Raw genomic sequence first — 57671 nt, forward strand, 5'->3', positions numbered from 1 at the left:
CGAGACCGGCGAGTACCTGCGCCAGGGCCTGCTGGCCATCCAGCGGCGCCATCCCCGGGTGATCCGGGAGGTGCGGGGGCGGGGGTTCATGCTGGGCATCCAGTTCGGGGTCGACCGGGAGACCTTCCCCGGCAACCTGCTGGGAGTGATGGGCGAGCAGGAGCTGCTCACCCCGGTCATCGCCTCGTACCTGCTCAACGTGGAGGGGTTGCGGGTCGCCCCGACCCTGAACGGTGCCGACGTGATCCGCATCGAGCCGCCCCTCATCGCCACCCGGGCGGAGTGCGACTACGCCCTGGCCGCCATCGAGCGGGTGGTCGAACTCATCGACCGGGATGACACCGCCGCCCTGCTCCGGCACCTGGTCAGCCCACAGGCGGCGACCGTGCAGTCCGTGGCCCGGCCCGCCGGCCACCAGCCTGCCCTCCTGGCGGTTCGCTCCCGCGAATCGGGCGAGGCGGTGGCCCCCAGCGGTGACCCCCGGGAAGGGCGCTTTGCCTTCCTGGTTCATCCCGTGGATCTGGAGAACTACCCGGAGTTTGACCCGAGCCTGGCCGCCTTCAGCCGCGCCGAGCTGGAAGAGCTGGCCGGTCGCTGGAACCACCTTCTCAAGCCCTTCCGCATCGGCCGGACCCGGGTGGTCTCGGCGACCGGGGCCACCGCCTACGGCGAGTTCTACGCCGTCCCCCGCACCGCCGACGAGTTCCTCGCCATGCCCCAGGCGGAGGCGGTGGCGGAGATCGAGGAAGCCATCGAGCTGGCCCGCGAGAACGGCGCCCGGATCGTCGGCCTGGGCGCCTACACCTCGGTGGTCACCCGGGGCGGGCTGCACCTGCGGGACGCCGGCGTCGCCCTGACCACCGGCAACAGCTTCACCGTGGTGGCGGCCGTGGAAGCCATTGCCGAAGCCAGCCGCCGGCTGGGCTTCCCCCTTGGCCAGGGAACCGTGGCCGTGGTGGGTGCCACGGGCGCCATCGGGCGGGCGACGGCCCTACTGCTGGCCGGTAAGGTGCGCCGGCTGCTGCTGATCGGCAACCCGGCCCGGCCCGAGCAGAGCCGGCGGCGGCTGCTGCGGGTGGCGGCCGACCTGGCCCGCCACGTGCTGAGCCTGGCGGCCTCAGGCCGGCCCCTGGGCCCGCTGGCGCAGGTCCTGGTGGAATTTGGCGGCTGGCCTGATGCCGCAGAACCCGCCGAGGCCTTCCTCCCCCGGCTGGAAGCCTGGATGGCGAGTGGACGGTGCCCCCTGGTCATCACCACGGACCTGGACGCCATGCTTCCCCAGGCCGACGTGGTGGTGACCGCCACCAGCAGCACCGCCCACCTGGTCACGCCGGGCAACGTGAAGTTCGGGGCGGTGGTATGCGACCTGAGCCGCCCGCCCAACGTCAGCCGGGAGGTGGGCGATGCCCGGCCCGACGTCCTGGTGATCGACGGCGGGGTCATCGAGGTGCCCGGCCGGCCGTCCATGGGGTGGAACTTCGGCTTCGAGCGGGGCCTGGTCTACGCCTGCATGGCGGAGACCATGATGCTGGCCCTGGAGCACCACTACCAGCACACCAGCCTGGGAGCCGACCTCAACCTGGAGACCATCCTCTGGCTGAAGGACCTGGCCCGCAAGCACGGGTTCCGGCTGGCCGAGCTGCGCAGCTTCGACCGCCCCCTGCAGGCCGAAGCCTGGGAGCGGGTGCTGGCCGCCCGCTCCGCCCTGGGCACGGCGGCGCGGTTGAACCCGGCCCCGGCCGCAGGGCCGGCCGCACGGTGAACCCGTCGCGGCCGGCTCTTCTCGCTCTTTCATCGCCGCTTCTCGTACATCAGGCGGGGCACGGAAGCCCGGCTCCCCTCCCGGGGGCCGGGCTCCGCGTCTTCTTTCCCACCGGGTCCCGCGGCTTCGTCCCCGGCCTCCACCACCGCGAGCCGGCCCTGTTCCACCAGGTAGTCCAGGTGCGCCACCGTCTCCCCCAGGGCGAACTCCACGTTGGCCAGGGTATCCATGACCCGCCCGAACAACTGCCCGGCCACCTGCCAGGCCGTCACGCGCCCGCCCGCGGCGACGATGGCTTCGACCTCCTCCAGCCGGCGCCGGTGGTGTTCGGCCAGTTCGCGGCACCGTCCGGCCAGGTCGTCGAAGGGAGCCCGGTGCCCCGGCAGAACCCGCCGCGCCGGGAGCCGCCCCACCTGCTGGAGCGAGTCCAGATACCGGCCCAGGGGATTGGGGGCCGCCTGGGGGCCGGCGGAGATGTTGGGGGAGATGCCGGGAAGGACCATGTCGTCGGCCAGCAACAGGCCCTCGCCCGGCTGCCAGAGGACCACCAGGCCGTCGGTGTGGCCCGGCGTCCAGAGGACCTGCCACCGCCGCCCGCCCAGGCGCAGCTCCTCCCCTTCCCGCACCGGCGTCACCTGAGGTTGGGGATCCACCCAGGAGACGATCCGGGCCCGGCGCTGGGCCAGAGGGGCGGCCAGCTGGTCCGGCACGCCGTGCCGGGCCGCAAAGGCGCTAAAAGCCTCGGCGGCGGCCGGTCTCCAGATGCGCCGGGCCAGTTCCACTTCCCGCTGGTGCATCAGGACGGGCGCCCCCGTGCACTTCTGCAGCCAACCCGCTGCGCCGAAATGATCGGGATGGAAATGGGTGACGAAGACGGCCTCGACATCACCGGCGCCGATGCCCAGCCGGTGGAAGGCCTGATTCCAGCGGGCTTCGGCCTCCGGGGTGTGGAACCCGGTATCCACCAGGGTCCATCCGTGGGGGCCGCGGAGGGCATAGGCATTGACCTCGCGCAGGGGAGCCGGAATGGGGATGGGAACGCGGTACACGCCGGGCCAGACCTCCTGAAGGGACAGCCTCCCGGCACGCTCCCGCCCGTCCCCATGGGCGTCCTGGGCGTCCGCTACCGCTACCATGGTGCCAGCTCCTCTCCCGTGGGCCCCGGATCCGCCCTTGTTCGCAGGGACCGGCCTGGTGCCACCCCAGCCGGCTGTCCGGGTTCCGGGGCTACCTGATGACCGCCGGTGGCTGGCCGGGCCCCGATCGACCGGGTGCGCGCTGGCCGGCCCCCGATGGGCCGGCTTTGGACCGGCCGGCCGCCTCACCGGCCGGCGGGTTCGCCCAGCACCAGGACGGCCGCACCGCGGACCCGGCTCTCCTTGACGGCCGCCAGAGCCTGGTTGGCCTGCTCAAAGGGGTAGCGCTGGACGGCCACCTGGAGGGGCACCGAAGCCGCCACCGCCATGAACTCCTCGGCGTCCCGGCGGGTCACGTGGGCCACGGTCCGCAGCGCCCGCTCCCCGTGCAAGAGCCGGTAGGGGAACGAAGGAATGTCCGTCATGTGGACCGCGTTGATCACCACGGTGCCCCCGGGCCGCACCGCCCGCAACGCCAGGGGCACCAGCTCGCCTGCCGGGGCGAAGAGTATGGCCCGGTCACAGGCAGGAGGAACCGGCCCTGCCGGCTCTTCCTGCGCCAGGACCTCGGCACCCCCCGCCCACACGGCGCCCAGTTGCCGGGCCAGTTCCCGGTGGGCCGGGCTGCGGGTGAAGACCACCACCTGGCAGCCCTGGTGGCGCGCCACCTGCAGCACCAGGTGGGCCGATGCGCCAAAGCCGAACAGGGCCAGCCGCTCCCCCGGCTGAAGGCCGCTGAGCCGCAAGGCCCGGTACCCGATGACACCCGCGCAGAGCAGCGGCGCCGCCGTGGCGTCGTCGTACCCCGGCGGGATCGGGACGGTGTAGGCCGCCGGAACCGCCATGGCCTGGGCGAAGCCGCCCGGCGCATGCAGGCCGGTGAACCGGGCGTGGGGGCAGAGGTTCTCGTCGCCGCGGCGGCACGCCTCGCAATGCCCGCACGCCCGGTGCAGCCAGTAGGCCCCCCGCCGCTCCCCGGGGCGAATGCCTTCCACGCCGGGGCCCACGGCCTCGACGATCCCCACCACCTGGTGGCCGGGGGTCACGGGGTAGGCGGGCGCCACCAGGTCACCCTCGGCCACGTGCACGTCCGTAAGACACACGCCGCAGGCCCGCACCCGCAGGCGGATCTCCCCCGGTCCCGGCTCGGGTTCGGGTACCTCCGCCAGGCGCAGGGGGGCCGCAAGGGCATCGGCGGGCCGCAGCAGCTGCCAGGCCTTCATTGTCATGCCGCCCCACCCCTCCTCGTCCCTTGCCGGTGTCTGTTTTCCCCTCGCGCTGGGCAGCCCCTGCCAGAGTAACCCCGTCCCCGACGTCCACCCCAGCGAGCCCACCGGGCCCCAGCACCGGGACCCGTCGGTGGCCACCGGGGCCAGCGGGCCTCGAGGCCGGGCGGGTGCCCCTCGCCGGCCCCCAAGGCGGATTGGCCCGGGTCGCCAGCGTTGCCCCCTGCCCGCAGCCGTGGCATACTGGCGTCGCATCACGTCGCACGGCGAGGTTGCGGGGGTACGGGGGGATTCGGCCATGGAGCCAGGTCCCGTCGAATACCAGCAATTTGAGGGTCTCCCCGACGGCAAAGTCCTGGCCGATCTTTTGCGGCTGCACGAGCTCGTCTTCGGCGATGGCCAAGCGGATCGCCTGCTCCGCGAAGCGCGTAACAGGCACCGCCTTCTGACGCTGGTGGCGCTGGCGGGACAACAGGTGGTGGGCTACAAGATTGGCTACGAGCGGAAACCCGGCCACTTCTACAGTTGGATGGGGGCGGTGGCGCCCGGCTTTCGCCGGCGGGGAATCGCCAGCGAGCTGATGCGCCGCCAGCACGCCTGGTGTCGTGAACAGGGCTACGGTACCATCCGCACCGCCACGAAGAACAAGTGGCGCGACATGCTGATCCTCAACCTGCGCCACGGATTTGACGTCATCGGAGTCTACGTGGACGAGCGGGGCGAACCAAAGCTGATCTTGGAAAAGCGGCTGCGTCCTTAGCCGAAGCATTGTCCTGTCCTGCGGGTAGCCCGCCCCCCGGATCGGTGGTTCCTGTCTCACTCACCCGGCAGCAGGCTCATTCGAACAGGTATTGCAGAAAACATGACTCGCATCCGGCCAAAAGAAGAGGGGCAGGCTCATCGCCTACCCCTCGCCGTCTCGTAAACGGGCTTACCGGCACCGGCTCGTGACTGCCTGACATCGCGGATCACAGCCGCCGCCTTACTCCAGGTAGTCCTTCAGCTTCTTGCTGCGGGACGGATGCCGCAGCTTCCGCAGCGCCTTGGCCTCGATCTGGCGGATCCGCTCCCGGGTGACGCCGAAGATCTGGCCCACTTCCTCCAGCGTCCGCTGGCGCCCGTCGTCCAGGCCGAAACGCAGCCGCAGGACCTTCTGCTCGCGGTCCGTCAGGGTGTGAAGCACATCCTCCAGCTGCTCCCGCAGCAAAAGCTGGGACGCCGCCTCGGCGGGCGCCAGGGCATCCTCGTCCTCGATGAAGTCACCCAGGTGGCTGTCCTCTTCCTCGCCGATGGGCGTTTCGAGGGACACGGGCTCCTGGGCGATCTTCATGATCTCCCGGACCTTCTCGGGCTCGATGCCCATCTCCTTGGCGATCTCCTCCGGCGTGGGCTCCCGCCCGAGCTCCTGGACCAGCTGGCGCTGGACGCGGATGAGCTTGTTGATGGTCTCCACCATGTGCACGGGGATGCGGATCGTCCTGGCCTGATCGGCGATGGCCCGGGTGATGGCCTGGCGGATCCACCAGGTGGCATAAGTGCTGAACTTGAAGCCCTTCCGATAATCAAACTTCTCCGCCGCCTTGATCAGGCCCAGGTTGCCCTCCTGAATCAGGTCCAGGAACAGCATGCCGCGCCCCACGTAGCGCTTGGCGATGCTGACCACCAGCCGCAGGTTGGCCTGGATCAGCTTACGCTTGGCCTCTTCGTCGCCCTGCTCGATCCGCTTGGCCAGCTCGATCTCCTGTTCCGGCGTCAAGAGGGGGATACGCCCGATCTCCTTGAGATACATGCGCACCGGGTCGTCGAGGGCGACGCCGTCCGGCATGGACAAATCGTCCTCGTCATCGACGGGCTCGCCCAGCTGGTCGACGCCGGTCCCTTCGGCGGCCGCGTCCTGGTCACCCTCGTCTCCGGCCTCGCCACCGCCGGCCGTGTCTGCGTCCAGGTCTTCAGGTCGATCCAGCCCCGAGACCCCGTCTAGGGCAGCTTCATCCATCATGCCGTCCAGGCCGGCACCGCCGGAGCGGGTACGGTGACCGCGCGCCGCCCGCCCGTTGCGGGCGCCGTTCCGCGACCGGCGGGGACCCGTCTCCACCTCGATGCCCAGGTCCTCTAGGAGCTGGTAGACCTCGTCCACCTGATCCGCATCCAGGTCGACAGCCTGCAAGGCGTCGGTGACCTCATCCTCCGTCAGCACGCCACCCCGCTGGCGTCCCCGGTCGACCAGGCGCTTGACTTCATCGATCTCCAGCAACGGGCTCTTGACCTCGCTCACGTCCATCGGACTCCCCCCTTTCCGCCGCGGCCCCGGTCCCCCGCAGCGTGGCCCGAGGCCACCTTCCCTGCCGGGGATCCGGACCCGTGATCATTGTCAGAAAAGCATTCGCCGGTCCCCGTCCCTTCCGGTACTGGACCGGCGAGGGCAGCCGCAGCGGGATCATCTTCCCACCCGGCCTTTCAGCTGCGCCGACAGCAGCTGAAACCTGGTCACCAGGTCGACAGGTACATCCTGGCCGCTTGCCTCCAGCTGGGCAATCCGGCGCTGGATTTTCCATAGGCTATGTCGCTTCAGGGTTTTGATATAATCATCTAAAATCCTTTCCATCTCGCCGGGCTCGTCCGGCCCGGGCTCCGGCGCCTGCACCAGGGCCGCCAGGACCGATACCGCCTCCTGGTACACGGCAGCCCCCGCAACGGCCGGCGAGGAAGAACCGGCCGCCCCAGCGGGCAGCCGCTCTTCCACCCCGTCGTGAACCCCGTTCTGGGGCTGATCGGCATCCCGATCTCTTTCATTTTCGGCAGAACCGGCCATGTTTCCTTCCTGCCGGCCCGTTTCCGATCGCCCGATGTCCCCACCCCCGGCGGCCAGGCTGTGAAGCCGCGAAAGCACACGGCCGGTGTCCACCCCGCCGCCCGTCGTCTGCGCCTCGCGGCAGGCCAGTTCGAACAGCAGGCGGTGGGCCGGTGTCACCCAGTCACCAGGCTCCAGCCGGCTGGCAATGAGGGCCTGCCACTGGGGGTGAAACAGGCTGGCGGCCACCAGACCTCGTTCCGCCCGGACCACACCAGCAGGAACTTCCTCCACCGGAACCCGACGGTTAGTATGCCGGACGGCCTGGACGTTATTCCCACCCGCATCCGGAACGGCCGTCCCACCGGCTCCACCGGCCCTGCCGCCACGCTCCGCACGGACGCCTCCGGTCCCGTCAATGCTTCCCCGCAGGGTTCCCCGGGCGGGGCGCCCCGTGGCCGGCGCCCTGCTGCGCAGGGCTCGGGCGGCTCGCCGCACCTCCTGCCAGAGGATCCCTTCCTCGACGCCCAGGGCCACGGCGTACCGCCGCACATACTCCCCGCGCTCCACGGGACTTGACACCCGCGCCAGCCAGGGCGCCAGGGCTTCCACCGCCTCCGCCCGCCCCCGGGGCGTCGCCGTGTCGACCTGGCCCATGACCTGCCGGAAGCGGTACTCCACCACGGGCACCGCCGCCTCGAGGATGCGCCGCAGGGCGTCGGGCCCTTCCCGCCGCACCACGTCGTCGGGATCGCGGCCCGGCGGCAACTGGGCCACCCTCACCTCCACCCCGGCGTCGGCGAACATCGCCAGGCCGCGCATGGTCGCCCGCTGGCCCGCCGCGTCGGCATCGTAGGCGATGATCACCCGCTGCACGTAGCGGGCCAGGAGTTCCACCTGCTCCTCGCTCAGGGAGGTCCCCAGGGAGGCCACCGCCGCGTAGCCCACGCCGGCGCGGTCGACGGCGATGGCGTCCATGTACCCTTCCACCACCACCGCCGTGCCCGTTTCCCGCAGGCGCGGGCGGCTCCAGTCGAGCCCGTACCAGAGGCGCCGCTTGTTGAAGAGCACCGTCTCCGGGGAGTTCAGGTACTTGGGCTCCTGGCCGTCCAGGGAGCGGCCGCCGAACCCCACCACCCGGCCCCGGGGGTCGGTGATGGGGAACATCACCCGGTGGCGGAACCGGTCGTAGTAGCCGCCGCCCGGGCGCGGCTGCGCCAGCCCCGCCTCGGCCAGCAGGGCGGGCGCGACCCCCCGCCGCTCCAGCGCCCCGACCAGCCCGTCCCACCCGGGCGGAGCGTACCCCAGGCCGTACCGGTCCCAGAGCGCGGAGGGCAGGCCGCGTTCTTCCAGATAGGCGCGCGCGGCTTCCCCCGCCGGGGAGCGCAGGGCCTGCCGGAAGAACGCCGCCGCCATCTCCAGCACCCGGGCCAGCTGCTCCTGCCGGTCCCGCACCCGCCGCTGGCCGGGCGACAGGGGCCGCTCGCGCAGGGCCACCCCCGCCCGCCGGGCCAGATGGGCCACCGCTTCGGGGAAGGTCCAGCCCTCCTTTTTCATGACAAAGGTGAAGACGTCGCCACCCACCTGACAACCGAAGCAGTAAAACATCTGCTTGGCGGGCGAGACGGTGAAGGAGGGGGTGCGCTCGTCGTGGAACGGGCACAGGGCCACGTACTCGCGGCCCGCCCGGCGCAGGGGCACGTAGTCGCCGATCACCTCGACGATGTCGAGGCGCTGGCGGATCTCGTCGACCACGTGCTCGTCCAGGCGGTACAACGCTCGACCCTCCCCGACCCCGTGGGGATTGAGTTCGCGCCGCACCACCCACGTCCTGCTGGTAGTCTATTGTAGTCTATTTTAGTAATAACTCTTAATAGGCGGGCGGTGGGAACCGCCGACCGCCGCTGGAATACCCGTGGCCGCCCATGCCGGATGACGGGTGAAGCTCGACCGGGACACCGCTGCCGCCTTAGAGCACCGCCCGCCACCCGCCGGCGCGCCGCCGCCTAGGCCACGGCCTCGACCAGCGCCGCGATCCCCTGGCCGACCCCGACGCACATGGTGGCCAGCCCCCGCCGCGCCCCGCGCCGCCGCATCTCGTGGACCAGGGTGGTCAAGATCCGGGCGCCGCTGCAGCCCAGGGGGTGGCCGATGGCGATGGCCCCGCCGTTGACGTTGACCCGGTCTTCCGGCAGCCCGAGCTCCCGAATGCAGGCCAGGGACTGAGCGGCGAACGCTTCGTTCAGCTCGATCAGGTCCAGGTCCTCCACCTGCCACCCCGCCCGGGCCAGCACCTTGCGGGTGGCGGGGACGGGCCCGATCCCCATATACCGCGGATCGACCCCGGCCACGGCGCCCGCCACCACCCGCGCCAGGGGCCGGAGCCCCAGCGACCGCGCCCGGTGATCGGCCATGATGACCAGGGCCGCCGCGCCGTCGTTGATCCCCGACGAGTTGCCGGCGGTGACGGTTCCTCCGGGACGAAAGGCCGGCGGCAGGCTGGCCAGCTTCTCCAGGGTGGTGTCGGGGCGCGGGTGCTCGTCCACCTCCACCACGGCCCGGCGGCCGCGGGGTCCCGTCACCTCCACGGGGACGATCTCGTCCCGCCACTTCCCCGCCTCCTGGGCCGCCGCCCACTTGCGCTGGCTGGCCAGGGCAAACCGGTCCTGGTCCTCCCGGCTGATGCCGTACCGCTCGGCCACGTTTTCCGCCGTCTCGCCCATGGACTCGGGCGGGAACATGGCGGCCAGCCGCGGGTTGACGAACCGCCAGCCCAGTGTGGTGTCGAACACCTGGACGTTGCCGCGGGGGTAACCCTGCTCGGGTTTGGGCATCACCCAGGGCGCCCGGCTCATGCTCTCCACCCCGCCGGCCACGAAGACCTCGCCCTCGCCGGCGCGGATGGCCCGGGCGGCCTGCAGCACCGCTTCCAGCCCGGAGCCGCAGAGCCGGTTGACCGTCACCCCGGCCACGTGCTCGGGCAGGCCGGCCAGCAGGGCGGCCATGCGGGCCACGTTGCGGTTGTCTTCCCCTGCCTGGTTGGCACAGCCCAGGATGACGTCTTCCACCTCGGCAGGATCCACGCCCGCCCGCTCCACGGCGGCGTGGATCGCCACCGCCGCCAGGTCGTCCGGACGAACCGGCGCCAGGGCACCGCCATGGCGGCCGATGGGCGTGCGCACCGCCGCCACGATGACGGGTTCTGCCACCGCACACCCTCCTCTCCCGTGCCTGCGGGCGTCACCAGGGGCCGCCCGTCCCCCTGTGGACCTCTCCGAGTCTGCGCCCGACACGATGACGACCGGCCCCCGGGCTGGTGCCTCCCGGCGCCCGGCTCGCCCTGCCTCCGGGCCGCTTGGACTCGCGCAGCGCCCGGCGGCGCAAGGCGGGCAGGGGGCGGTAGCGCTCCTCCCGGTAGTGGCGCCACAGGCCCTCCACCAGCGCCAGCACCCGCCGCCAGCCCCACAGGGCCCCCCATTCCAGGAGCCCGCGGGGATAGCCGGTGCCCAGGCGCATGGCCCGGTCGATGGCCTCCCCCTCGGCAATCCCGTCGGCCTCGGCGGCCGCCGCTTCCTGGATGAGCATGGCCACCATCCGGGCTGCCACGCCGCCCGGCCCATCGGCCACGGGGTGGGCGGCCAGGCCCGCCCGTTCGAACCAGGACCGGGCACGGGCCAGGGCCGCGGGACTGGTCGTGGGGCCTGCTGCCAGCTCCACCGCCTGGCCCAGGGGCGGTGCGGCTGCCCAGCCCACCACCCGCTGGGGGTGCACAAGGACCCAGGCCTGCTCCGCCACGGGCCCGGGCAGCAGGCTGACCAGCAGCAGCACCCCGGGCGGCAGCCCCGCCTCCAGCCGGGCCAGGTCCTCCAGCGCTTGGGACCAGAAGCCGGGTGCCAGGGGATCGAGGTCCTCCCAGGTGATGACCACGGCGGCGGGAAGGGGGCCGCCCGCCGAGGCCGGCGCGGGTGGGGGCACCGGGGTGGCCGGGGTGGCTGAAGTCTCCGAAGTCTCCGGGGCCGCCGAGGTCTCCGGAGTCCCGGGGGCCGCCGGGGTCTCCGCCGTGGCGGCTGCGGTGGACGCTGCCGTCACGGCCGGGCCTGCCGGGTTGGCTTGCGCGGCTCCGGGAGCGGGAGCCGCCGCTGCGCCCGGGATCCCCGCGGTCTTTGGACCGGTCACCCCGGCCGGGCGCTGGAGGGCTTCCCGAAGCTCCCGGATCCGCTCCACCTCCACGCCCGCCTCGGCCCACCGCTCGCCAAGGGCTTGGGCCAGGGGCCCGTCGCCCACCACCCAGAGGCGGCCGGGCAGCCCTTCCTGCCCCCCGATGGCCTCCGCACCGGTCGCCTGGCCGCCGGCGGCGGCCGGCCCGGTTTCCGGAGAGTTGCCTGCGAGCCCGCTCCCCGCCGCCACCTGCCGCCAGCCCCGCCAGGCCACCCCCACGGGCTCCCCCGCTTCGCCGTAGCGGTAGAAGCCGCGACCCGCCTTGCGCCCCAGCCAGCCCGCGGCCATCAGCTGCTGCTGGATGGGGTGGGGCCGGTAGCGGGCTTCGCCGCCATACCCCTCGAACACCGAACGGGTCACCGCCAGGTTCACGTCGACGCCGATGAGGTCCATCAGCTGGAACGGCCCCATGGGGAAGCCGGCGGCTCGCACCAGGGCGTCGATGGTCTCGACCCCCGCCGCCCCCTCGCCCAGCAGCCGGAGGGCCTCGCCGTAGAAAGGCCGGGCCACCCGGTTGACCACGAAGCCCGGGGTGTCGGCGCACACCACGGGCTCCTTGCCCAGCCGGCGGGCCAGGTCGACCCCGCGGGCCACGGCCTCGGGCGCGCTGAGGGCGCCGGCGACCACTTCCACCAGCCGCATGGCCGGCACCGGGTTGAAAAAGTGCAGGCCGATGACCCGCTCCGGCCCGGGGACCACCCGGGCCAGGGCCGTGATGGACAGGGACGAGGTGTTGCTGGCGATCAGGGCCTCGGGGCGGACCCGCCGGCCCACGCTCGCCAGCAGGTCCTGCTTGAGCCCCAGATCTTCGGGCGCCGCCTCGATCACCACGGCCGCCGGGGCCACGGCGCCCAGGTCCGTAGTGGTCTGCAGCCGCCCGAGCCGTTCCGCCGCCGTGCCCGGAGGAACGCGGCCCTCCTGCTCGTGGCGCCGCCAGGCCTCCTCAAGCCGCCGGCGGGCCCGTTCCAGGGCGGCGGTGGCCACATCGTAGAGGACCACGGCAAACCCCGCCTCCACGGCCACCCGGGCGATGCCGCCGCCCATGGTGCCGGCGCCCAGCACCGCCACCACGGCCCCGGGGTCCACCAGGGACCCACCCGCCGGCCCCAAGGGGGCCGGACCGGCGGCGGCCCCACCGGGTCCCGCGGAGGCGGCTCGGGCCTGCTCGCCGGGGGACGGTTCGCCCGCAACCGTTGACCTGTTCACCGGGGCGGCCTCCCGTCAGCGACCCTGGAAGCGGGGCTCGCGCTTCTCCAGGAACGCCTGCACTCCTTCGGCGTGGTCGGCGGTGTGGCCGGCGATCTCCTGCAGGTACGCCTCGTATTCCAGCACCTCCGCCAGGCGGGCTCCCGCGGCAAAGTTGAAGGCCCGCTTAGCCAGGCCGATGGCCCGGGTGGCGCCGGCGGCCAGCCGCTGGGCCCACTGGCGCGTGGCCTCGGCCAGTTCCTCATGGGGCACCACGCGGTTGACCAGCCCCATCCGCAACGCCTCCTCGGCAGGGACCAGGTCGCCGAAGAAGGCCATTTCCGCCGCCCGGGCCGGCCCCACCAGCTGCAGGAGGAACAGGCTGGTGCCCGAATCGGGCGCCAGGCCCACCTTGACGAACACCTGCCCGAAACGGGCCTGCTCCGAGGCGAGGCGCAGGTCGCACGCCAGGGCCAGCCCCAGGCCGGCCCCCGCCGCCACGCCGTTGACGGCCGCCAGGACGGGCTTCTCCATGGTCCGGATCTTCCAAATCAGGGGGTTGTACCGCTCGCGCAGGGAGGCGATGAAGGACTTCTCGCCGCCCTCCTGCCGGCTCTTGAGGTCTTCCCCGGCGGAAAAGGCGCGCCCTGCGCCGGTGATTACCACGCAGCGTACCTCGGGGTCCCGCTCCGCCCGGCGCAAGGCGTCCAGCAGCTCGGAGGTCATGGTCCGGTTGAAGGCGTTTAGCACCTCGGGCCGGTTGAGGGTAAGGGTAAGGACGCCGCCCTCCCGCTCGGCCAGGATGGTGGTGTAGCGGCCGTCGCCTTCGGCCATGAACGTCATCCCCTCCCGCAGGATCTGGCCCGGCCTGGGCCTGTTACGCCAATTGGCGGGAGGCGGGTGGATTTCCTTGCGGCTTCCTTGCCGGGGGGTGAGGGGGCTCAGATCAAAGGGCCTTCATCTGCTCGAAGGGGTTGCGGCAATCCAGGCAATACCACAGGCTGCGACACGGGGTCGGCCCGAAGGCGTTCTCCCGGCGGGTACGGCGGGACCCGCAGAAGGGGCAGGTGGCGGCGTAGGCAGCAAGGGTATCCAGACGCCGCAATGCCCCGCAGCCGGCAGGTCCCGGAAGCACCCGGGTGCCACCCTCTGCGAGGTCCGGTGCTCCGGCACCCGGCACCCCGGCACCGGCACCCTCGGCGTCTCCTCCCCGAAACTGTCCCGGCCCATGCGGCTCCGGCGCAGGTCGCTCGGTGGAGGGCCGCCCCGCTCCCGCGGGCGGAGGGGGTGCAATGCCAAAGGAGGCCAGCTTCCGCCGCCCCTCGGGCGTGATCCGATCGGTGGACCAGGGCGGGCTGTAGGCGACCCGCACCTCCACCTGCCGCACGCCCGGGACCGCCTGCAACCGCCCGGCGACCGCCTGGCGGATCAGCCCCAAGGCCGGGCAGCCCACGAAGGTGGGCAGCAGCGTGACCTGTACGCTGCCGGCGCGGGCATCAGCTTCCACGCCCTCCACCATCCCCAGGTCGACGACGCTGACCACGGGGATCTCCGGATCGGATACCTCCGCCAGGGCCTGCCACAGAGCGTCCCGCAGCGCCCGGTTCTCCTGCTGCGCAGCGTCCGGACGCCGGCCGGCGGCGGGCCCGCTTCCGGCCTGGGCTCCGGTCTCGCCCGGCCGGCGGGACCCCCCGGCCCCGCCGTTCCCACGGGAGCGGTGATTCCCCTGGCACGGGGCCTGCCCGGGGGCGCTGCCGTCCCCGGGCGAACCGGCCGGCACGGATCCCGATGTCTGCGGCAACGGTCCCGTAGAACCCACGGGCTCTCCCCCCCATGGCCCGGCGCCGTAGCCGGACCCGGCCTCATGGCCATGCGTCCGCCGGCCCCCTTACCACTCCGCCGCCGGGTCCGAGCGGTAGACCGACGTCATCTCCGCCAGCAAGGCCGTCAGGGCGGGCGAGTGGTGTCCTCGCCGGCCTCCCAGGCCTCGCTCGATCCCGGGGGCCGCCGGGCCCCCCTCGGTCCCGGGATCCGCCGGTTCCACGCCAGCCGGTTCTCCCGGTCCCGCCTGCCCCAGCACCGGTTCGGCCAGGCCGGCCTCTGCCAGCACCTGGCCAACGGCCGCCCACCACAGCCGGCGGAGCTCCTCCAGGCCGGTCCCCCGCCAGCGGGCAGCCTGCTCCTCCCCGTCTACCGGTTCGAAGAACCCGGCCGCCAGGGGCAGGGCCCGGGCGAGGGCCGACGCCAGCCGCTCCCGTGCCTCGCCGCCGGCGCGGCTGAGTTCGACCACCCACTGGCGGAAGTGGGCCTGGTGGTAAGCCTCCTCCCGGGCAATGCGGGCCGCCGCCGCGGCCAGCGGCTCGTAGGGCGATCGGGCCAGCGCCGGCCACAGCACGGCCTCGTACTCGCTGTAGAGGAAGTGGCGGGCGATCTCCGCGGCCCAATCGCCGTTGGGCTGTTCCAGCAGGACGGCGTTGCGAAAGTCCTGAGGATCCCGGCCGAAGGCCAGGGCATCGGGATCCCCGCCTCCCTGGCCGAGATCGGCGAGCAGCTGATAGAGCAGGGCGCTGTGCCCCACCTCGTCCTGGGCGATGGAGGAGAAGGCCACGTCTTCTTCCAGGTAGGGAGCCACGCCCGTCCACTCCGACGCCCGGTGGCCGGCGATCAGCTCGTCGTCGGCCAGGGCGAAGAGCAGGGCCACCAGGCCCCGGTCAGCGCCCGAGGTAGCCGCGACCGCCGGGTGGGAGGGGAGGGGTTCCATGGCGTGGGCCCGGTTCGACCTGTTCACCGGTCCTCACCCCCTTGCCCGGTGCGGGCCCCAGTGCCCGTCCCGGCGGCGGACCCGTTGCCCATCCCCAGTCCGGGACCGGCGCCCTTCCCCGCGTCGCGGCCGGCAACCGCATCGGTCCCTGAACCGGCGATCCCGGTACCAGGCCTGGCCCCACCGCCCTCGTCACCGGGCGCGGCGCCCTCGGGATCTCGCCGCCCTTCCCGGTCCTGGCGCCGGGGCCCCCGGCGGACCCGCACGTGACCGCTGCGGTTGAGCACGGCACCGGGTACCACATCATCGGGTGCGCCCGGCTCGCCAGCCCGGTGGGCCGGGGCACCGGCTTCCGGCCCATCCTGCCCCGGGGAGGGACCGTGGGCTCTGACCGTGCCGCCGCCACCGACACCACCGCCGCCGCCACCGGTGCCACCGCCCGGCCCCCGGCCGAAGCGCTGCCAGAGGATCCGGGTCCGGGCAAAGCCTTCCCCCAGGCGGTACGTCTTGTCCGTGGCCGGCTGCCACCAGTCGGCGTCACCCTCGCCCACGGCTTCGATGCACGAGCGCGGCACGATCCACAGGCTGACGTACTCCTGCCGCCGGCAGTAGAGCTGCTGGGCCAGCAGCCGGGCGTTGCGCCGGTCCCCCGCCAGCAGGCTGCCGCAGTGGATGTACGGCTCACCCCGCCGCGGCTGGCCGAAGACCTCGTAGACCTCCATGGTGACGCCCATGGCCGGTTCGTCCCCTTCCTGGGCCGGGGTGATGACCCGTCAGGCGGCCGCGGCGCCGCGGGCCAGGGCTTCCCGTACCCAGCGGCTCTCCTCGTGGGAGAGGCGCCGGATGGCCAGCCGCGCCTCCGTCCTGGGTCCCTGCCCCTTGACCACGCGCCAGAATTCGTCCCAGTCGGGATCGCCGTAGACCCAGCGGCCCTGCGCTTCGTCATAGTGCAGCTCGGGGTCGGGGATCTGGAGCCCCAGGGCGCGGATCTGGGGCACGTACTTGCTCAGGAACTCCTGCCGCAGTTCCTCGTTGGTGCGGACCTTGATCCGCCACTTCATGGCCTGCTCCAGGTTGGGCGACATCTCGTCGGGCGGTCCGAAGAAGTGCAGCAGCGGCCGCCACCACCGGTTCAGCGCGTCCTGGACCATCTGCTGCTGGGCGCGGGTGCCGCTCATCAGGGTGAGGATGATGTCCTCGCCGTGCTTGAGGTGGATCGCCTCTTCGGCGCAGATCCGCCGCAGGATGCGGGCGTAGGGGGCGTAGCTGGTCTGCAGCAGCGCCGCCTGGGTCGCCAGGGCGGCCCCGTCGACCAGCCAGGCGATGATGCCCGCGTCGGCCCACGTGGGCGCGGGATAGCTGAAGACGTTGTGGAACTTGGCCTTGCCCGCCACCAGGGCGTCCATCATGTCCTCGCGGGTGATCCCGAGGGGTGCGGCCAGGTCTTCCGCCACGCGGTAGATCAGCTGGGCATGGCCGACTTCATCCTGGACCTTGGCCATGAGGGCCAGCTTGCGGCGCAGGGTGGGCGCCCGCGGGATCCACTCCCGCTCGGGCAGGGCCCCCATGATCTCGCTGTTGGCGTGGGTCTGGATCAGGCGGAGGCACTGGCGGCGGTACTCGCTGGGCATCCAGTCGCCCGCCTCCACCTTCTCGCCCCGCTCCAGGCGGGCGGTGAACTCGGCGATGCGCTCCTCCTCCCGCCAGTCGCGGGGGCCGGCCGGCCCGGCCGGAGGCAACCCTGCCCGCTGGCCGGCTGCAACAGCGGCCTGGTCCTGCATTCCCTGGTCTGCCATGGTTTCCCCTCCCGCGGCGGCCCCGGCCGGGGCATCCGGCCCCGGGCTGCCCTTTGGGCCCGCCCAGGGCACGGGGCCACCCGGCTGCCGGTTCGGCCGGCGGCTGCCGGTTCGACCGACGGGCCGGGCACCCCAGGACCCCGGCCGGGGACCGCTCCGTGTTTCCCCCAGGGTGACGCGTCCCCAAGACTCCCAAACAAGACCCAAGACTCCAAACCAGGACTCGCAAAACAAGCGTCTTGCGATGCCTTGAGACTTGTGGTGACTTGCAAGGCGGCCCTGAGACTTGCGATGACTTGCAAGGCACCGATGGCAACCCGCCTGGCCCAAGCCCGCTTCCAGCGCCGGGACGATCCCACCTTCCGGCACGGCTTCGTTGCGGCCATAACGCCGGCCGCCCGACCGGCACCGCCCTCAGGACGAGCCGGCCTCCAGGCCCTTGAGGATCAGCTCCGCAAAGGTGGCCGCCACATCGTCCGGTGCCAAGGGCCCGTCCGGCGAATACCACTGGTAGGCCCAGTTGACCGCCGACAACGCCAGCAGGGCCGCGAACCGCGGGTCGACCGCGCGGAACTCACCCCGGGCGACACCGTCGGCGATGAGCTCCCGCCAGCGGGCTTCATACCGGTCCCGCTTGGCCTGGATGCGGGACCGCAGGTCAGCACGCAAGAAGCGCCACTCGTGGAAGAACACGCTGGCCGTGTCGCGGTGCTCGGCGATCACCGCCATGTGGGCGGCCAGGGCCCGCCGCAAGCGGTCCCGGGCCGCGGCCCCCTCCCTCCAGGCCTGCTCGATGCCGTCCAGGAACCGGTCGGCCGCCCGGTCCACGATCTCGAACAGCAGCTCTTCCTTGCTCTCGATGTGGGCGTAAAGGCTGCCCCGCTGCAGCTGCAGCCGCTCGGCGATGTCCTGCATGGAGGTGGCGTGATAGCCCTTCTGGCGAAAGAGCTCGCCGGCCACGGTGAGGATCTCTTCCCGGCGGGCGGTGGAACGGCCCATGGCTCCTCCCGGTTAACCTAACAAAGGTAAACCAACAAACGGTCGTTTGGTAACCAGCATAGCAGCGGCCGAACCCCGGCGTCAACCGTTGCCATCCAGCCCGAGCAGCCGGCGGCGCCCGTGCCGTCGCGGGCCGTAACGGTGCATTGGGCTCACTCCCCGGACTCCCCCGTCCCTTCTCCATGACGCCGCCTGTCAAGGCGAATCCCGGATAATACGGCCAAAGCCAGGGCGGGGAGGGGCCGGAGTCCGCCGGGCCCAATCGGGCGGCAGCTGGCGCATAGCCTGCAGCTAACGCAAAGGGGAACCGGTCGCCAGGGGGCGGCAGCTTGCGGAAACGGGCGCCGAGCGCACGGGCACGGGGCCCCACGGGCCAGTCCCAAAGCTTCACCAGGCGCCGCCGTCCCCAGCCCGGTGCCCGGCAGGACGGGCCCGACCGGCCGCAGCGGGAGGGGATGGGGCGATGATGGCGGAACCAATGCAGCGCCTGACCGGGCTGCAGATGGCCTTAGGCATCGTCAACGAAGGCATGTTGTGGCTGATTTGCCAGCGGCTTGACCTCCAGCCCCGGTGCGGGCGCAAGCGGGGTCAACTGGCGAACTGGCTGTTCCGCGAAGCCTGCCGCCACCCGCAGCTGGCCCAGCGACTGGCCGCTGAACTGACCCCGTGCCTTCTGCCGGGCTACCGCCCGGGCAGCCCGCCGGAACCCCAGCAGGTGGTCAGCCTGCTCAAGCGGAGCCGCCGGAAAGGGCTGGCCCTCGGGCTGCTGTGGGCCATGGGTGATACCCTGGACGACCCGGCCTGGGCTGCCGCCTGGAACCGCTGGCTCAAGGACTCGGCCGACTGGCGCCGCCGCTTGGAGCAATACATGGCCCTGCTGAACGACCAGGAGACCGTGCAGGTTGCCCAGTCCATCGTCACCGAGGCCGAGGCCCGGCGCGACCGGATGCGGCAAGCCCTGGTCAGGATGGCCAGGTCCTACCGCGAGGAGATGAAGCGGCTGAAGGAGACCATTGCAACCCTGGAAGAGGTCAACCGCCAGCTGGCGGCCCTGCGCCCCTTGCAGAACACCCGCATCCTGGTCGTGGGCGACCCCAACCACGCCGGCGGTTACCGGCAGGTGGTGAACCGCTACGGCGGCGACATGGTCTTCGCCGACGGCACCAGCCGCCAGTGGGTGCGCAAGGCCCTGGACGGGCGCTACGACGCCATCGTGGTGGTCACCGCCTACGGCTACCACACCACCCAGATGATGATTCAGAAACACGCTCCGGAGGTGCCTCTCTTCAACGCCCGGCGGGGCGGCCTGGGCGAAATGGAACGGGTCCTGGTCACCCAGGTGATCCCCGCCCTCTTTAAAAGGCTGAGGTCCCTGGACGAACCGGCCTCGGCGTAGGTCTCCGCGTAGGCGCCGCCGCCGGCGGGGCAGCCGTATGCAGTCCTGTGCCTGGGGGGAAGGGGCCTGTACGGCCACCCTGTCCCTGGATCCAGTTCCGTAGATGGGTCCGCTGGCGCCAGCTTCGCCACCGGGCGGGACGCAGCCCCTTCGGGGGGCACGGCAAGGACAATGAACATGCCGGAGAGCGCCATTGTGGAGCCCAGGCGCTCGTAGATCAGCATGGGGAGGAGAAGGGTGTAGAAGGCATCGCCCGCTCGGGAGATCAGAGCGCCCCCAAAAAGGGCCAGGAAGGAACGGTTTGTCAGCACAGCGAGGTTGAGAACCGGGGCGATTCTCACAGGAGGAGCCCCTCCCCACTGGTGTTGGTGCTAGTCGGCCTAACGTCCTCGGAGTTCTACCAGACGCAAATCGCCTGTCGACCGCCAGCCCTGAGAAGTGGTCGCAGGTCCTTGCCACCGGCTGGCGCCCGGGGCTGGCAGAGCCGTCACGGCTCCCGGTCCACAACCACGCCCCGCTCCGCCAGCTCCTGGAAGAACGCCTCCGGGTCCGGCCCGCCCGGTGCTTCGGGCGCCAGCACCCCCGGTCCCTCAATTCGCCCCTGGGCCATCCAAAACGCTCCCAGGGCCAGCGGCACCGCCGTCAGACTCGCCATGGGCGCCGCCGCCCGGTAGCTGCGTTCCGCCACCTGGGCCCCCACCCGGCCGCGCACCCGGACGACGAGCCCGGAAGCGGGCCGGGATGGGGCCCCCACCCGTTCCAGGAGAGGAAGCAACGGTTTGAGCACCGCGCCCAGCCGCTGGCGCCGGCGGTGGGTGGCCATCAGCCCCCAGCGTCCGAAGGTGACAGCCAGCCGGTTCAGGGCGGGCTCGGCAAGGCCACCCTTCAGCCGTACCTCCTGCAGGCCGGGAAGGAATCGTGGCAACGTCACCGGTTCGGGGTGCCCGACATGAAAGACCGTCACGGCACCGAGCGGCGGTGGAAACTCGACCCGTTCCGCCCCGGTCCCCGCAGCGACCTCCTCCCACCGTCCTGCGGCAAAGGACGTGACCCTCCCGCTGAAGATGTGCATGGTGTGGAGGACCACGGCCCAACCCCGGGAATCCGCCGAGCTGCCCGCCCAGGCGATATGGGCCGCCTCGACCCGGTCCATCCGCTGGGCCGCATGGCGCACGCAAAGGTTGGTCAGCCCCGGCGTCCAGCCGAGACCGGTCAGGATGGTGACCCCTGCCCTGCGAGCCGGCTCGTCCAGTTCGAGGACCCGCCGGGCCGCGTCGTGATCATCACAGAGGCTGATGTAGGGGCGCCGGGCCTCGATGGCCGCCCGGGCCAGGGGCTCTTCCAGGAGGTAGAACGGGCCCGCCGCCCCCATCGCCACATCGTGGGCCGCCATCAGCTGGGCCGCTGCCCCAGGGGCCAGGATGTCGACCGCCTCCGCAACCACCCGGCAACCTGGCGCCGCTTCTTCCGCCGCTGCGGTGGCCACCGACCGGGCCGCCTCCAGATTCCGGTCCGCTACCGTCACTTGGGCCACACCGGGGGTCCTGGCCAGCTCCCGGACCGCCCGGCTTCCCATGTCCCCCGCCCCGCCGAAGACCACGAAGCGCATTGAGCATCCCCCCGCCGATGTGGTCGGTACTGGCAGGCTCGCCTTCGGCGCCCCCATGGTGGATGGGGCGCCTTCCGCCGGCGGCCGACCCAGCGGTACCGCCGGCCGGCTTCGGCGCCCCATGGTGCATGGGGCGCCCGGCCATCCAGGTCGGTTCTGGCAAGCGCGCAATGGCAGGTTCGCAATGAAGGGCCCGTCCTCCTGGAGGGGGGTCTGGGACTTGGGGATGGGATGACGGCGCATGGGACGATCGAGCATAGCCCGATGGATAGGTGGCCGGGGGAGGAGGCAAGGTGGCCCTGCTGTCGACCTCCGATCACGGCAAAACCCCGGGAGGTCGACAGCAGGAGGTAATTCCACCCAGTTGGCGCCACGACTGCGTTTTTGGCTTGCCCGCATCCTGTTTTGCCCAGTATCCCTGTATCTGGATCGACAGAAAGCGGGCGCAGGAACCGTTGAAGGAGAACGGTTTCTTCGGTCGAAGATGGGGTTTGTAGGGTGCCTATGAGGAATCGAAACGCCAAAAGCACATACTTGCCGTCGAACCCCTCCCCGTTTGTAGGGTGCCTATGAGGAATCGAAACCTCGATATGTGAACACTGTGGGACCCATGGCCATTGTGTTTGTAGGGTGCCTATGAGGAATCGAAACTGGCGTGGTATAATATGGGTAGTCAGGGGCGGTACGGGTTTGTAGGGTGCCTATGAGGAATCGAAACAGTTCATGAACCAGTTCACGAACCCAATCATCCTCTGTTTGTAGGGTGCCTATGAGGAATCGAAACGGCGGTACGGAATACCGTACCGCCCCTGACTACCCAGTTTGTAGGGTGCCTATGAGGAATCGAAACTTCCAGCGCCCGCCGAACTTCTTTGCGACGGGCGCCGTTTGTAGGGTGCCTATGAGGAATCGAAACCGCACAACGAAAAACCATGTTCGTCCCAGGCCAGGGTTTGTAGGGTGCCTATGAGGAATCGAAACGCCCTCCCTTGTGGCCCGGTCGCGGCCCCCGTTTCAGTTTGTAGGGTGCCTATGAGGAATCGAAACGCCCGGATGCGGTCATCGAGCGGCTTTGGTCGCACGTTTGTAGGGTGCCTATGAGGAATCGAAACGCGGCGATCAGTCCATCGACATCGACCAGGCGCGGCGTTTGTAGGGTGCCTATGAGGAATCGAAACTTCTAAGAGCCGGCTCAGCATGGCGCCTGCCGTCAGTTTGTAGGGTGCCTATGAGGAATCGAAACGTCGGGCGGGAATTGGGGCTTTTAAACCAAGTTCGAGAGTTTGTAGGGTGCCTATGAGGAATCGAAACCTGCGCTATTGCCACGATCATTTGGGCTGGCGTCCGTTTGTAGGGTGCCTATGAGGAATCGAAACCCGTCACCGCCACCGTTTCGCCCGCTTCGCCCGTTTGTGTTTGTAGGGTGCCTATGACTCGGGTTTGACCGTTGACGGCCCTGCTTGGTGCCACGCCGCCCCAGGAACCCGCATGAATCAAGGGGTTTCCATGGGGCGGCGGTTCTTTTGGGTCAAAAGTGTAGTGCCACGTGTATTCGGGAAACACTTGTATGGTAAGCACGAACATGCTATGATGGTTGTGCCATGTTCATCCGCCAGAAGACCTTCAAGAACAAAGACGGCTCCACCCGCACCTACCTCCAGCTCGTCGAGAGCGTGCGCCAGGGCGGCCGCGTCCGCCAGCGGGTGGTCGCCACCCTGGGCCGGCTGGAGGATCTTCAGGACGGCCGCCTCGATGCCCTCATCGAGAACCTGGCCCGCTTCTCCCAGAGCACCTGGCGTCGGCTCGAAGAACAGGCCGAACGTCTGAACGTCCGCTGGTCCAAGCAGTGGGGACCGGCCCTGATCTTCGAGCGCCTCTGGCAGGAGGCAGAGCTGGACAAGGCCTTCGCCGCCCTGCTCGAAGACCGCCAGCTTGCCTTCGATGTCGCCGAGGCCGTCTTCACCATGGTGCTCAACCGCCTCACCGACCCCTGCTCCAAGCGCGGCCTGGTGCGCCAGTGGCTGCAGGGCGTCTACCGGCCCCAGGCAGAGCAGTTGGAACTGCACCACTACTACCGGGCCCTGGATGTGTTGGCCGAGCACAAGGAGGCGATCGAGGATCGCCTCTTCGCCCGGGCTCGCGACCTGTTCTGGACCGAGGTCGACGTGGTGATGTGGGACTGTACATCCAGCTACTTCGAAGGCCGAGGGCCGGAGGGGTTGGCTGCCTACGGCTATTCCCGCGACAAACGCCCGGACCGGCCCCAGCTGGTGGTGGGCGTGCTCATGACCCGGGACGGCTACCCCATCGCCCACGAGGTCTTCCCGGGCGATACCGCCGACAAGGCGACCGTGGCGACCGTGCTGGATGCCCTCAAGCGGCGCTTTCACCTGCGCCGGGTGATCTTCGTGGCCGACCGGGGCATGGTCAGCCGTCCGATCCTGCGGGCCATCGAGGAGGCCGGGATGGAGTACATCGTCGGCATGCCCCTGCGTCGGCACCGGGCGGCCGAGGCGGTCTTGAGCCAGCCGGGACGGTATCGCAAGGTGAACAAACAACTCCAGATCAAGCAGGTGACCCACCAAGGCCAGCGCTACATCCTCTGCCACAACCCCCTGCAGGCCGAGCACGACCGCCAGGCCCGGGAGGCGGTGCTCGCGCACCTGAAGCAGCGGATCGAGCGCGGCCAAGCCAAGGATCTCCTGCGGAACCGCCTCGTGGCCCGTTACCTCAAGGCCCTGCCCCAGGGCGCGTTGGTGGTGAACACCGACGCCGTCAAGCGAGCCACCCGCTACGATGGGAAGTACCTGCTGCGCACCAACACCGACCTGGAACCGGAGGCGGTGGTCCGCGCCTACAAGGATCTCTGGCGGGTCGAGCGCGCCTTCCGCACCCTCAAGTCCGCCCTGGACTTGCGGCCGATGTTCCACTGGACGGAGCGGCGGGTCCGGGGGCACGTCATGGTCTGTTTCCTGGCGCTGGTGCTGGAGAGCCTGTTGTTGCGCAAGCTCCGCCAGCAAAACCCCGAGGCGAGCTACGAGGACGTGCTGAGCGACCTCGCCCAGCTCCATGCCGTGGCGGTGGAACTCGACGGCGAGACCTACCTCACCCGGACCGAGCTGGTGGGCCAAGCCTACGAAGCCTTCAAAGCCGTAGGTCTGCGGCCGCCGGCGCGGGTGCAGCCGATGCCACGTCCCGCCACGACCCCCGCCGGGTAGTGTAGTGGTACGCAGTCCCCGTGTGCCCAAGAAAGCCTTGTGTTTCAAGGGTTCTCAAGGATCACGGTGTCAAAGTCGAGTATGAGGAATCGAAACACGATCCCCAGGCCGCTTCGAACATGCGGTACGCAGGTTTGTAGGGTGCCTATGAGGAATCGAAACTCCGCAAGACTTCCATGGCATGAGGCGACCAGGTCATGTTTGTAGGGTGCCTATGAGGAATCGAAACGCGCAGATGGCGGCCCGGGAAAGTGAGGGCAGCGGCGTTTGTAGGGTGCCTATGAGGAATCGAAACCGGGACCTCGACGCCGAGCGGTCAGTCCTTGGCGCCTGGTTTGTAGGGTGCCTATGAGGAATCGAAACCCGGCGCACCACCTCCACGGGCCGCAAGACCTGCAGGTTTGTAGGGTGCCTATGAGGAATCGAAACTTCCGGGCCGAGGACGTGCTCGCTCTGGTGTCGTGGTTTGTAGGGTGCCTATGAGGAATCGAAACCGCCCTGGGCGGCGACGCGCACCGACTCGCCCAGCGGTTTGTAGGGTGCCTATGAGGAATCGAAACGGTCGAGAACGTCCGGGTCGCCGGCTGCGAAGCCACCGTTTGTAGGGTGCCTATGAGGAATCGAAACGGCTATGCGACCTACGACGACCTGCTGGCGGCCTCCGAGGTTTGTAGGGTGCCTATGAGGAATCGAAACTGCCGTCACGATCCGCCGGCCGCGCATGCGCACCCCGTTTGTAGGGTGCCTATGAGGAATCGAAACGAGCAGCTCGTCGCCAACGGACTCAGCAACCGCGAGGTTTGTAGGGTGCCTATGAGGAATCGAAACAGGCTTTGGATGAGATGGTTACTGACCGTCTTGGGGGTTTGTAGGGTGCCTATGAGGAATCGAAACCCACCCCTCGGGAAGAAACATGCGGGCCGCCAGGCGTTTGTAGGGTGCCTATGAGGAATCGAAACCCCATGGCTCACACCCGCCTCCCCACGATCTCACCCGAGTTTGTAGGGTGCCTATGAGGAATCGAAACTACCTGCTGGACGGCGACGGCGAGCCGGGCGCGGAGTTTGTAGGGTGCCTATGAGGAATCGAAACCGCCACCATCGGCCTCATGCTCATGGATGGGACATGGTTTGTAGGGTGCCTATGAGGAATCGAAACCGCGGTCACAGAGGTGGTGGGACAGCGGATCGTCTTGTTTGTAGGGTGCCTATGAGGAATCGAAACCCCGGCAGCGTCTCCACCGGCCCGTAGGACTGCCAGTTTGTAGGGTGCCTATGAGGAATCGAAACGATGCGGTGCGGCGCGTACTCGCCGCTCTCGATCTCGTTTGTAGGGTGCCTATGAGGAATCGAAACGGGGCGGACGCCGATAGCCTGGATGGTCTCAACCCGGGTTTGTAGGGTGCCTATGAGGAATCGAAACACAGGGCGCCCGTGGCGCAGTATAATGGCGCCGAAGGTTTGTAGGGTGCCTATGAGGAATCGAAACCAGAAGAGCAACAGCAACAAGGTGGAAGTCATGATGAGTTTGTAGGGTGCCTATGAGGAATCGAAACGTATGGACCCGAATCGTGTCGTGGAGCATTGTGGATCTTGTTTGTAGGGTGCCTATGAGGAATCGAAACTCTCCTCATCAATCTCAAAAATTTCAACAACTATATGTTTGTAGGGTGCCTATGATGAATCGAAACCTTTCTAGGACCCGACAATACGGCGTATCGACTTCACGTTTGTAGGGTGCCTATGAGGAATCGAAACGGCGCCGCACCCGGAAGTAGTAGCCGTCCCGGTCTTGTTTGTAGGGTGCCTATGAGGAATCGAAACGAAGGGCACCTCTTCCTCGGCTGCATCCACCTCCGACGTTTGTAGGGTGCCTATGAGGAATCGAAACCGGCGGCGCGATCACCGCCCAGTAGCGCCGGCCATGGTGTTTGTAGGGTGCCTATGAGGAATCGAAACGCGGAACGGAATGGACCCCGCCAAGGTTGCCACCACGGTTTGTAGGGTGCCTATGAGGAATCGAAACCCCACGCGGTGCCCGGTGCAGTGTGCCATGTCCAGGGTTTGTAGGGTGCCTATGAGGAATCGAAACCCCGTCGAGGTCACAGAGACGAAGGGGCGCCAGCGCGTTTGTAGGGTGCCTATGAGGAATCGAAACCACGTCGCAGGCTGGCCGAACTCGAAGCAGAGGCGCGGCGTTTGTAGGGTGCCTATGAGGAATCGAAACCCGCGACCGCTTCTTCGCCCCAGGACCGCGCCAGTGTTTGTAGGGTGCCTATGAGGAATCGAAACCCGCGTCGCCCTCTCGGGCTTAGTTGCTCTCGCAACGTTTGTAGGGTGCCTATGAGGAATCGAAACGGGCAAGCAGGGCAAGTCGGGTGGCGGTGAAGGAGCGTTTGTAGGGTGCCTATGAGGAATCGAAACCTGCAGCCGAAGGAGACGGACCATCGCGTTCTTCGCGTTTGTAGGGTGCCTATGAGGAATCGAAACCTGACGATCACGCTCCGGGTGGTGCACGCTGCAGTGTTTGTAGGGTGCCTATGTCAAGGCCGGTTGAATTTTGACCCACTTCGGCCGGTTGAAAAGTGACCCACCGGACCTTGGCAATCTGGTTCAGTCATCCTGATTCGGGTCCACGGTGCTGCGAAGGAGACCCGAGCGACGCTTCTCTCGGAGACGGTAGCTCTCGCCCCGGATGTTGATCACGTGACTGTGATGCAGCAACCGGTCGAGGATGGCCGTGGCGATGACCGGGTCACCGAACACCTCCCCCCAGTCGGCGAAGGTCTGGTTCGATGTGAGGACGATGCTGCCGCGCTCATACCGGGCCGCCACGAGCTGGAAGAACACCGTGGCGCCCACCTTGTCGAGGGGCAGATAGCCCAGTTCGTCGATGATCAGGAGCTTGGGCGCCAGGTAGATCCGCATCCGTCGTTCGAGCCGGCGCTCCTCGTAGGCGTTGCGTAGATCCTCGATGAGGCGGTGCATCGGCGTGAAGTAGACGCCATATCCCCGGTCGATGGCGGCGAGGCCGAGCGACACGGCCAAATGGGTCTTCCCGACGCCCGGCGGTCCCAGGAAGATCACGTTCTCGGCGTTGCCCAAAAAGCGGAGCGTGGCCAGCTCCCGAATCTGGCGGGGGTCGATGGAGGGTTGGGCCTCGAAGTCGAAGTCCTCCAGGGTCTTGCGGAACGGAAGCCGGGCCAGCTTGGTTCGTGTGTCCAGGTAACGCCGGCGTCGAACCGCGAGTTCGGTTTCCAGCAGATCCACAAGGAAGTCGGCATAGGTTACGTCCTGCTTCGCGGCGCGTTCCAGGCGCGCTTCAAGGACCTCCGCCGCATCCTTCAGCCCCAGGGCCTGCAGGTGCTGGCGGGCCTTGTCCACCGTGATCACCGGCGTTCACCTGCCCGAAGAAGGTCTTCGTAGACCTGGAGCGAGCGGCGCTCCACCGCCGGGCCGACGACCTGCTGGCCTTGGGGCGGCTCGGGACGTTGGGGCCCACCCAAAGCAAGGCCGTGGTACTGCTCCGGAAGGGGGATCGTCAGTCCGGGCAGCAAGGCCGGAGGGTGCCGGGCAATCACCCGGTCCCCGTCGCGGATCTCGACCTCCGTTGAGGTCGCAAACACCGTGACGTACCGGCCGCTATAACGCCAGGGCACCCCATACCGGCTGCCCGCATACTGGACGTAGCCATCCCGACTCACCCGGCGTTCTTCGTGCAGCAGCGACGTGAAAGCCGCCAAGGGCCGAAGGGGCGTCAGATGGGCCTGCTCTTCCACCAGCCGATCGGCGGGGCGCTGCCCGGTGGTCCCGTGGAGGCGGCGATTCGCGACCTCGGCCACCCATGCCCGCACCTGCCGGTTGAGATCGGCCAGGTCGGTGAACTGGACGGCCGGCCAGAAGTGCCGCTTGAGATAGCCGATGGCTCGCTCCACCCGGCCCTTGGTCTGGGCCCGATACGGCCGGCACGCCCGCAGGGCAAACCCGGCAAGCAACGCAAAGTCAAGCATCCTTGGGTGGTAATCCACCTCCGCACCATGGCGGCGAAGGACGACGGTCTTCATGTTGTCGTAGAGGATCTCCTTCGGGACACCTCCCAAGGCCGCGAAGGCGTGGAGGTGACATCGTAAGAGGGTGCTCAGGTCCTGCTGTTCCACAAACTCCACGTACATCGCCCGCGAGTAACTGAGGACCATGACAAACCCGTAAACCTTCCGCCGTCGTCCCTGCAGGTCGGTGTAGGCGAACTCCCCCCAGTCGACCTGCGCCTGGGTCCCCGGCGGGAGCTCGAAGCGCACCACGGCGTGTGGGACCCGGGACGGGCGATGGGGCCGAAGGAACTCCTTGAGAATCGTCTTTCCGCCGGTATAGCCCTGGGCCCGGAGCTCCTGCAGGAGACGATTGGCATTGAAGACCCCTTGGGCCATACGCTGCTCGAGGTACGGCTTGAACGGATCCAACTTCGACGCCTTGGGCGGCCGTGGCTTGTACTGGGGTAGCTCGGGTCGGCGCAGGTACTTCCGCACCGTATTCCGGGACAACCCCGTACGGCGGGCAATTTCCCGAACGGACAGGCCTTCGGCCTTCAGCCGCAGAATATCCATCAACGACCCACCTTTCAGCATGAACCGGCCTCCATTCCTGGGAAGGGAATGGGACTCGGTTCGGCGGGGTGGGTCACCTGTGATCGAAGTCAAGCCCCCAGCGATCAAGCCACTCTTCGTCGACGGTGGCGATCCTCGAGGCGGTCCGGCCAAAGGGCCACGGCGACCGCGTTCCAGTCGGTCACGGCTTGGGCGACCTCAACCAGACGCCGTTGCTTTTGGACGACAAGCGTGGGCTTCGCGGCTCGGTAGGGCTGGCCTGTAAGAAGCATGCGCCAGGCGACGATGAGGAGCTTGCGTGCCAGGGCCACCACCGCCTTGTGGGGCCCGATCTGCCGCTGTTTCCGGTGGTAGAACGCGCCCAAGGGACCCTGGTCGTGACGGGCCACGGAGTGGGCCGCTTCGACGACCGCGGTGCGGAGCAGTTTGCTGCCATTCCGGCTGATGCGCCCCCGGTGGTCCTGCTCGCCGGACTGGTGGACGGACGCGTCCAGGCCAGCGTACCGCGTCACTTGCTTCGCCGTTCGGAAGCGGCGAAGATCCCCCAGGTACGCCCAGATGGTGGCCGCGGTGAGGAGCCCCACCCCCGTGATCGTCAGCAAGAGCTGAACGGCCGGCTGGTCGGCCACCTGTCGCGCGATCTCCGCTTCAATGGCCTGAATTTCGATCTCCACGGTCTCCAACTGTCGAAGGGCGCTGAGGAGGATGACGCGTTCCGCCTGCGGCAGCCGGTTCACCTCTTCCCGATCCAGCCACTGCCGAGGGTCCACGTTCCGCGGGATGGGGAGCCCGTGGCGCTGGAAGACGGACTTGGCCTGGGTCAGGTACCGCCGCCGGTTCCGGACCAACCGGTCCCGGTATTGCAAAAGGTACCGAACCTCGCGCACCGCCGGCGGTGGCACCCACACGGCCGGCACCATCCCCAGGGCCAGCATCTTGGCGAGTCGTTCGGCGTCCACGCGATCCGTGTGCCGACCCGCCCCCAGGCGCTTCAGCTCCAGGGGGTTGGCCAGCAGGACCTTGCCGGCGTACGCCGAAAGTAAATCGTGTACGGTAAAGGCGTTTCCGGTGACCTCGAGGGCCACGCAATCGTCCGCACGCAGTTGCTGGACGAAGGTTGCCCACCCTGCATCGGTATTGGGGAACCGGAAATGCCTTCCCTTTTGTACGTCCACCTGCCATTCGCAGCCGTGGACGTACCGTTTATGAAGATCCAGCCCGAAATACCGTGGCACGGTGTTGTTCCCCCTCTCCCGGGCTCTTGGGGCGCAGACGGCGATCGCAGCGCACTCACCTGTCCGGGCTATCGGCCAAAGCCGCGCCCATGTAGGCGGTTCGCAGGAGGGGGCCGACCAGACAAAATTCCGAGCTCAAGGCCCACGACCCCTCGCGGCCGCCCTCCTGCCTGCGCCCGCCAAGGGGCCGCCTACGGATCTGGACACACCCTTACCGAGGCGCCCACGCTTGTCCTGCCGCCCGGTGGGGGCCTGCACTTCGATCATGCCGACAAAATTCATCCGACCCTACTGGGTCATTTTTGCACCGGCCGTGACACCTATGAGGAATCGAAACGGCGAGCACGACTGTGGTAAGCATCACTACGGCGAGTTTGTAGGGTGCCTATGAGGAATCGAAACAGCCTGGACTACCTGCGAGGCGAGGCGGAGAAGGCCGTTTGTAGGGTGCCTATGAGGAATCGAAACCGCGCCAGCGGCTCCATGGCCTACACCGCCTCGTCGGTTTGTAGGGTGCCTATGAGGAATCGAAACTCAAGGTCCGCAGGTGCCTCGCCCCACCGGGCCGGTGTTTGTAGGGTGCCTATGAGGAATCGAAACATGACACCAGCGGCTAGATAACCCCGCGCCGTGGGCATGTTTGTAGGGTGCCTATGAGGAATCGAAACGTCATAGATCGTGGTCGCCGCTGCCGGCTGGACGGGGTTTGTAGGGTGCCTATGAGGAATCGAAACAGTGTGGGACTCCTGCTCCTGCAGCTGCGGCGCCTGGTTTGTAGGGTGCCTATGAGGAATCGAAACTTCCCGGGCCACCGCATCGCGGCCACCCGTTTCGCGGTTTGTAGGGTGCCTATGAGGAATCGAAACCACCGACCACGCCGTTCGTGCTGGCGAGCAAACACCGGTTTGTAGGGTACCTATGAGGAATCGAAACCTTAGGCGCCGCATCCCGCCACGCCAGCCCTGCCCAGGTTTGTAGGGTGCCTATCAGGAATCGAAACTCGGTGGCAACCGTGAGCTCCGCGCCGCAGCGCCGCACGTTTGGAGGGTGCCTATGAGGAATCGAAACGCGAGCGCCTCGCCCTTCAAGCCGGCGACGCTCACGTTTGTAGGGTGCCTATGAGGAATCGAAACATTTGGACTCTATGTCCAATCGCCAGGGGATCCAAGGTTTGTAGGGTGCCCATGAGGAATCGAAACCCGGCACTCCGCCCAGTATGGGCAGGCCGTCGGCGAGTTTGTAGGGTGCCTATGAGGAATCGAAACCCGGAGCCGGGACCAGAAGCGCTTCAAGGTGACGCCGGGTTTGTAGGGTGCCTATGAGGAATCGAAACTTCTCCCGCAGAAAATACGGTGTGGCGTCGATCACGTGTTTGTAGGGTACCTATGAGGAATTGAAATGCCCACGGGGACAAAAAGTGAACCATGTCTAAGGGTTGACCACGGCACAGCACCAGGTGCCGCACCGAAAAGCACCGGCGCGACACCCGGCCCTCCTCCTCACGCTAGGCCGCGCCGTAACACCCGTGCCGCAATGGCCAGTGCCACCGTGTCGAAGGCCAGGAGGATTCCCAACATGGAAAAGACCAGTTGTGTATCCCAGCCGTTTAGGACCAGCGCCCGGGTGGCCTCGATGGCGTAGGTCATGGGATTGAGCCGGGCCAGGACCTGCATCCACCCCGGCATGAGGTCAAGGGGGGCCAGGGCGGAACTCAAAAAGAGCAGGGGTAGACTCAGAAACGCCGTGATGGTAAAGAACTCGGGGTGCCGGCGAACGGCGAAGGCCAAGGCAATCGACAAGGTAGCGACCCCCGCACCGAACAGGACGCCGATCCCCAGGGCCGCCACGATCCCGCCCAGGCCGGTGGCGAAACGAACCCCCAGCCCGTAGGCTGTCAGGATGATGAGCAGGTTCTGTGCGGCGGTCACCGCCATGATGTAGACGAACCGGCTGGTGACGATGGACAGCCGCTGGATGGGCGCTGCCAGAAGGCGCTGCAGAAACCCGGTCTCCCGGTCAAAGAGGAGTTCGACCCCGCCGTTAATGGCTCCGTTGAACACCGTCATCACCACGGCCCCGGCGCTCATGAAGGCCAGGTAGTTGCCCCCCGGCACATCGCCGGCCGCCATGCGGGCCAGTAGGTGACCAAAAAGCAACAGCCAGAGCACCGGCTGGCTCAAGGTCGACAACCACGTCAGGGGCTCCCGGCGCAAGCGGAACCACCACCGCTGGAGCATCGCACGGTTTTCCAGCCAGATTTCGCCCATCCTCCGCCCCCTCCAGCAGCGCTTGCCGTACCCGCCATCTTGGACCTAGCCTGCCGTCTCCCCATCCCGCAAGGCTCGCCCTGTCAAGTGGAGGAACACATCGTCCAGGGTGGCCGGCCGAGCTGCCACGCCCTCCAGAGCGATCCCCGCCGCCCGGCAGGTGGCCAGCACCGGTTCCAGGGCTGCAAGGGAATCCCGCACCCGCAATCCAATGCGAACGGCCACCCCGGAGCTGGACCCGGGCCAGTCCACCTCGACCTCCATGACCGGCTCCAGGACCTCAAGCTGCCGGGCCAGCTGCCGCACCTGTTCCGCCGGTTGTCCCGCCGCCACCCGCAATTCCAGGTGCTCGCTGCCATAGCGGGCCTTGAGCCGCGCCGGGGCATCGAGGGCAAGGCACCGGCCCTCGTCAATGATGGCCACCCGATCACAGAGCCAGTCTGCTTCTTCCAGGTAATGGGTGGTGAGCAGAATGGTGGTTCCCCGATCCCGGAACGTGCGGATATACTGCCACAGCCGCCGCCGGGTCTGGATGTCGAGGCCCAGGGTGGGTTCGTCCAGAACCAGCACTGCAGGCCGGTGCACCAGCCCCATGGCCAGATCCAGCCGCTTCCGCATCCCGCCGGAGTAGTCTCGGACGACCCGGTCCGCGGCGGCGGACAGGTCGACCAGTTGCAAGAGCTCCTCCGCCCGCCGGGCTGCATCGGCAGGGGGAAGATGATACATCCCGGCCACCAGCAGCAAGTTCTCCCGGCCGGTCAACAGGGGATCCACCGCCGTTTCCTGCGGAACCCAGCCGACACAACGCCTGGCTCGCGCGGGTTGCTCCGCCACGTCGATCCCGAGAATGCGGACCCGGCCGCTGGATGGCTTGAGCAATGAAAGCAGCACCTTGATGGTGGTCGTCTTGCCGGCTCCGTTGGGGCCCAGCAGGCCGAAGATTTCCCCTTGCTCGACACGGAAGCTGATGTCGCGGACGGCTTCAACGGCGCCGAAACGCCGGGACAGGTGCTCTACCTCGATGGCCGGTACGCGCGTTGGACCCGGACCGCCACTGGCCGCCGCCGAGGTCCGCCCCGCCGCGCCCGTCACGCCCAGGTCACCACCCGTACAAGAGCGGCCAGGGTCGGATCGATTCCTGCAAGGGCCCGGACCAGGAACAGCCCAGGGACCGTCCAGATCCCGCCGGCCCCTGCGAAGGGGCCCCACGTGGTGCCGATGGCGGCCACAGCCTCCGGCAGTCCCTGCACCCCCATCCCCGTAGCCAGGGCCTGGACCCCATAGCCGGGCCGGCCGAACCCGTAGAGCAAGACGAACGTCAACGGCCCCGTGACCGACGTGAAGAACCAGATGGGGTAGGCCCAGCGGGCCACCCGGCGGTGGCGGTCGTAGCGGCCGCGCAGGCCGAGGACCAGGGCCACCAGCACCAGGGGGGCCGTCACGCTGGCCGCCAGGCTGTGGGCGCCCAGGATCACCAGGTAGATCAGCCGAATGGCGGCCTGGCCTTCGAACGGCGTCGTCCCGTAGAGAACGCTTTTGGTCAGGTACAGGATCAGGAATACCGCTTGCAACCCGGCCGCCAGCAGCATGCCGCGGCGGTGCCCCGCCACATCACCCGCCCGGATCTGCCGGTACGCCCGGGCGATCACCACGGCGCTGATGGCGTTGAGGGTGGCGTTGGTCGCGGCGATGACAAATACGGGGTCGATGGTGGCTCCCGCCTTCCCTGCATGGATTGTGGCGTCATGGTTCTCGAACTCGATGATGGTTCGGCATGGATGGTTCGGCCGGACGTTGGAATTCGGTCGCTCCGGCCGCTGGCCGCACCGGCCGTCATCCAGACTGTCCGGTTCCACCCGGGTCGCATTCTACACCACGTTCCATCCGCCTGCCCGGTCCCGCCATCAACTGGCCTGCTCGGGCCAAAAGTGCCGCTTCAACTCGGGCACTCGGCTGCGGGCCACCGGAATCGTCACCGGCTGGCCGGCGTGGACCACGGTCAGGTTGTAGGTCCCGTTGAAGAACGGGCTGATCTCCCGCACCTTGCGCAGGTTGACAATGTAGCCCCGGTGGCAGCGGAAGAACCGGTCCGGGGGGAGCAGGTCTTCCAGCTCCCGCAAGGTGTAACGGGTCGGGAGGCGGTGGGTCGCCGTGTACACGAAGACCTGGTCGTTCTCCGCTTCGGCGTAGACTACTTCTTCCACGGGGATGGGCACCGCGGCCTCGTCCCGGACCCCCATCACCCAGCGCGGCCGGGGCCGCCCGCGGCCACCGCCTGTCGCGGCCGGCCCGCCCCCCGCTCCCTCCGCGGCGCCCGGTGCCGCCGCATGGTCAGCCGCCGCTGCCGCCCCTGGCCGCCCCGCCTGCGCCGCTACCCCACCTGGCGCCGGCGAACCCGCCTGCGCTCCCGATCCTGCGGCCGTGGCACCCGGACCCGCCGCGGGACCTACCTGGCCATCCGGCACCACCTGGCTTGCAGGGCCCGCCCCTGCCGGGGTCGTCCCCACCGTTCCCGCCACCAGCGTCGCCGGAGTTCTCGCCGGCCCTGCGCCCCCCCGCAAGGCCAGCCTCTCCCGGACCCGGCTCAAGGCCTCCCGCAGCCGGTCGTCGCTGTAGGGCTTGAGGAGGTAATCCAGGGCCCGGGCCTCGAAGGCCTTGACGGCGTACTCGTCGTAGGCCGTGGTGAAGATCACGTACGGAGCGCCGGGCTGCTGCTTGAGCCGCTCGGCCAGTTCCAGACCGGAAATTCCCGGCATGGCGATATCCAGGAAGACCACATCGTAGTCCAGGGCGCCGATCAGCCGCAGGGCTTCCCGGGCGGTGGCCGCCTCGCCGGTGATCTCGACCCCCGGTTCCCGGCTCAGCCGGTAGCGCAGCTCCGCCCGGGCGGGGTACTCGTCGTCGACGATCAGGGCGCGGATGGGACGGCCCCCCGGCGGCGGGCCGTCCAGATCCCACTCCCACTCGGGGTCGCCGTTCTGGTCGAACGCAGCCCCGCCGCGGCCCGGCCCGCCCGCGGGCGACGGACCCCGCCCGGCCCCGGTGGCGGGCAGCGGTCCTGCTGCTACGTCAGCACCCCGGTCTTCTTCTGGCCGCCCTTCCGGCTGCCGCTCGGATCGGGGCCGGTGCTCGAATTCCTGCGGCCGCTCAAGCTCGTCAGGCCCTTCCCGTTCCGGCCGCTGCCGTCCCGCCCGTTCCTGTTCGTCCGGCCGTTCCAATTCTGCCTGTCGCTCGGCAGGCACCATCATGGCGCCGGTTCCTCCTTATCGCGCCGGTTCCTCCCTGGCCGGCTGCACGGCCTGGCGCCGCAAGGGGACCACCAGGCGCACCAGGGTTCCCCGCCCCGGGCGGCTCCGCACCCGCAACCCGTACGCCTCCCCGTACAAACCCACCAGCCGCTGGTTCACGTTGGAAAGGCCCAGCCCCATGCCCTTGCCGACCCCGGGCCGGAAGATCTCCTGGCGCAGTTCCGGCGGGATGCCGACCCCTGAATCGGCCACCACCACGTGCAGGTGGCCGCCGCGCACCCGGGCCGCCACCGTCAGGCGCCCGCCGCCTTCCCGGGGTGCCAGCCCGTGGACCACCGCGTTCTCCACCAGGGGCTGGATGGTCAGCACCGGCACCAGGCAACCGAAGGCCCGGGGGTCGATCCGTACCCGGAAGCGCAGGTTATCGCCAAAGCGAGCCTGCTCGATCTCCAGGTACATCTGCACGTACTCCATCTCGTCTTCCAGCCGGATGAACTCGTCCCGTACCGTCAGCGCCCGGCGGAGGAACACCGCCAGCTTGACCAGCAGGTCGCGGGCCCGGTCGGGGTCGGTGCGGCTGAACATCAGGACCGTGTTCAGGGTGTTGAACAGAAAGTGCGGGCGGATCTGGGCCTGCAGGGCCTCAAGCCGCGCCCGGGCGGCCAGTTCCCGCAGCCGCTCCGCCTCGGCCAGCTCCATCTGCAGGCTGAGCAGCTGGGCAATCCCCGCCCCCAGCCGGTGGACCATGCCGGGGATGTCATTGCGGTGGGTGCGATACAGCTTCAGCGTCCCCACCACCTGGTCCCGGACCTTGAGGGGTGCGATGACCGCCGCCTGCAGGGGGCAGGGGCAACCGGCGATGGGACATTCGAAATCCGCCTTGGAAGCCACCAGCCGCAGCCGGCCCGTCGCCAGCACGTTGCGCGTGGCCCGGGTGAGGATGGGCTGGTGCCGCACCATGAACGGGCAGCCCAGGCCGGCGTAGCCCAGGATGGTCTGCCGGTCCGTGATGGCCACGGCGTCAACCTCGGCGATGTCGCGGATGATCTCACAGATCTTCTGGGCCGTTTCCTCGTTCAGCCCCTGCCGCACGTAGGGCAGGGTCTCCTCGCCGATGCGGAAGGTGTGGTCGAGGAAGGTCCATTCGGCCGTCACAGTGCATCCACCCCGCACCCGGTACCCCGTCGCGCGGCACCCCTCCCGCCTGCACCCTGATGACCCGTGCCGCCGGCGCCCTGGCCACCGGCATCGCCTGTAGCGCCGGCATCCGAGCCGCCCGGATCGCCTGCACCGCGGGCGCCGGAGCCCCTCCTGCCGGCCGCACCGAAGGCACCCGATCCGCCTACGGCCCACGGCGAAGGCGCGTGCCGCCCGTCCCGAAGCACCCCGCGCCTTCCGCACTATGTGAAGTTCGTCACAAACCCGCCAGTTCTTGCTTGACCCCGCCACAGCCAGATGGTATTTTCGACGATAACATATTCGAGGCGCCCGCGGTACGGAGGGGGTCCGAACGGTATGCTGGTGTACGTGAACGGTCGCTTCGTCCCCAAGGAGGAGGCGACCGTGTCCGTTTTCGACCACGGCTTTCTCTACGGCGACGGGGTGTTCGAGGGTATCCGGGCGTACAACGGCCGGGTCTTCAAACTGGACGAGCATATCCAGCGGCTGTATGAATCGGCCCGGGCCATCCTGCTGGAGATCCCCATCCCTCCCGAGGAGATGGCCGCCGCCGTGGTGGAAACCTGCCGGCGCAACGATCTGCCGGAAGCCTACATCCGGGTGGTGGTCTCCCGGGGACCGGGGGACCTGGGCATCGACCCGCGCAAGTGCGACCGGGCCACGGTGGTCATCATCGCCGACCGGCTGGCCCTGTACCCCGCCGAGCTTTACGAGCAGGGCATGCGGGTGATGACCGTCGCCACCCGCCGCACCTCGCCGGCCGCCCTGAACCCGCGGGTCAAGTCCCTCAACTACCTGAATAACATCCTGGCCCGGCTGGAAGCCAACCTGGCCGGTTTCGCGGAAGTCATCATGCTCAACGAGGAAGGCTACGTGGCCGAGTGCACGGGCGACAACATCTTCATCGTCCGCCATGGGCGGCTCCTAACGCCGCCGCCCCACCTGGGCATCCTGCAGGGGATCACCCGGGACACGGTGATGGAGCTGGCCCGGCGGCGGGGCATCCCCGTGGAGGAGGCCGTCTTCACCCGCCACGACGTCTACGTGGCGGACGAATGCTTCATCACCGGTACCGCCGCCGAGGTCTGCCCGGTGATCGAGGTCGACGGCCGCAGGCTGGGGGACGGCCGGCCGGGTCCCATCACCCGCCAGCTGATGGCCGATTTCCGCGAGTACGCTCGCAGCCACGGCACCCCCATCTGGAACGAACCGGCCGCCCAGGCGGCAGCCGGCGCCTGAAGAGGAGCGTCCCGGAAGGCGGGAGGCAAGCCCGGCGCCCGCGGCCTGCCCTGGGCCGCGGGCGCCCTTGCTTGAACCGCGTTCAAAATCACCCGCGCTCCAACCCCTGCCCGTCACCACTCGTACTCCCGCTTGAAGAACCACCACAGGCCCACGCCCAGCACCAGCATGAAGGCCAGCAGGGCGGGATACGCCCAGGGCAGGTCCAGCTCGGGCATGTACTTGAAGTTCATGCCGTAGATGCCCGTGAGGAAGGTCAGGGGCAGGAAGATGGTCGAGAGCACCGTGAGCCTCAGGATGAGGCGGTTGGTGCGCTCGGCCGCCAGGGCGAGCCGCAGGTTCATCAGGGTGACGACCAGCTCCCGGGCGTTCTCGAGCCGCCCGCTCAGCCGCCCCGCGTGGTCCCGCAGGGCGCGCAGGTAGGGACGCAGCTGGCGGTCGCCCAGTCCCTCGCCCCGGCCTTCGTAGCCGTTGTAGCTGCTCTCCAGAAGCCGGTCGAGTACCTCGCTCAGGCTGTTCAGCCGCCGGTGCAGCTGGCCGGCCCGCCGGTGCAGGGTGCTGAGGAACGACACGCCGCCGGCATCCCGCCACCGCCCGGAGGCGGGGCGCCCGGCTCCATGGACCGCCGCGGGCCGCGGTCCCCGCACCCGCCTCCAGCGGGGCTCGCCCACCGGCGGCTGTCGGGTCCGGTCAGAGGCGGCACCCGCCGGGGCCTTGCCGGTTTGGCCGGCGGCGGGGCCTGCCGGGGCCCTACCGGTTCGGCCGCCGGCGGGGCCCGCCGGGGAGGGTGCGGTTTCGCCGGATGCAGGGCCTGCCCGGCCCGAGGCACCTGCGCCCGGAACCGTGTTCCCGGTGCGGTCCGCGTCGCCCTGGCCGGCAGGCGCGCCCCCGGGGCCGGGTTCGTCCCGGAGGAAGTGGGCCTCCACCGGTTCCAGGCGGTCTTCCAGGCGCTGGACGTGGTCGCCGTAGCTGTGCAACACGTCTTCCAGCAGGAAGTAGAGGAGCCATGGCGCCGTGCGGGGCACGGAGGGCGGGCCGGTGGCCAGCCGCTCCCGCAGCCGCTCCCACGGGTCGGCTCCCCCGTCGCAGACGGTGGTCACTTCGCCGGGGGCCAGGATGACCAGGCAGGGACGGCCTGCCGGCAGCAGGATCTGAAAGACCAGGGTCCCACCGGCGGCTTCGACCCCGTAGGGTGCCGTGCCGGACTCCAGCCGGCTCCAGAGGAAGGGAGCCAGGGCGCGGCGCCGGCGCAGCAGGTCCCAATCGGCCGGGGTGGGGTCCCGCACATCGAGCCAGACCACCACCCGGTGGCCGTCCGCCCTGCCCGTAGTGCCATATGCTGCAGGCTCGGCGCGGGGGTCGCCTGGTGCCTCGACGCGAGCCGCTCCGCCCTCAGGGTCGCGGCCCGGGGCCCCGGAAGCTTCCGCGCCTCCCGGCCCCTGGCCGGGAGCCTGCCCATCCCCGGGCACCCTGCCTTCCACCAGGCCCCGCTCCGACCACTCCCACGCCCGGATCAAGCCGCATGCCCACCTCCAGGCCGGTGCCCCTCCTTCTTGGCAATGCGCCAGCCCTCCCGCACCGCCTGACCAACCCAAGCCTCGGCAGTGCCAGCCCGCCGCCCGCCGCCTTGCCGGCCCAGACCTCCCGCCCGCCGATCCCCGGCGCCGTGCTGGCACGCCCGCCCGGGCGGCACCCGCGCCCCGCCCGTACACCCGGCCCGCCGGTACGCCCGTTTAGTCTTGCTGGATCACCTCGGCGATATGAAGGCTGACGATCTTCCCGGCAAAGCCCATGAGATCCTTGCCGGCCGCCCGCCCCTCGGCCGATTGCAGCGCCGCCTGCAGGCTTGCGGCGTCGTCGAAGTACATCTCGGCCATCAGGTAGTAGGGCGACGAGCCCCCCGGCGAGCCGGTCACCCGGGCGATCTCTACGCGGCGCAGCCCCGGCATACGCTGGGCCAGGGGCAGGTGCACCTCCCGGTAGTGCCGGTCGAAAGCCTCCGGGTCGTCGGGATGCTGATAAAGGGCCACCAGCTTGACCACCATCCATCCCCCTCTCGCGGACTGGTGCGCCTTTCCGGAGGTTTCGGCGGGGCGGCAGGGGGTTCCTGGGTGCGGCTCCGCGTGACCCGAATTGCAGGCGGGTACAATCGGCGGGTCGTCCCCATCGGGCCCTTAGAGGATCCATCGACGGCACATGTCGCGGATATGCTCGTGCTCGTGCGCCCAGCCCTCCCAAGCGGCTTGCGCCCAGCGCTTGATCGCAAGGGCCCGGGCCTCGCCCGCCCCGGCCTGCAGCACATCCAGGACCGTCAGGGCCCACGGGTAGGGCCGGGGATCAAGTCGCGGCCAAGCGATCCGCCGTCCGGCCCGCCTGGCCAGTTCCACGTGTGCCTTCTGCACCTGCCGTCCTGTGAACCCGCGTTCGACCGCCAGGTACAAGCCGGCAAGGGCAAACACGGAGGTGATCGGCTTGGTACGCTCCCCCACATGTTGCGCGGCATAGGCATCCACGCAGTGCTGGTGCACGAAGGCCGGATCGGGGCGCCCCAGGTTTTCGGCGACCAAGCGATGGTAGAGCTCCAGGCATTCCCCGCTTGCATGGTAAGGACCAGCCACCGGCAAGTGCCGATCCGCGACCTCGAGACCACACCCCGGACATCGAGTGAAACTGCCCATCGACAACCTCCCCCGGGTTTAAAACCGGCTGCCGCGATGCTCCGGCCCGGCCAGGGCCGCCTGCAGCCCTCCCTCGGCAAGGCGATGGGCCCGCGCCCGCACCAGGATCCCCACCAGGCCCAGGAATGGGCCCCGCATAAGGATCACATTGAAGAAGCTGACCCACACCGCCCGCAGGTTGTTGCCAGCCGTAATCTTGCGCTCGGCCCGCTCCACGGGGGGGCGGTCCGCCTCCGACCGGACCCGGACCCTCCCCCTGGCCCTGCAGTTCTTCAACGAGCAGTACAGCACCAACATCCACTATCAGATGGCGGCGGCCACCCTGGCGGTGATCCCGTCCCTGGTGCTCTTCTTCCTGTTGCAGCGGGAGTTCGTGGAGGGACATACCTTTAGTGGGATCAAGGGGTAATGCCCGGGTCGAACGGGCCCCGGCGGAGGAGCCGCACCGGCCCCCGGCGAAAGGCTGCCGGGCGGGTTCCGTCCCGCCATTGCGTCACTGAGCGTCAGGAGCCCCGTGGCCGCCGGGACATGACCGGGGCAGGGGGCGGGGGAGGGCCGCCATTGCAAGGCACAGGACGACCACAGCCCGCAGGGCGATCGCGGCCGGGCACGGAGAAGCAGCCACGGGACGGTGCCAGCGAGCCGCTTTTGCCCGGCTCCCCCATCCTCACCGTGCCGGAAGAACTGGCAGCGGTGGAGCCCGTGGCGGTGACGGGGAACTTCTGGGTGTCCCTGCCGGACCTCGACCCGGCCACCGCGGCGGCGCGGTCCGTGGGCGTGCTGAGCGGCGTCGCCCGGGCCCTGATCGAGTTCACCGGAGCCCCGGTGGGGCGGCAGCCCGGGCACGGGGACGGCCACGGCCCGGCGGAGGGTCCGGGGACCGGTGAGGCGCCCGGTCCCCTGCTCATGCCCGTGGTCGAGCAGGACGGCCGGCGCCTGTGGCCGCCGGCGCCGGAAGGCGGCCGGGCGGCCGCCGCCGGCCCGGCCGCGACCGGCGCAGAAGCTTCTACGGCGGTGGGGGCCCGCCACGGCCCGGCCACGACCGCTTCGGGGGCGTCTGCGGCGGGAGCCGGCGACGGTCCGGCCACGACCGGCCCAAGGGCGTCTGCGGCCGCGGCGGCCGGCGACCGCCCTGCCGGTCGCCGGCCCGGTTCCGAAAGCCCGGAGACCATCGGGGATGCCCCCCAGCAACTCCCGTCCCCGGACCGGCCGGAGCTGCACTACCTGGAGGGCTGGGTGCCCCAGTGGCACATCAACCTCCCCGGCCTGCCGGACTGGCGCCTGGAGGTCACCTGGCTGGCCCCGGCCGGCCAGCGGGGCTTTGCCGTCGCCCTGCGCCTCTTCCCGGCGGCCGGTTCCGGCGACCGGCCCCCGCTGCCCGCGGGGGTGCGCCTGGGGCTGCTGGTTCGTCCGGGGACCGTGTGCCGCACGATCTACCACCGGCGACCCCTGGCCGGTGACGCCGGCCCCTTCCCTTACCGCTGGACCAGGGCCCTGGCCTGGGAGGCTCCCGGCTCCGTGCCGGTTGCAGCCCTGGCCCTGCGTTCGGCCGCAGGCGATCCCCCCGAGCAGGAGGCGGGCGGGGATGGCTGGGCGTTCTGGTCACCCCCCGGCGCCGGGGAGTTCATCGTGTACGGCGGGGTGGCGCCCGAAGCCGACGGTGCCGCCACCACGGCGGTCCACCTGGCCCGGGTGGGATGGCACCGGCTGCTCGACGCCACCCTGCAGTGGCTGGCAGCCCGGGATCCCTTCCTGCCCCAGCAGGACGGGAGCCAGCCGCCGGCAGCAGGCGAGCAGGCCCCGGTCGCGCCTCACGGGGATCGCCCGCCTGTGGAATCGGCGCCCGAACCCGCCCTGTCCCCCCGGCGCCGGGCCGCCTTGCGCCGGGCCGGCCTCGAGCGGGCCGTCGCTCTGGGCCTGCTCAGCCCGCCGGAAGCCCGCGCCCTGGAAGTCCGCCTGCGGCGCAACCTCTGGTTCAGCTTGTTCTACGCCCACGGCCGGACCCTGGACGGGGACGACTGGGTCCTGCTCACCTCGCGCAGCCCGCGCTACTACGTGAGCGGCGCCCACTGGACACGGGACAGCCTGCTCTGGGCCTTTCCCGCCCTCCTGTGCACCGACCCGGACCTGGCCCGGGAGGTTCTGGTGGCCGCCTTCGCCCGTTACACCCGCTACCCGGGCGAGCACAGCCAGTATCTGGACGGCACGGTCCTCTATCCGGGGTGGGAGCTGGACCAGGCCGCGGCCTGGCCCCTGACCCTGGCCCGGTACCTGGAGGCCACGGGCGACACCTCCGTCCTCGACGAACCGGCCGTCGCCGCCGGGCTGGCCGCCGTCCTCGCCGCGGCCGAAGCCCGGCGGGATGAGGCCACGGGCCTCGTCGCCACCTTCCTGCTGCCGTCGGACGACCCGGCCCAGGCGCCGTTCGTGACGTACGACAACGCCCTCTACGCCCAGGCGCTGGAGGACCTGGCCCGGGCGCTGGCCCGGTGGGACCGGCCCGCTGCGCCAGGCCATGGGGATGCCCCCCCGGTGCCCGTGGGGCCCCCGGTGGCCGTGGCGCCGGAGACGCCCTGGCGCCCGACCCTCCCCGCCAGCACCGGCCCCACCTCAGGCGCCGGTGCCGCCCCGAGCGTCCGGCCCGCCTCCACCGCCGGTGTTGCCTCGAGCGCCCGGCCTTCCTCCAGGGCCGGTGCGGCCCCAAGCGCCGGCGCCGGGCCGGCGGGCACCCGGACCGCCCTCCGGCCGGGCGGCGGCCCGGATCCCGCCTGGCTGGCCGGGCGGGCCGCCCAGACCCGCCGGGCCGTGCTGGCCCACTGCGTGGTGCCCGGCCAGTGGGGCCCCCAGTTTGCCTGGGCGGTGGCCGGGCCCGGCGGAGCGGGCGCCGTGCTGTACGACGAGCCGCCGGGCACGCTGGAGCTTCTGGGCCCCTACGGCTTCGCCCGCCGCCGGCCTGACGATCCGCTGGACGTGGCGGCGGTGCTCGCCAACACGGTGCGGTGGATCTACTCGGCGCACAACCCCTACGGGCCGCCGGCGGGGCCCTTCGCCACCCCCACCTGCCCCCACGCCCGCCATCCCTGGCTGCTCAGCGTGGCCGCCGGCTTGCTGGCCGGGCGGCGGGAGTACCTGGGATGGCTGGCCCGGGCCCCCATGGACAGCGGCTTCGCCTGCGAGACCGTGGACGCCGCGACGGGGCAGGTCCGCACCGGCCCTGCCTTTGCCACCTGCGCCGGGTTCGTCACCTGGGCCGCGCTGGCCGCCCTGGAACGACTCGCCCTGGAAGAACCAGACGGCAGGAACGCCCGGGAAGCACCCGGGATGGGCACCGGGTCAGGGGATTCAGCACAGTAGACATCGGAACGGGAGGAAAAGGCTGTGGTGGATTTCTCGCCTGGACAAGGTTCCCACGGCACCCAAGACGCACAAGGCGTACCGGCGGGCAGCGCAGCCGCGGGAGAGGGTTCCCAGGGAACCCCCGGCACCGGGACTCCGGGAACGGGAGCGACGCCGGCCGGCCGGGGCGGCCCCCAGGCTGGGCCCCGGGCCGAGCCGGAGGTCAAGGCTCAGGTTGCGGCGCCGGCCCCGGCCGCCGAGCCTGAGCCCGTTGACGTGCTGGTCATCGGCGCCCATCCTGACGACGCCGAGATCGGCATGGGCGGCACCCTGGTCAAGCTGCACCGGCTCGGCTACCGCATCGGCCTGATCGACCTGACCCGGGGGGAGCTGGGCAGCAAGGGCACCCCGGAACGGCGGGCTCAGGAGGCGGCGGCCGCCGCCCGGGTGTACGGCGCCCTTTTCCGCCTCAACCTCAACCTGGGCGACAACCGGGTGGAAGACTCCCCCGCCCTGGGCCGCAAGCTGGCCGCCCTGATCCGCCGCTGCCGGCCGCGGCTGGTCTTCACCCACCATGGTGACGACCGCCACCCCGACCACCGGGGGGCGTGGGCCCTGGTGCGGCGGGCCGTATTCCAGGCGGCCCTGCGCAACCTGGATCTGGGCGAGCCGTACCACCTGGTGGATGCCCTGCTCTTCTTCCCCGTCAACGAGTGGGTCGAACCCAGCTTCGTCGTCGATATCACGGACACCTTCGAGGGGAAGCTGGAGGCCATGCGGGCCTTCGCCAGCCAGTTCGTCGAGCCCACGGCCCCCATCGACCACAAGTACTTCGGGGTCGAGGACTACCTTGAGGCGGCCACCGTCCGCGCCCGGCACTACGGCCTGCGCATCGGCGTGCGTTACGGCGAGGCGTTCCTGGCCGACGCGGTGCCGGTCGCCGATCCCGTGGCGGCCTTCCGGCGGGGCTGAGGACCCGGCTGCCCGGGTCCCGGGCGGCCGCCCGGTCCCGGGCCGGTCCCCGCCGCGCCGCGGGCTGCCGGGGCTGGGGGCCGTGCCGTCGCCCGCGAACCCGGGGAGGCTCCAGGCGTCCCCACCCCGGGCGAAGAACCTTGACCGCTGCCCGGCGCCGCCGCCGGCCGGGCCGCCGCCATGGCCCGGAGGAGGCGGCGCTCCGCTTCCTGCAGCCGCCTTACCATGGCGATGGGGGGCACCCCTTCTTCCCGGGCCAGTTCGGCAATGGATCGGGGCATCCCCCCGTCCAGGCCCCACCGCCGGGCCAGGATCCTGGCGTCGGCGGGTGGAACCAGCTCCAGACCCCGCCGCACCCAATCTGCACCTGCAATTTGGGCAAGACTGCCGAGATGGACGAACACGGTGCCTCCCTCCCCAACCCATACATGCTGCGGCGGGCTGGGGAGTGATGGGCGGCCGTCCCTTCGCGCCGCCCCCGGCCGCTGAAGCTGCCCTGCAATACTTCCGCAGAGCGCGAGCGAGATTGACGGCGATATTGTGTGATGGAGCGTTATTGGCGGGGACTTTTAAGCTTCGCCACCATCCACATGGCCAGGTTGGCCACAATGGTATCTTTCCGGTATCTTATGGTGTGGTTCCCCACGGCGCTTTCATGCCCCAGGCTGGTACCCGGCGAGAGGGCCTGGCGCGCGACGTCTCTCGTGACGTCCTTTCTCCGGTCCATAAGAAGCGGTGGGAACGAATCGTCAGGAGGTGGTAGCCGGTGACGGGGGGCAAGGGCCGCGTCCGGCCGGTGCCAGGCGCATGGCAGGAGTTTCTGGCCAGCGAGGCAGGGGCCGGGATCCTCCTCATCGCCTGTGCCGTCATCGCCATGATCTGGGCCAACTCGCCGGCGTATGAAGGCTATCGGGCCCTGAAGGAACTCCCGGTGGCGCTGCGGTTGGGGTCTATGGAGCTGGACATGACCCTGGCCGAGTGGGTCAAGCACGGGCTGATGTCGATCTTCTTCCTCGCGGTCGGTCTCGAGATCAAGCGGGAACTCCTGGCCGGAGAGCTGGCCGATCCGCGCCGGGCCGCCCTGGCCGTCATCGCGGCAGTGGGAGGGATGGTGGTTCCGGCGGCGATCTACAGCGTGGTGAATGCCGGCGGGCCGGGTGCCCCGGGGTGGGGTGTCCCGATGGCCACCGACATCGCCTTCGCCCTCGGGGTCCTCAGCCTGCTCGGCCCGCGGGTGCCCGTTGGGCTCAAGGTCTTCCTCACCGCGGTGGCCATCGTCGACGACCTGGGAGCCGTACTGGTCATTGCCTTGTTCTACAGCGGGGGTCTCCAGCCCGGTCCCCTGCTGCTCATGGCGGTGGCGCTGGCAGGGGCCCTCCTCTACGGCCGCCTCGCCCGGGGGCAACACCTGGCCGTGTACCTGGCCCTGGGTCTCCTTGCATGGTACGGCTCGCTCCAGGGGGGGATCAGTCCCTCCGTCGCCGCCGTCCTCCTGGCCTTGACCGTCCCCATGGAGGCCACGGAGCGCGGCGTGCCGACTCGCGGCGCCGGCGGCCCGGCCGGCAGTGGGACCACGCCGGCCCACGCGGCGGCCGGTCCCCTTCACCGCCTCGAACACATGCTGAGCCCCTGGGTGACCTATGCCATCCTGCCCTTGTTCGCGCTGTTGACGGCGGGGGTGTCGCTGGACGCGGCCTCCCCGAGCCGTGTCACCATGGGCGCGTTCCTTGGCCTGCTCCTGGGCAAGCCCGCCGGCCTCCTGGGCGCCAGCTGGCTCGCTGTCCGCGCCGGCTGGGCCTCCCTGCCGGCAGGCACGGGCTGGAGCGCCATGGCCGGTGCCGGCCTGCTGGCCGGGATTGGCTTCACCATGTCCCTCTTCATAGCGGGCCTGGCGTTCGACGGCACCCCTTACCTCGATCAGGCGAAGATCGGCGTCCTGACCGCATCGGCGGTGGCCGGTATCGCCGGCCTGGCCGTGCTGGGAGCGGGCGCGGCACGATCCGCGACGCGATCCGCAAGATAAGGAGGCCGGCAGGCGGCAGCGGGACCGGCCGCGGGGGCTGGGCTCGGGACCCGCCCGCAGGGTCCGGCCGCGGCGGCCGGGCACGGGGGACGGTCCCCAGGGACCGGCTGCGGAGACCGGCCGCCGTGCCCATTGCCTGCACGGGCCTGCGGAAAGGCAGGGGGAGACCCGGCCAGGGGGTGGAACCATCGACGTCTTGACCCTGCTGCTGCTGGGACTGGGCATTGCGCTGTTGCTGGGGGTGGCGCTGACCTGGCTGGCCGATCGGGTCGCCTTCCCCGCCCTGGTGCTGTTCCTCGGCCTGGGCATGCTGGCCGGCAGCGACGTCCTGGGCTGGGTCTACTTTGACAACGCCCGTCTTGCCCACCAGGTGGGCACCGTCGCCCTGGCGCTCATCCTGTTCGAAGGCGGGCTGGCCTCACGGTGGAGCGAGCTGCGCCCCGTCCTGGCCCCGGGGCTGGTCCTGGCCACGGCCGGCGTCGCCATCTCCGCGGCGCTGGTGGGAGCGGCCGCCGCCTGGCTGCCCGGTCTGGACTGGACCCATGGGCTGCTCATCGGAGCCATCGTCGGTTCCACCGACGCCGCCGCCGTCTTTGCCATCCTGCGCCGCACGCCGCTCCCCCGCAAGCTGGCCGCCACCCTTGAGCTGGAGTCAGGGACCAACGATCCGGTGGCCATCTTTCTGACCGACCTGTTCGTCCGCATGGCGATCGAACCGGTCGCCCCGCTGGAAGGTCTGGCGCTGCTGGTCCGGCAGCTCGGGTTCGGCGCCGTGGCGGGATGGGTGGCCGGGCGGGCAGGAGCCGTGGCCATGAACCGCCTTGCCGCGGAATCCAGCTACCCGTACATGCTGTTGAGCACGGGCGTCGCCCTGACGGCCTACGGCGCGGCGGCGGTGGTGGGCGGCAGCGGCTTTTTGGCGGTCTATCTGGCCGGGCTCATGATGAGCCGCTACGCACCGGTGTACCGCCTCACGGTGGTGCGGTTCCACGAGGGCCTGAGCTGGGTGGCCCAGGTGGGCATGTTCGTCCTGCTCGGACTGCTGGTCTTTCCCAGCCAGTTGCCGGAGGTTGCCGGTGGGGCCCTGGTGATCACCGGCGCGCTCATGCTGGTCGCCCGGCCCCTGGCCACCTGGATCTGCACGCTGCCCTGGGACTTCGACTGGCGCGAGCGCCTGTTCCTCGGCTGGGCGGGCCTGCGGGGCGCGGTGCCCATCGTGCTGGCCACGGTCCCGCTGGCCGCCGGGCTGGAAGACAGCTGGTACCTGTTCCACGTGGTGTTCTTCGTCGTCCTGGCGTCCGTGGCCGTCCAGGGCACCACGCTGGCTCCCCTGGCCCGCTGGCTGGGGCTGGCCGCGCCGGGGGCGGGACCTGCGGAGCCCCGGCTGGAGCTGGCGCCGGTGGGCCGGCCCGCCGTGGGCCTGATCCACGTGCAGGTCTCCGAACATGCCCCGGCGGCGGGGCGCAGCCTCTCCCAGGTCAACCTGCCCGGAGGGGCGACGGTCACCATGCTGGTGCGGGACGGCCGGGTGATCCCGCCCCGGGGCCGGACGGTGCTCCATCCCGGGGACCGCCTGTACGTTCTCGTACAGGAGCGGGATGTGGATCCGGTGATCGCTCTGCTGGCGGGCACCGAACCCGGCCCGCGGGGTGGAACGGGCCGGCCCCCAGCCGGAGACGGCGCACCCCCGCCGCCCGCACCGGCATCGGAGGTCACCTGATCCAACCGGACGGCGATCTGTGCTGCCTCGCCCTGCGTGACGATCGGGGCTGCCTCACCCTTCGCCCCCGCCGCCCCCGCTGCCGCCTTCCTCCACCGCCGCCCGGCCCGCCGCCAGCCGGGCGATGAGCACGCGGAAGGGCGAGCAGCTGACGTAGTCCAGCCCCGCCCGGTGGCAGAAGGCGATGGACGCCGGATCGCCGCCGTGCTCGCCGCAGATGCCCACCTTGAGGTCGGGCCGGGCCTGGCGGCCGTCGGCCACGGCCAGCTGGATCAGCCGCCCCACCCCGGCGGCGTCCAGGGACACGAAGGGGTTCTCGGGCAGGATCTTCTCCGCCAGGTAGTGGTGGAGGAACTTGCCCTCGGCGTCGTCGCGGCTGAAGCCGAAGGTGGTCTGGGTCAGGTCGTTGGTCCCGAAGGAGAAGAACTCGGCCACCTGGGCGATCTCGCCCGCCGTCAGGGCGGCCCGCGGCACCTCGATCATGGTGCCGATCCGGACCTTGAGTTCCAGGCCCGTCTCCGCCTCCACCTCCCGGCGCACCGCCTCGATGCGCTCCCGCAAGAAGGCCAGCTCCCGCACGTGGGCCACCAGCGGGATCATGATCTCCGGCCGGGCGTCCACGCCGCGGCGCCGCAGGTTGGCCGTGGCCCAGAAGATGGCCCGGGCCTGCATCTCGTACACCTCGGGGAAGGTGATGCCCAGGCGGCAGCCGCGGTGGCCCAGCATGGGGTTGGCCTCGTGCAGGGCCCGCACCTTGCGCAGGAGCTCGCGGCGTTCCTCCAGCCGGGCCGGGTCGCCGCCCTCCAGCTCCAGCCGCGTCACCTCCACCAGCAGTTCCTCCAGGGAGGGCAGGAACTCGTGCAGCGGCGGGTCCAGCAGCCGGATGGTCACCGGCAGCCCGGCCATGGCCTCCAGAATGCCTTCGAAGTCGGATTGCTGCATCGCCGCCAGCTCGGCCAGGGCCGCCTCCCGCTCCTCCCGGGTCTCGGCCAGGATCATGCGCTGGACGGCGGGCAGCCGCTCGGGACCCATGAACATGTGCTCGGTCCGGCAGAGGCCGATGCCCTCGGCGCCAAACTCCCGGGCCCGGCGGGCGTCTTCCGGCGTGTCGGCGTTGGCCAGCACCCCCAGCCGCCGCGCCTGGTCCGCCCACTCCAGGAGCTGCCGGAACTCCGGCGACAGCTCCGGTTCCACCAGCGGCACCTGGCCGGCGAACACCCGGCCCGTGGCCCCGTCGATGGTGATCACGTCGCCCTTGCGGAAGACCCGACCGCCCACCTGGAACTCTTCCCGTTCCAGGTCGATGCGCAGCGCCTCGCAGCCGCAGACGGCGGGCTTGCCCATGCCGCGGGCCACCACGGCGGCGTGGCTGGTCATGCCGCCGCGGCTGGTCAGCACCCCCTGGGCCGCCACGATGCCGTGGATGTCGTCGGGCGTGGTCTCGGGCCGAACCAGGATGACCGCCTGGCCCTCCCGCCCCAGCCGTTCCGCCTCATCGGCGTCGAAGACGATGGCGCCCACCGCCGCCCCCGGCGAGGCGGGCAGGCCCTGGGCCAGCGGCTCCACCGCGACGTTGGGGTCCACGTGCTTGTGCAAGAGGCGGGCCACCTGGTCGGGGTCGACCCGCAAAAGGGCCGTTTCCCGGTCGATCAGGCCCTCCTGCACCATGTCATAGGCGATGCGCACCGCCGCGGCTGCCGTCCGCTTGCCGCTGCGGGTCTGCAAGAGGAAGAGCCGGCCGCGGTCGACCGTAAACTCGATGTCCTGCATGTCCCGGTAGTGCTGCTCCAGGCGCTGGGCCACCTGCTCCAGCTGCCGGTAGAGGTCGGGGCGCTCATCCTTGAGGCGGGCGATGGGCTCCGGCGTGCGGATGCCCGCCACCACGTCCTCCCCCTGGGCATTGGGAAGGTACTCGCCATACAGCTCGCGGGCACCCGTGGAGGGGTTGCGGGTGAACATCACGCCGGTGCCCGAGTCGGGCCCCGTGTTGCCGAAGACCATGGCCTGGACGTTGACGCCCGTGCCCAGGTCGTCGGGGATCTTGTGGATGCGGCGGTAGACCTTGGCCCGCTCGTTGTTCCAGGAGTCGAACACGGCCCGGATGGCCAGCTCCAGCTGCTGCCGCGGGTCCTGGGGGAAGTCGCGGCCGGCCTCCTCCCGGACGATGCCCTTGAAGGTCTCCACCAACCGCTCCAGTTCCTGGGCCGGCAGCTCGTGGTCGAACCGGACGCCCCGCCGCTGCCGGGCCGCCTCCAGGGCGTGCTCGAAGCGGGCGGCGGGCACCCGCAGCACCACGTCGCCGAACATCTGGATCAGCCGCCGGTAGCAGTCGAAGGCAAAGCGCGGGTCCCCCGTCTCCCGGGCCAGTCCCTGCACCGCCTGGTCGTTGATCCCCAGGTTGAGGATGGTGTCCATCATCCCCGGCATGGAGACGGGCGCCCCCGAGCGCACCGACACCAGCAGGGGCCGCTCCGGATCGCCGAAGCGGCGGCCGATCTCCCCCTCGAGCCGCGCCAGCTGCTGCTCCACCTGCTCCATGAGGCCGGGCGGGAACGCCCCGCCGGCGGCCAGGTAGGCCTTGCAGGCCTCGGTGGTGATGGTGAAGCCCGGCGGGACGGGCAGGCCGATGCGGGTCATCTCGGCCAGGTTGGCGCCCTTGCCGCCCAGGAGGGCCCGGCCGGCCCCCGCTCCCTCGTCGAAGAAGTAGACCCACCGCCGCGGCGCCGCCTGGGGCTGGGCCGCGGGCTCAGCGGTCCCCGTGCTCATGGCGCTCCCCCTTCGCCAGGATCTGCAGCACCGTGTTGGCCGTCTCCTCCACGGCCTTGTTGGTCACGTCGATGACGGGGCAGCCCAGCTCCCGGAAGATCCGCTGGGCATAGGCCAGTTCTTCCTGGATCCGTTGCAGGCTGCCGTAGCTGGAGTCCTCATCCAGGCCGATGGCCTTGAGCCGCTCCCGCCGGATCCGCTGCAGGGCATCGGGCCGGATGATCAGGCCCACCAGCCGGTTTCGCGGTACTTTATACAATTCCGGCGGCGGCTCTACCTCCGGGATCAGGGGCACATTGGCCACTTTGTACATGCGGTGGGCCAGGTACATGCTGACTGGCGTTTTGGAGGTCCGGGAGACGCCCAGCAACACGATGTCCGCCTGGAGCAGGCCGCGGGGATCCTTGCCGTCGTCGTACTTGACGGCGAACTCCACGGCTTCCACCCGCCGGAAGTACTCCTCGTCCAGGCGGTGGCGCAGGCCGGGCTGCAGCCGCGGCGGGCGCTCCGCCACCCGCATCCAGGCCGCCATCATCGGCCCCATGATGTCGACCACGGGGATCCCCGCCGCCTCGGCCTTTTCGTTCAGCGCCCGGCGCAGGTCTTCCAGGATCAGGGTGTGGACGATCAGGCTGCGCTGTTCGCGGCGAGCCCGCTCCACGATCTCGTCGACGGTCTCCATGCGATCCACGTAGGGGAAGCGGTAGAAGGTCGCGCGATGACCGTTGAACTGGCTGGCCGCCGCCCGGGCCACCAGCTCGGCGGTCTCGCCCAGGGAATCGGAGACGATGAACACCACCGGTTCTGCCACCAGGTTCCCCCTCCCCCGGCCATCGGGTGTCAGGATTGGACATCCTGGCGCCAATCCCTGGTGCCGGCAGCCCGGGCTCCAGCGGCTGGCGGCCGGGCCGGGCTAGACGCCGGCCGCCAGCTCCCCGAGGGCCGCCACCCGGCCGGCCAGGCCGGCCACCCGCTTCAGCAAGGCGAGGCGGTTGGCCCGGAGGGCCGGATCTTCCGCCATCACCAGCACCCGGTCGAGGAAGGCGTCGACGGCGGGCCGCAGCCCGGCGATGGCCTGGAAGTAGGCGCCATAATCCCGGGCCGCCAGGGCCTCCTCCACCTGCCCGGCGGCCGCCTGCACGGCGGCGTAGAGCGCCTGCTCCTCGGGCTCCCGGAACAGGGCCGGGTCGACGGCGTCCGCCTCCGCCCGCCCGGCCAGGTTGGCCGCCCGCCGGTGGACGGTCAGCACGTCGGCAGCCAGGGGCGAGGCCACCAGTTCCGCCACCGCCCGGGCCCGCGCCCAGACCCCGGGCACGTCGCGGGCGTCGACCGCCAGCACCGCCTGGATGACGTCGTGGGCGTAACCTGCCTCGGCCAGCAGCCCGCGCAGCCGCGCCACCAGGAAGTCCAGCAGCCTGGCCCTGACCTCGCCCGGGTCGAACCGCACTTCCACCGCCGGCGACGCCACGGGCGGCAGGTAGCCGGCCAGGGCCTGATCCAGCAGGACATCTAGAGGGGGCAGCGACGGGTGGCCCGATCCGGTTGCGCCCGTGCCGGCGGGCGTTCCGGCGCCGCCTCCCGTCCGGCCCGCCGGCCCTTGCGCCGCGGGCCCGGCCAGCAGTCGGAGCAGGCCCACCCCCGCCCGGCGCAGGCCGTAGGGGTCCTGGGAGCCCGTGGGTTCCAGGCCCGCGGCGAAGCAACCGGCCAGGGTGTCGGCCCGGTCGGCGATGGCTAACAAGAGCCCCGGCCGAGTGGACGGCAGCGGCTCGTCGTCCCCGCCCCGCGGCAGGTACTGCTCGGCCAGGGCCTCGGCGACCGCCGCCGGCTCGCCGTCCAGCAGAGCGTACTGCCGCCCCATGCGGCCCGCCAGCTCGGTGAACTCGTAGACCAGGGCGGCGACCAGGTCGGCCTTGGCCAGGTGGGCCGCCCGGGCCGCCTGCTCCCGCTCCGGCGCCGGCAGGTCCAGTCGCTCCGCCAGCCATCCCACCAGCCGCTCCAGCCGCCGCGTCTTGTCCAGCAAGGTGCCCAGGCCCGGGAGGAAGGAGACCCGCTCCAGGTCTGCCACCCGGTCCGCCAGCCGCCGCTGCCGGTCCTGCTGGAAGAAGAACCGGGCGTCGGCCAGCCGGGCGCGGATCACCCGCTCGTTCCCCTGCCGCACCGTCTGAAGGTGCCGCTCGTCGCCGTTGCGGACGGCGATGAAGTAGGGCATCAGGCGGCTCTCCCCCGGCTGCCGCACGGGGAAGTAGCGCTGGTGGACCTTCATGGTGGTGACCAGCACGTCCCGCGGCAGCTCCAGCATCTCGGCGGCGAAGGAGCCTGCAAAAGCCGTCGGGTACTCCACCAGGTCGACCACCTCATCCAGCAGCTCGGGGTCGATCTCCGCCTCGCCCCCCACGGCCGCAGCCACCGCCTGCGCCTGCTCCACGATCCGCTGCCGCCGCTCCTCGGGATCGACCACCACGTAGGCTTGCGCCAGCCGGCGGCGGTACTCGTCTTCCGCCGCCGAGGCCAGTTCCACCGCCTCCGGATGGAGGAACCGGTGACCGTAACTCACCCGCCCTGCCCGCACCCCGGCGAAGGAGACCGGCAGCACCTCCTCGCCCAGCAGGGCCACCAGCCAGTGGACGGGGCGGATGAACCGGTGCTCGCCGGCCCCCCAGCGCATGGTGCGGCGGAACTCAAGGCCGCCCAGGACGGCCGGCAGCAACTCCGCCAGCACCTCCGCCGCAGGCCGCCCCTGGTGGACCTTGCGGGCGAAGACGTACTCGCCCTGGGGGGTCTGGCGCACCACCAGCTGGCTCACCTCAACCCCCTGGCTGCGGGCAAAGCCCAGGGCCGCCGGCGCCGGCTCGCCGCCCGGACCGAAGGCCGCGGCCCGGGACGGCCCCCGGACCCACTCCTCCCGGGCCTCCTGCCGCGGTGACAGCCCCTGCACCACCAGGGTGAGCCGGCGCGGGGTTCCCAGGGACCGCACCACCTCATACGTCAGGCCCGCCTCCGCCAGGGCCGTGCCGGCCCGCTCCGCCAGCTGGCGGCGAGCCTCCCCGCAGTCGCCGGCAGGGATCTCCTCGCACCCCACCTCGACCAGAAGATCGAGACGCTGGTCCATCTCAGACTGGTCCATCTCACGCTGGTCCATCGTCCTGGCTCCTTCCCCCGACGATTTGCGCTGTCAACCCCGGGCCCTTCCCGGATCAGCCCGCCGCCGGACCGGAGGCCGGTTCGTCCCCGGGGGCGGAGCCGGCACCCCAGGCTCCGGCTTGCAGCAGCGGGTAGCCCAGCCGCTCCCGCTGGGCCAGGTAGGCCTCGGCCGCCTTGCGGGCCAGGGCCCGCACCCGCCCCAGCAGCGCGGTGCGCTCGCTGGCGCTGACGGCATTGCGGGCCTCCAGCACGTTGAACAGGTGGGAGCACTTGAGCACGTAGTCGTAACCGGGCAGGGCGAGGCCCTGGTCCAGGGCGCGGGCGGCCTCCCGGGCGGCATCGTCGAACCAGCGGCGGAGCATGTCCACGTCGGCATGCTCGAAGCTGTAGGCCGAGTGCTCGTACTCCGCCATGCGGAACATCTCGCCGTAGGTCACGCCGTCGACCCAGCGGATGTCGAAGACGGTGTCCACCCCCTGCAGGTAGGTGGCGATGCGCTCCAGGCCGTAGGTGAGCTCGACCGACACGGGCTTGCACTCGAAACCCGCCACCTGCTGGAAGTAGGTGAACTGGGTGATCTCCATGCCGTCCAGCCAGACCTCCCAGCCCAGGCCCCAGGCGCCGCCGCTGGGCCACTCCCAGTTGTCCTCGACGAAGCGGATGTCGTGCTCCAGGGGCTCGATGCCCAGGGCCCTCAGGCTGCCCAGGTAGAGCTCCTGCACGTCCGGCGGGGACGGCTTGAGGATCACCTGGTACTGCCAGTGCTGGTAGAGCCGGTTGGGATTCTCGCCGTAACGCCCGTCGGCGGGCCGGCGGGACGGCTCCACGTAGGCCACCCGCCACGGCTCGGGACCCAGGGCGCGGAAGAAGGTCAGGGGGTTCATGGTGCCGGCCCCCGTCTCCACGTCGTAGGGCATGGCCAGCACGCACCCCTGCTCGGCCCAGTACTGGTTGAGCCGGAGGATCATCTGCTGGAAGTCCACCGGGACATCCCTCCTGTGGCACGAAAATTAAATGTGGCACGAAAATCAAAGGCCGCCCGCCCCCTCAGGGACGGGCGGCCCCTGGCCCCCGCGGTTCCACCCTGATTGGTCCACCGGCGCCCCCCGCCGGCGGCGGCTGCGGACGAACCCGGCCCCGGGCCCGCCACGCCCCTCGACGGGCACCGCACCGGCCGCCGCTTCCCGCCCCGCAGGCGAGCAGCCCGGCAAACCCACCTCACTCCGTGCGGGCTTTACTCGGCAGAGGACGGCCTCCGCAGCCCCGGGGCACCGCCATGATCCCGATGGTCCTGCCCCGCCTCCGGGATGCTGCTCTCATGCGCCGCCTCCGCCTTTCCTCCCGCGGGCTCAGGGGCGCCTTCCCCCGGGGTCCGGGCCGGCCTTCCACCCTCGCCGGCTCGCTGCCACCAGAAGGACCGGGGTACTCCTCCCCTTCATCGCCTCACAACGACCGGCCGGCCGCCGGCAGCCTGGCTGCCGGCATGCCCGCCGGCCGGACGGTCAAGGTCCATTCCGCCGGTCTCGGCAAAACAGGCACCGTATGGCGATTCCGCCCGGAAGTTCCCTCATTCGGCGACGCCGGGTGGAATCCTCCCGGCGGTGGGGCTCGCTCGGGCCGGCGCGCCCATCAGTGGCGGGGTCCCGGATCCTGGGTCCCGCCCGCCGCCCCGTCGCCCGGGGAATCCCAGCCGGCGCTGCCCCCGTAGGTGCCGCCCTCACCGTAGCCGCCCGCCGGGCCGCCGGCCGCACCCGGGCCCGTGCCGGTCTCGCCCCAGCCGCCGGCCCCGGCCGGGCCCGCACCCCCGGTGCCGACCGTTCCCTGGCCGGCTCCGGCGGTGCCGTCGTTGCGGCGTTCCACCACGATGGTCGCCCGGGTGACCAGGGCCGCGATGACGCCCACCACCGCCAGCATGGGCGCCAGCAGCGCCCCCAGGGCACCCACGGTGACGGGCAGCTCCACCAGGGTCTGCCCGTCCTGGTTGCGGATGACGATGCGGCGCACGTTACCCTCGTTGATCAGCTGCCGCACCCGGTCAACCAGCTCGGCCCCCTGGACCTGGATCCGCTCCTGCCAGGTGTTGCGGCGGGACTCCTCCTCCAGGCGGATCAGGGCCTCCACCACGTCCCCGCCGCACTGGTCCAGAAGCTCCTTGGCCCGGCGGTAGCTGACCCCGGCCCGCTCCCTCAGGATATCGATCTTCTCCAGCTCGCTCACCCGCTTCACCCCCTTGGGTCACGACCGGCTAGCGGTCTGCGCTCGCCCCGGGTGCCGGCGGCCCCGCCGGCGGCTGCACCGGTGGGGCCGCCCGCGGCGCCGCCGGCGGCTCTCCCGCCGGCAGCATCGTTGCTTCATCCAGTATTGCCAAAATGCCGGCCGATCGAAAGGGCCGGCCCAGGTGGTAGACCAGGTGGGTCTGGGTCACCTCCGCCGCCCGGGCCAGGGTCGCCGGCGCCGGCCGCAGCCGGGCCGCCAGCTGGGGGTTCAGCCGCCCGGCCAGGCGCAGCACCTGCCAGGTGGCGGGGTCCAGGGACAGGGCCGCCGGCCGGCCCGGCCGGCACCTTCGGCAGAGGGCGCCGCCCATCTCGGCGCTGTAACCCGCGGGCATGGCTCCTTCTCCAGGCGCCGACGGCGGGCCTCCACCGGCGCCGCGCCCGCCCGGCAGCACCAGCGGCCGCCCGCAGTCCTGGCAGGCCTCCAGCTGGATGCCCAGGCCGGCCAGATCGAGCAGCCTGAGCTCCGCATAGCGCAGCCAGAGCCCCTGGGCCACGCGGTCGGCCGGGGCCGCCGCCAGCCCCCGCAGCACCGCCAGCAGCACGGGGAAGACCCCGGGGCTCGGTGCCCCTTCATGGGTGAACGCCTCGGCCAGCTCGGCCACGTAGGCGGCGGCCGCCAGGGCCTCCAGGCTCCCCCGCAGGCCGGCGTGGGCGTCCAGCACCTGGACCTGGCTTACCCCGTCCAGGGAGCGCCCTTTCCACAGGAGGAACCGGCTGTAGGTGTAGGGCTGCACCCCGGCCGCCAGGGAACTGCGCGGGCGGCGCACCCCCTTGGCCAGCACGGTGCGGCGGGTCCCGTCCCGGTCCACCAGGGTGACCAGGCGGTCCCGCTCGCCGTACTCCCTGGTCCTGAGCACGATCCCTTCCACGCTGTAGAGGGGCATGCCGCCC

At 70.4% G+C, this 57671-nt stretch carries 41 protein-coding genes and 3 CRISPR repeat arrays (1 of these 44 cut by a window edge); of the genes, 10 read left to right on the forward strand and 31 right to left on the reverse strand.

All coding sequences use genetic code 11. The features are described from left to right. Positions 1-1762 carry the 3' portion of an aminotransferase class III-fold pyridoxal phosphate-dependent enzyme gene (locus tag DYI95_RS10585; protein WP_116899822.1) on the forward strand. It extends 935 nt beyond the left edge of the window, so the window shows 1762 of its 2697 coding nt (coding positions 936-2697); its start codon lies beyond the left edge, outside the window; it ends in the stop codon at positions 1760-1762. Between the two features lie 29 nt (positions 1763-1791). Here DYI95_RS10585 and DYI95_RS10590 read toward each other — a convergent pair whose 3' ends face one another. Both DYI95_RS10590 and DYI95_RS10595 read right to left on the reverse strand, forming a co-directional pair. Next, positions 1792-2898, reverse strand: coding sequence for an MBL fold metallo-hydrolase (locus DYI95_RS10590; protein ID WP_116899821.1), 1107 nt, complete (start codon positions 2896-2898; stop codon positions 1792-1794). A 185-nt stretch (positions 2899-3083) separates the two neighbouring features. Then, positions 3084-4127, reverse strand: a complete 1044-nt coding sequence (locus DYI95_RS10595; RefSeq protein WP_243149758.1) for a zinc-dependent alcohol dehydrogenase family protein — start codon at positions 4125-4127, stop codon at positions 3084-3086. Between the two features lie 295 nt (positions 4128-4422). On the opposite strand from DYI95_RS10595, the gene DYI95_RS10600 reads away from it, so the two are divergent. Continuing rightward, positions 4423-4884 carry a GNAT family N-acetyltransferase gene (locus DYI95_RS10600; protein ID WP_116899819.1) on the forward strand — a complete coding sequence of 154 codons (462 nt, stop codon included), beginning with the start codon at positions 4423-4425 and terminating at the stop codon, positions 4882-4884. Positions 4885-5106: 222 nt separating this feature from the next. Here the strand turns inward: DYI95_RS10600 and rpoD are convergent, their stop codons facing one another. The 10 genes from rpoD to DYI95_RS10650 all read right to left on the reverse strand — a co-directional run bounded on the left by rpoD (position 5107) and on the right by DYI95_RS10650 (position 17874). Further along, entirely contained in the window at positions 5107-6405 is a 1299-nt protein-coding gene (rpoD, locus tag DYI95_RS10605; protein ID WP_116899818.1) for an RNA polymerase sigma factor RpoD, read from the reverse strand. 156 nt (positions 6406-6561) lie between these two features. Then, entirely contained in the window at positions 6562-8739 is a 2178-nt protein-coding gene (gene dnaG, locus DYI95_RS10610) for a DNA primase (protein ID WP_243149759.1), read from the reverse strand. Positions 8740-8921: 182 nt separating this feature from the next. Then, entirely contained in the window at positions 8922-10124 is a 1203-nt protein-coding gene (locus DYI95_RS10615; RefSeq protein WP_116899816.1) for an acetyl-CoA C-acyltransferase, read from the reverse strand. Between the two features lie 31 nt (positions 10125-10155). Further along, positions 10156-12339, reverse strand: coding sequence for a 3-hydroxyacyl-CoA dehydrogenase NAD-binding domain-containing protein (locus tag DYI95_RS10620; RefSeq protein WP_243149760.1), 2184 nt, complete (start codon positions 12337-12339; stop codon positions 10156-10158). Positions 12340-12354: 15 nt separating this feature from the next. Continuing rightward, positions 12355-13161, reverse strand: a complete 807-nt coding sequence (locus DYI95_RS10625; RefSeq protein ID WP_243149761.1) for an enoyl-CoA hydratase/isomerase family protein — start codon at positions 13159-13161, stop codon at positions 12355-12357. Positions 13162-13264: 103 nt separating this feature from the next. Next, complete coding sequence (gene paaD / locus DYI95_RS12745; protein WP_243149762.1) at positions 13265-14137, reverse strand: 1,2-phenylacetyl-CoA epoxidase subunit PaaD; 873 nt, start codon at positions 14135-14137, stop codon at positions 13265-13267. Positions 14138-14206: 69 nt separating this feature from the next. Further along, entirely contained in the window at positions 14207-15106 is a 900-nt protein-coding gene (paaC, locus tag DYI95_RS10635; protein WP_116899815.1) for a 1,2-phenylacetyl-CoA epoxidase subunit PaaC, read from the reverse strand. Next, a complete protein-coding gene (locus tag DYI95_RS13135; RefSeq protein WP_116899814.1) occupies positions 15103-15813 on the reverse strand; it encodes a phenylacetic acid degradation protein PaaB in 711 nt (236 codons plus the stop codon). The genes paaC and DYI95_RS13135 overlap by 4 nt, the downstream gene beginning before the upstream one ends. A gap of 39 nt (positions 15814-15852) precedes the next feature. Then, entirely contained in the window at positions 15853-16875 is a 1023-nt protein-coding gene (paaA, locus tag DYI95_RS10645; RefSeq protein ID WP_203530648.1) for a 1,2-phenylacetyl-CoA epoxidase subunit PaaA, read from the reverse strand. Positions 16876-17289: 414 nt separating this feature from the next. Beyond that, the gene (locus DYI95_RS10650) at positions 17290-17874 is read right to left on the reverse strand and encodes a TetR/AcrR family transcriptional regulator (RefSeq protein ID WP_116899813.1); all 585 of its coding nucleotides are present in this window, start codon (positions 17872-17874) and stop codon (positions 17290-17292) included. Positions 17875-18337: 463 nt separating this feature from the next. Between DYI95_RS10650 and DYI95_RS10655 the strand changes: the two genes are divergently transcribed. Then, positions 18338-19270, forward strand: coding sequence for a hypothetical protein (locus DYI95_RS10655; RefSeq protein WP_116899812.1), 933 nt, complete (start codon positions 18338-18340; stop codon positions 19268-19270). A 487-nt stretch (positions 19271-19757) separates the two neighbouring features. Here the strand turns inward: DYI95_RS10655 and DYI95_RS10660 are convergent, their stop codons facing one another. Further along, on the reverse strand, positions 19758-20879 hold the full coding sequence (locus tag DYI95_RS10660; protein WP_116899811.1) for a saccharopine dehydrogenase family protein: 1122 nt from the start codon (positions 20877-20879) through the stop codon (positions 19758-19760). Between the two features lie 489 nt (positions 20880-21368). Beyond that, a CRISPR array of direct repeats spans positions 21369-22323; the repeat unit is 30 nt; unit sequence GTTTGTAGGGTGCCTATGAGGAATCGAAAC. A 157-nt stretch (positions 22324-22480) separates the two neighbouring features. Between DYI95_RS10660 and DYI95_RS10665 the strand changes: the two genes are divergently transcribed. After that, positions 22481-24097: an IS1634 family transposase gene (locus DYI95_RS10665; RefSeq protein ID WP_116899810.1), complete on the forward strand. Its 1617-nt coding sequence runs from the start codon at positions 22481-22483 to the stop codon at positions 24095-24097. Between the two features lie 66 nt (positions 24098-24163). Beyond that, positions 24164-26586: direct repeats of the CRISPR family, unit length 30 nt; unit sequence GTTTGTAGGGTGCCTATGAGGAATCGAAAC. A gap of 123 nt (positions 26587-26709) precedes the next feature. On the opposite strand, the gene istB is transcribed toward DYI95_RS10665, so the two are convergent. The 8 genes from istB to DYI95_RS10705 form a co-directional block, all read right to left on the reverse strand. After that, positions 26710-27489 carry an IS21-like element helper ATPase IstB gene (gene istB / locus DYI95_RS10670; protein ID WP_116899809.1) on the reverse strand — a complete coding sequence of 260 codons (780 nt, stop codon included), beginning with the start codon at positions 27487-27489 and terminating at the stop codon, positions 26710-26712. Further along, a complete protein-coding gene (gene istA / locus DYI95_RS10675; RefSeq protein WP_116899808.1) occupies positions 27486-28721 on the reverse strand; it encodes an IS21 family transposase in 1236 nt (411 codons plus the stop codon). The genes istB and istA overlap by 4 nt, the downstream gene beginning before the upstream one ends. Positions 28722-28804: 83 nt before the next feature. Beyond that, on the reverse strand, positions 28805-29935 hold the full coding sequence (locus DYI95_RS10680; protein WP_116899807.1) for an IS110 family transposase: 1131 nt from the start codon (positions 29933-29935) through the stop codon (positions 28805-28807). A gap of 307 nt (positions 29936-30242) precedes the next feature. Continuing rightward, positions 30243-31335: direct repeats of the CRISPR family, unit length 30 nt; unit sequence GTTTGTAGGGTGCCTATGAGGAATCGAAAC. Positions 31336-31434: 99 nt separating this feature from the next. Beyond that, complete coding sequence (locus DYI95_RS10685) at positions 31435-32202, reverse strand: ABC transporter permease (protein WP_116899806.1); 768 nt, start codon at positions 32200-32202, stop codon at positions 31435-31437. Positions 32203-32247: 45 nt separating this feature from the next. Beyond that, positions 32248-33294, reverse strand: a complete 1047-nt coding sequence (locus DYI95_RS10690) for an ABC transporter ATP-binding protein (RefSeq protein ID WP_116899805.1) — start codon at positions 33292-33294, stop codon at positions 32248-32250. Then, positions 33291-34058 carry a DUF420 domain-containing protein gene (locus DYI95_RS10695; protein ID WP_116899804.1) on the reverse strand — a complete coding sequence of 256 codons (768 nt, stop codon included), beginning with the start codon at positions 34056-34058 and terminating at the stop codon, positions 33291-33293. Before DYI95_RS10695 ends, DYI95_RS10690 begins: the two co-directional genes overlap by 4 nt. A 48-nt stretch (positions 34059-34106) precedes the next feature. Continuing rightward, positions 34107-35450, reverse strand: coding sequence for a LytTR family DNA-binding domain-containing protein (locus tag DYI95_RS13140; protein ID WP_116899803.1), 1344 nt, complete (start codon positions 35448-35450; stop codon positions 34107-34109). Positions 35451-35465: 15 nt separating this feature from the next. Continuing rightward, positions 35466-36605, reverse strand: coding sequence for a histidine kinase (locus DYI95_RS10705; RefSeq protein WP_116899802.1), 1140 nt, complete (start codon positions 36603-36605; stop codon positions 35466-35468). Between the two features lie 360 nt (positions 36606-36965). Between DYI95_RS10705 and ilvE the strand changes: the two genes are divergently transcribed. After that, positions 36966-37868, forward strand: coding sequence for a branched-chain-amino-acid transaminase (ilvE, locus tag DYI95_RS10710; RefSeq protein ID WP_116899801.1), 903 nt, complete (start codon positions 36966-36968; stop codon positions 37866-37868). Between the two features lie 113 nt (positions 37869-37981). Here ilvE and DYI95_RS13145 read toward each other — a convergent pair whose 3' ends face one another. The 4 genes from DYI95_RS13145 to DYI95_RS10730 all read right to left on the reverse strand — a co-directional run bounded on the left by DYI95_RS13145 (position 37982) and on the right by DYI95_RS10730 (position 40762). Continuing rightward, positions 37982-39385 carry a magnesium transporter CorA family protein gene (locus DYI95_RS13145; protein WP_116899800.1) on the reverse strand — a complete coding sequence of 468 codons (1404 nt, stop codon included), beginning with the start codon at positions 39383-39385 and terminating at the stop codon, positions 37982-37984. Positions 39386-39601: 216 nt separating this feature from the next. After that, positions 39602-39913, reverse strand: coding sequence for an EthD family reductase (locus DYI95_RS10720; RefSeq protein ID WP_006902987.1), 312 nt, complete (start codon positions 39911-39913; stop codon positions 39602-39604). 129 nt (positions 39914-40042) lie between these two features. After that, entirely contained in the window at positions 40043-40546 is a 504-nt protein-coding gene (locus tag DYI95_RS10725; RefSeq protein WP_116899799.1) for a DUF5946 family protein, read from the reverse strand. 18 nt (positions 40547-40564) lie between these two features. Next, entirely contained in the window at positions 40565-40762 is a 198-nt protein-coding gene (locus DYI95_RS10730; protein WP_116899798.1) for a hypothetical protein, read from the reverse strand. On the opposite strand from DYI95_RS10730, the gene DYI95_RS10735 reads away from it, so the two are divergent. The 5 genes from DYI95_RS10735 (at position 40743) to DYI95_RS10755 (ending at position 48597) form a co-directional block, all read left to right on the forward strand. Further along, positions 40743-40955, forward strand: a complete 213-nt coding sequence (locus tag DYI95_RS10735) for a hypothetical protein (RefSeq protein WP_116899797.1) — start codon at positions 40743-40745, stop codon at positions 40953-40955. The two genes, DYI95_RS10730 and DYI95_RS10735, sit on opposite strands and share 20 nt — an antisense overlap. A gap of 152 nt (positions 40956-41107) precedes the next feature. After that, positions 41108-43900, forward strand: a complete 2793-nt coding sequence (locus DYI95_RS10740; RefSeq protein WP_116899796.1) for a hypothetical protein — start codon at positions 41108-41110, stop codon at positions 43898-43900. A gap of 24 nt (positions 43901-43924) precedes the next feature. Next, positions 43925-44854, forward strand: a complete 930-nt coding sequence (gene bshB1, locus DYI95_RS10745) for a bacillithiol biosynthesis deacetylase BshB1 (RefSeq protein WP_116899795.1) — start codon at positions 43925-43927, stop codon at positions 44852-44854. Positions 44855-45620: 766 nt separating this feature from the next. Next, positions 45621-46877 carry a Na+/H+ antiporter NhaA gene (nhaA, locus tag DYI95_RS10750; protein WP_116899793.1) on the forward strand — a complete coding sequence of 419 codons (1257 nt, stop codon included), beginning with the start codon at positions 45621-45623 and terminating at the stop codon, positions 46875-46877. Between the two features lie 196 nt (positions 46878-47073). Then, positions 47074-48597, forward strand: coding sequence for a potassium/proton antiporter (locus tag DYI95_RS10755; protein WP_243149764.1), 1524 nt, complete (start codon positions 47074-47076; stop codon positions 48595-48597). Positions 48598-48651: 54 nt separating this feature from the next. On the opposite strand, the gene ppdK is transcribed toward DYI95_RS10755, so the two are convergent. The 6 genes from ppdK to recO form a co-directional block, all read right to left on the reverse strand. Beyond that, positions 48652-51363: a pyruvate, phosphate dikinase gene (ppdK, locus tag DYI95_RS10760; protein WP_116899792.1), complete on the reverse strand. Its 2712-nt coding sequence runs from the start codon at positions 51361-51363 to the stop codon at positions 48652-48654. Then, positions 51344-52174, reverse strand: a complete 831-nt coding sequence (locus tag DYI95_RS10765; RefSeq protein ID WP_116899791.1) for a pyruvate, water dikinase regulatory protein — start codon at positions 52172-52174, stop codon at positions 51344-51346. Before DYI95_RS10765 ends, ppdK begins: the two co-directional genes overlap by 20 nt. A gap of 102 nt (positions 52175-52276) precedes the next feature. Next, complete coding sequence (glyS, locus tag DYI95_RS10770) at positions 52277-54502, reverse strand: glycine--tRNA ligase subunit beta (RefSeq protein WP_116899790.1); 2226 nt, start codon at positions 54500-54502, stop codon at positions 52277-52279. 55 nt (positions 54503-54557) lie between these two features. Beyond that, positions 54558-55487 carry a glycine--tRNA ligase subunit alpha gene (gene glyQ, locus DYI95_RS10775; protein ID WP_116899789.1) on the reverse strand — a complete coding sequence of 310 codons (930 nt, stop codon included), beginning with the start codon at positions 55485-55487 and terminating at the stop codon, positions 54558-54560. Between the two features lie 646 nt (positions 55488-56133). Continuing rightward, complete coding sequence (locus DYI95_RS10780; RefSeq protein WP_116899788.1) at positions 56134-56721, reverse strand: DUF4342 domain-containing protein; 588 nt, start codon at positions 56719-56721, stop codon at positions 56134-56136. 28 nt (positions 56722-56749) lie between these two features. Then, positions 56750-57664, reverse strand: coding sequence for a DNA repair protein RecO (recO, locus tag DYI95_RS10785; RefSeq protein ID WP_116899787.1), 915 nt, complete (start codon positions 57662-57664; stop codon positions 56750-56752). Positions 57665-57671 lie beyond the last annotated feature (7 nt).

The sequence above is a fragment of the Thermaerobacter sp. PB12/4term genome (genome assembly GCF_003403315.2).
In the GTDB taxonomy this organism is placed as follows: domain Bacteria; phylum Bacillota; class Sulfobacillia; order Thermaerobacterales; family Thermaerobacteraceae; genus Thermaerobacter.

What these genes read in the sequence shown, in the direction of transcription:
- DYI95_RS10595 (WP_243149758.1), bottom strand. Translation starts at nt 4,127, where the DNA reads ATGACAATGAAGGCCTGGCAGCTGCTGCGGCCCGCCGATGCCCTTGCG.
- DYI95_RS13135 (WP_116899814.1), bottom strand. Translation starts at nt 15,813, where the DNA reads ATGGGCGTCACCATGGAGGTCTACGAGGTCTTCGGCCAGCCGCGGCGG.
- recO (WP_116899787.1), bottom strand. Translation starts at nt 57,664, where the DNA reads ATGCCCCTCTACAGCGTGGAAGGGATCGTGCTCAGGACCAGGGAGTAC.
- glyS (WP_116899790.1), bottom strand. Translation starts at nt 54,502, where the DNA reads ATGGACCAGCGTGAGATGGACCAGTCTGAGATGGACCAGCGTCTCGAT.
- DYI95_RS10720 (WP_006902987.1), bottom strand. Translation starts at nt 39,913, where the DNA reads ATGGTGGTCAAGCTGGTGGCCCTTTATCAGCATCCCGACGACCCGGAG.
- DYI95_RS10665 (WP_116899810.1), top strand. Translation starts at nt 22,481, where the DNA reads ATGTTCATCCGCCAGAAGACCTTCAAGAACAAAGACGGCTCCACCCGC.
- DYI95_RS10725 (WP_116899799.1), bottom strand. Translation starts at nt 40,546, where the DNA reads ATGGGCAGTTTCACTCGATGTCCGGGGTGTGGTCTCGAGGTCGCGGAT.
- ilvE (WP_116899801.1), top strand. Translation starts at nt 36,966, where the DNA reads ATGCTGGTGTACGTGAACGGTCGCTTCGTCCCCAAGGAGGAGGCGACC.
- istA (WP_116899808.1), bottom strand. Translation starts at nt 28,721, where the DNA reads ATGCTGAAAGGTGGGTCGTTGATGGATATTCTGCGGCTGAAGGCCGAA.
- DYI95_RS10660 (WP_116899811.1), bottom strand. Translation starts at nt 20,879, where the DNA reads ATGCGCTTCGTGGTCTTCGGCGGGGCGGGGGACATGGGAAGCCGGGCG.
- DYI95_RS10655 (WP_116899812.1), top strand. Translation starts at nt 18,338, where the DNA reads ATGATGGCGGAACCAATGCAGCGCCTGACCGGGCTGCAGATGGCCTTA.
- DYI95_RS10590 (WP_116899821.1), bottom strand. Translation starts at nt 2,898, where the DNA reads ATGGTAGCGGTAGCGGACGCCCAGGACGCCCATGGGGACGGGCGGGAG.
- rpoD (WP_116899818.1), bottom strand. Translation starts at nt 6,405, where the DNA reads ATGGACGTGAGCGAGGTCAAGAGCCCGTTGCTGGAGATCGATGAAGTC.
- paaA (WP_203530648.1), bottom strand. Translation starts at nt 16,875, where the DNA reads ATGGCAGACCAGGGAATGCAGGACCAGGCCGCTGTTGCAGCCGGCCAG.
- ppdK (WP_116899792.1), bottom strand. Translation starts at nt 51,363, where the DNA reads ATGAGCACGGGGACCGCTGAGCCCGCGGCCCAGCCCCAGGCGGCGCCG.
- DYI95_RS10600 (WP_116899819.1), top strand. Translation starts at nt 4,423, where the DNA reads ATGGAGCCAGGTCCCGTCGAATACCAGCAATTTGAGGGTCTCCCCGAC.
- DYI95_RS10625 (WP_243149761.1), bottom strand. Translation starts at nt 13,161, where the DNA reads ATGACGTTCATGGCCGAAGGCGACGGCCGCTACACCACCATCCTGGCC.
- DYI95_RS10685 (WP_116899806.1), bottom strand. Translation starts at nt 32,202, where the DNA reads ATGGGCGAAATCTGGCTGGAAAACCGTGCGATGCTCCAGCGGTGGTGG.
- DYI95_RS13140 (WP_116899803.1), bottom strand. Translation starts at nt 35,450, where the DNA reads ATGATGGTGCCTGCCGAGCGACAGGCAGAATTGGAACGGCCGGACGAA.
- DYI95_RS10650 (WP_116899813.1), bottom strand. Translation starts at nt 17,874, where the DNA reads ATGGGCCGTTCCACCGCCCGCCGGGAAGAGATCCTCACCGTGGCCGGC.